Raw genomic sequence first — 41673 nt, forward strand, 5'->3', positions numbered from 1 at the left:
AGCCTTGCCAGACTTTTTAGAACAGAACCAACACAATGTATTGGTTGAAAACTGTATTTGTGACACTAAAGATATCGCCCTAGAGCCTGAGGCTGACTTAGCGCGTGTAACTGAGATACTGCAACAATGGGTCAACGAAGACCGTAAAGCTACGCCACTTAAAACCTTACAAGGGTTAATTTGGAAGCAAGGCTATGCCCATGGCGAATTTAAGGGCCATATCTTCCCGGATTTTATTGAAGCGGTGAAACGTTTTAGCGCACAAAATCTGCGTATTTACAGTTTTTCATCCGGCTCTGTCGACGCGCAAAAACTGTTGTTCAGCCACAGTGACGGCGGCGATTTAACTGAAATGTTTAACGGCCATTTCGACACCCGCACGGGCAACAAATTAGATAAGCAGGCTTACTGCAATATCCTCAACACTATCAGCTTAAGCCCCAAACAAGTGCTGTTTGTGTCTGATGTTATTGAAGAATTAAAGGCTGCCGACGCTGCGGGCATGATGACCTGCCAAATGGTTCGCGACAGCAAGCAACGCACTGGCGAGTTCCGCAAAATCAGCAGCTTCGATGAGCTACTGATTGAATAATGCGATTGTTGAATAACGTGATGGTTGAATAACACGATAGTCAGCTCAAGCTGATTTAGCCGATAAAACGAAAGCGACCTTGTGGTCGCTTTTTTATTAATTGACTCAATTGCCCTTCACCGCCAACGGAAACGCGGCCGAGATACATTTTTCCACCTCAAAACGATAACCATAATCCGCATTCTTATCGGGTGTGATCAACAAAATCTCGTAATCATTTAATTCAATCACATTCGACTCGGCAGGCTTTTTACAACGCGAGCGGCCATTGGCTTCAAGTGAAAATGCGAACGTAGCTAGCCATTGCCGCACTAAGTACTGATATTGAGTTCGCACCGAGGCGTAGGCCTTTTTGCGCTCTTCCTCTTCCAGCTCGCCGTCATCATTACTATTCTCAGCCTTGCTCGATTTATCGCTTTCAGAGTCAAGAGCAGTCTGAGTTAGCTCTACAATCGGTACCGTCAGCACATCGGTCGCATCCGGCAACCGTCCCGATTTAGGCTCGCGAGGCGCATGCTTAGCGGCTTCTTGGGGAGAGGTAATAAAGTTGCCAAATGAGGTTTCAATGCGCGTCTCTAAATCAATTAACAGGCTCAAGTGATACAAAACCACAGTCGCTAGCACGATACGGATCAAAAAAGTCGTTTTACGGAATGAAGTATGCGAGGTAAGCCGTAACGATTTGACACCTAAAGGTTTAAGCAAAAAGATCAATATTAAATAGATAGGAATAATCAACTGTAATGCCAGCAGCACGATCGCGCTTACCATCAAAAACCAAGCGGGCATATAGAGTAAAATCGCTAAGTTATGGGTGTAATTGAGATCGCTTGCTGATACCCCAACCACTTCGTTAACTATCGCGCCAGACCAGCCCAAAGCAAAGTTGGCAATCATCGCATAAAACAGCAACAACACAGCTTTGCCCGCCAAACTGTGCCAAACCCGCTCGAACACAGGCCAAAACTCGATGGCCATAGCGATTACGGCAATCACAGCGACCAACCCCATTAACTCGCTACTAAAAGCCAATATCAAAGCAATAAGATACAGCTTTTGCGCAAAGGATAACTTAGCAACCCCTAGGATAAGACAGCGCCAGAACTTGCCCAAACCTAAACGGATGTCACTCAGTGATGGTAAGCTGAGCTTTCGCAAGTATTGGCGAGCTGACCCAATGTAACCGATTAAATTCATTATTATTTTACATTCCATTGAAATAGTAAGACGGGCAACATTTGCCACTGTAATGTGCAAAGCACAGTGATGGCAACTGTGCCACTCAATCTCGGTATATTGGTCACTTTGGCTATCTCTAGCCAAAGTCGAACGTTCTGTTTAGAGTCGAATGAAAGCTCTGCAACACCCCATCGCCCGTTTAAATCCAACTAAAATGAACTTGAGAGAGGAAATCAAAGCGGCCTTATGGTCACTCTTGCAAATCGATAAACCTGACTCAGGACTAACTAAACGACGCTTAACTCCCGCTCAGAAAATACGGTTTTAGCGACAAACATGCCATTAAGTGCAGCAGGAAAGCCAGCATAAACCGACATTTGCAATATCACCTCAACAATTTCCTGCGGCGTACAACCCACATTCAATGCGCCATTAATATGTACGTTTAACTGTGGCTGGCAATGCCCTAGCGCCGTGAGTGCGGCAACTGTCACTAGCTCCCGCGTCTTAAGGTCGAGCCCTTCACGCTGATAAATATCCCCAAAAGGATATTCGATAATGTACTTGCCTAAGTCAGGGCAAATATCGGCAAGACTGCGGATGACTTTCTCCCCCGCCTCACCGTCGATTTCAGTCAGTTTAGCGAGGCCCTGCACATATCTTTGATTACTCATTTTTAGCTCCTGCTGGATTAAATCACAGCAAGCAGCCTAAACCTTAGAGTTAACTCTAAGTCAATGGTTCATTGATGCATGACACAGGCAATGCGGATCAGTAAGACTGCCCCTCTACTTAACTCGCTGGCTAGAGGCACAAGCAAGCAAATAGAAAAGTAAATAATATTAGCTTTTTAGCATTTAACCACAAATGTTAGCGACTGAGCTTAGCCACTAAAAATGAGTTTGGTAATAGTGAATTTTTTGCTTAAGAGCAGCCAAATGCTCCTGCTCTTGGCGAATACGCTCAGCCAATTGTGTTGCATGTTGCTCGAGCAACTGCTGTCGCTGGCCAGCGGTTACATCGCCTTGGGCACGCAGCTCGGCATAGGTCAATATCTGCTTTAACGGCATGCCCGTTTCTTTTAAGCGATTGATAAACCCAATCCATTCCGCTTCTTTCGCCGCATAATCACGATGCCCGCTGCCATTTCGCACAACAGACTGCAGTAGGCCAATTTTCTCGTAATACCTGAGCGTATGCGCCGACAGTCCAGTGAGTGCAGCAAACTGACCTATGTTCATAGTCTAACGATCCGCAGGATGGTTAACACCATCATTCGTGAGAACATTTTCGAGATCGAATGGGTTAACCCCTTCGAGGCAACCAATGTTGTAACCATACTCATGGGGATTGGAACGCCGCTGGTGATGGGTGTAAATACCGCAGATAGAGCAGAAGTAGTGTTTGGCAGTTTTGGTATTGAATTCATAGAGTTTCAGCGCATCCTCACCCTTGAGGATCTTAATCCCCGCCAGCGGCACAGAGCCAACCATTGCGCCCTTACGGCGACAGATAGAGCAATCGCAACGGCGTGGATTTTCGATGCCATTAGGCAATGACAACTCCAATACCACGGCACCACAATGGCAGGACGCTCTGTGTTTTGGCTGAATAATAATATTGCCTACTTGTTTAATCACACCCACTCCTTATCTCGCTAGATTCTATAAACCTAAATTCCCAAGCCGCTGCACCAACGCTCGCCATTGTTGCAATTGCGGCTCCTTAGCACTCATCACTGGCCCCAACATATTGGACTTAGCCCGCTTAAAACCACTAAATACTAAGGTGGCGGTATCAAGCTGTTTGAGCGCGGGAGCGCCTTGAAACCACTTGTAATACCAAGGCGGCGTGTCCATAGTCATGATAATTCGCGAGGTTTTATGGCGCAGCAACTTAGCGGGTATCAATTTACCTTTCTCATATTGAAATGCAAACCCAGATAAAAATGTCCTATCGATTAAGCCTTTAAACTTAGCAGGAATACCGCCCCACCAAATCGGTGTGATAATCACCACATGCTCCGCCCACTGGATATTCGCTTGAAACGCTAGCAAATCGGCTTCGAGTGGCTGAGGTTGACGATAACCATAGCTCAGATTCGGGTCAAAATTCAGCTCAGCTAGTTTGACGATTCTCACTGAGTGTTTATCTGCCGCCGCTTGGGCATAGGTTTCAGCCAGATGCTCACAAAAACTCTGCGCCTTAGGATTACCACAGATCACTAAAATCTTTTTTGCCACGATGAAACTCCATAACAGTCAATGTGACAAATAGCATAAACTCTGCCCCTAAGGGGAGAGTCAAGACCTAAGGTAACAGCTGCGACTCACAGGAGGTGAGCCCATCAATACAGGCATCTAACTGAGTGACTTTATGTTCTAACTCACTTATCTGGCGTAAAAAATCCGCTTTAATACCCAACAAAAAAGTCTGCACTGTGGCTAACTGAGCATGCTTATCGCCTTGTTCGAGTAAATCTTTTAGTTGGATAAGCTTAATGCCGAGGGCTTTGGCCTCTTTGATCAGCAACAACAGCCTAATATCCGCCGCACTATAAATACGATAACGCCCCTGACGTGCGGGAGTGTCAATAAGCCCCCACGCCTCATACAAGCGAATCGCTTTTATCGACAGCCCTGTTTGCTTTGCCGCTTGTCCAATATACATAGCTCAACCTAACCCTTTAAAGACATTACTCATATCTGCATTGCTTGCCATTATCAGCCACAGTATCAGCTTAGGCCAAGACTTGTCGCAGCAATCTTATGCTGCTAGTCTGGCCGCTTAAACGAGCGTTTTAACTTGGGATTTTTATCATGGGATTTAAACAAGAACAGCTGCAAGAAGGTGTACAAGAACAGGCAATGGAAAAGTTTTTCACCCAACACCCCATAGTCACAGAAATCCCCGTTGCATGGGGTGAAATGGATGCCCTACAACACGTAAATAATGTGGTGTATTTCCGCTATTTTGAAACGGCACGTATCGACTTTTTCAATCGCCTCTTCCCGCTAGATACCCTGTATAAATCCGGCATTGGCCCCGTAATCAGCGAAAATCAGGCTCGCTATAAACGCCCAGTGACTTTCCCCGATACTTTATTGGTAAGTGTCAGCATTAGCGATATTCACAGCGATAGATTTACCATGCATTATCAGGCTTTTAGTAAACAGCAGCAGGCAGTAACCACCTTAGGCACTTCAGTCGCGGTGATGTTTAACTTTAAAACGGGTAAAAAAGCCGAGTTACCGGCAGAACTGCTGGCGATTCTCAAACAGCACGAAATCGCTTAAGCTATTCAAATCAATAACGAATTGCCAGCACACTTTAAGCCACTCCTTGAGGGAAGCATGTATGTCAGATAACGAAAATATCGAGATAGCCATTGAACATCAACAGGATAAACAGCGTTTTATTATCCCTGTCGATGGCTATGAAGCCGTGTTGGAATACCAATTATCAGGCAAGGATATCGATTTTAGCCGCACCTTTGTCCCCAACGAACTGCGCGGTAAAGGCCTTGCCGAACGCTTAGTGCGCCACGGCTTAAAGTGGGCCAAAAGCCAAGACTTTACTATCCAAGCCAGCTGCTGGTATGTGCAGAAGTTTTTAAAATAGGCAGATTTAAGAACGAGTTCGCTAAATCCAATAAACAGGGTAATGGCGCTTGGGATCGGTGGAGAGGTTATTGACCACCAGCGCGACCAGTAAGAGTAATACTGAGCCGAGGAACACTGGCATTAACGCGTAAAGAAAGCCGAGTTGATGCACGTTTTCACCGCCAATCACGGCAATCAATGCCGTTGCGCCGCCCGGAGGATGAAGAGTGCGAGTCAGGTACATGAATGCGATAGACAGGGATACCGCTAAGGCGCTCGCCAGCACCACATAATCGCCACACACTTGGTACACTGCGACCCCAATTAAGGCCGATAACACACTGCCACCAATCAAGTTACGCGGCTGAGAAAACTCCGCCAGCGGTGCACCGTACACTAGCACAGCCGACGCGCCGAACGAGCCAATGACAAACATAGTGTCGACGAGGTTTTCACTCATATAATTTGCGAGACTCGCGACCAAGTAAATGCCACAGAAAGCCCCAATCCATGACCACACAATCTTTTTAAGTGGCTGTCTTGGTGGACAAATGTCCTTCGATCGCATGCGGGTAAAATAGAATCTCATGGTTAATCCGAACCGATAAAAATTAAGCGATACAGACAAGTGATCTGCATCACGGTTAACGGGTCGACAAATTAACCCTTCAGCAGCGCAATTGCAATTACGCTGACCGAAAGAGTAAACAGACTAAGCACCTTCACCATTCAGATTAGCGAGCATTTCGCGGATATCTTCAGGAATCGGGCGGCTTTTTTCACTGCTGTAATCGTAATGTACGAGTGTGGTTTTCACTTCGGCGGTCTTGTTACCCGCTTGCCAACAGGTTTGGGTCAGCTCGAAGCTGCTATTACCGATACGGCTGACATAGGTTTTTACTGTGACACTCTTGCCATAGTAAGTCGGCGCGATAAATGCCACGGTAAACCCCGCCACGATAAGATTCCACTGATGTAAATCTAACTCGGGATTAAAAATCTCAAAGATTGGCGTGCGCGCCGCTTCGCACCATACGGGGATAACAGTGTTGTTGATATGACCTAGGCCGTCGGTTTCAGTAAATCTTGGATTGATTTCGAGACTGTATTCTGTGGCTGACATGCAAACTTCCTTTTTATTATTTTATGAATGGAAGAGCGTGGTGATTAACGTAATTAAACCAACCACCAAACTCATCCATTATCCTAAGCCAAACAGGTTCTAGCCACTAGCCCAAACCTAGCATTTTAAAACTGACAACTCGCCGTTTCTGGGGTTTGCTTGCCGTTAGCATCGTACTTTTTAAGGCATCCAGCCTTACCCATATCATACATTTTCTCGTATTCTAACTTGCCATTTTTATAAGACTTATACACTCCATGAGTTTTTGGGTTCTCTAAGTGATAAATCTTACGGCCCTTAGTGATATGTGAGTAATCGGCAAAACCCGGCTCTTCGGAATAGATGACACCGTTAATGTAGCGCTTGTGTACCACATGCTGTTCATCGATACGCAGCATTTCATTCGCTATCTTGCCATTCATGTCGTAACACACTTTATCCACGGCATAATTGCTATCGAGGTCTTCAATACAACTCACGGCACCATTATCAAAGTACTCGCGCTGTATACCGCAGCGCGCAATGGCGTTATCCCAGAAATAAGGTTCACCGTTCCAGGTTTCGCCTTCTTGCTGGCAGTAGTTCCACAGGCTTCTTAATTGCCCATTGGGATAGAAACTGTAATGGGGGCCAGAGACACGGTTATTCACTTGGTGACCATATCGGGAGAGTGAGTAACCACCATCAGTGGAATAACTGATACTTGGGCCGTATTCCTTACCCGCTTTGTACGTTTTTAAATTTAATAAACGGCCATTGGAATCAAACTGATATTCTTTATCTACAGCGCCATTGGTGTAATAAGCCAATTTATACAAGGAGCCGCTGCTATGATATTCGCGCTGCTCACCGTGTTTTATCGATGAAATTGCTTCATTTTTACCATTAATCACCCCTTCACAATCATCTGAGTAGGGATTCTCACGCATAATACATTCATCGTGCGAAGGCTTAAGCGTCACCGCTTCATTGAATTTATAACTCGTTAGTTCAGTCAGCTCACCGTTCTGGGGATTAAAGCGCATTTGCTGACCATCCAACTCTCCTTGGCGGTAGTTAGCGATATCCACCACGACATTCGGACTTGAATACCAAATACTCTGACCATTAAGGCGACCCTGCTCATAATGACGGGTATTAAACATCAGATTATTTTTGTCGAATGATTTAGACTCTCCTTGACGTAAGCCATTGACATAGTTCACTTCGGTACGAGTCCCATCTTCGGCTTTAAATACCCAAGGGCCAGTGCGTTTTCCTGCAAGATAGGCGCCTTCACCTACTTGATCACGGAAATGTCCGCTCGTCACTTTATCGACCCAAGCGCCTTGCTTCACACCCTTTTGATACTGGCCTTTGCTACCATCAGCCTCAAGCCACTCGCCATCTTTTACGCCATTGAGATAAATGCCTTTTGCCACTAATCGCTTATCGCCTTCTGCACTGGAGTCATAATCGGGCTCATAGACTTCGTAGGGGCCGTCGAGCACATCCTGATTGTAATGGGCAAAACCAAAGCTATCGGCCTCATCGAACATCGACTGTGCAATCCATTTACCTTGCTTTTTACCGTCAAGATATTCGCCTTCCCAATAAATGGCTTGGTTCTCTGTCTCCATCCACTTACCGACTTTTTTGCCCTGTTTGTAGTTACCAGAGTAAACCACGCTACCATTGCGACCATCGTAGGCCGCATATGGGCCATCAAGCACGCCTTGGGCATAATGACTTTCACTGGCAAGCCCTGCCCAAGTACTCGCCATGCTCATACTCATAAAATCGTAGGATGGGCCAGTTTTAGGGATCACGGCACCACCACTTTTAAGCCAATCAAAGTCATCGGCCTCAAAGGCCACGCTCACCAACACAAAACTGCCATCTTCTTCACTATATCCACTGCGATCAAAGGTGGTCACTAAGCTATATTGGCGCTCAATCCCTTGGGCATCTTTATCTTTGCGAGTGAGTGGATAACGTAATTTATATTCGACGGCTGTCTTCACATCGACGGGTGAACCTTCGGAATTACGATAACCCACTAAGGTCGGCTTGAGCTTAGTAGAACCATCGACAACCGCTTTAATGGTGGGATCTTCAATCGCGTCAACATCATAGGTCATACGGTATTGTTGCGGCGGAATTTGGCTTAACACTTTACGAACGCTACCCACGGTAAACGAGGTTAAGGTTGGTGCCACTTCATCGAGCACAACCTGTAGACGGGGGAGTTTTGTGAGATCATCCCCTTCAAAACCATAGCCCCGTAAATGCTGACCATCGGCATCTTTCAGCATGACAACCACTTCTTTGGTGCCACCTTTATCAAAATCGAGGTAAAAAACCGCAACCACTTCAGCAGAACCATAATCATCAAGACGCACGCCGGGCGCATCGCCATAGAGCATTTCGCCCCACACTTTATGATCTTTTTGATAGAAATTGAGCCATTGCCCGTTAGGTAAGTCCACTGGGCCATGGACGATTTTGTCGTAATCCTCAGCGTCAGCTGCAGGAATGACAGTTAAAGAAGATAACAACACCGCACTCACTGCAGTGAATAAACTACGAATCGAAAGTTCCATTTAACTACACCTTTTATACCGACGCCTCGCGCCTCATGCGCACCAGTAAACGGGGCGAATTTTAAGCGAAGAAAAGCACTTCAGGAAGTAGTAGATAAAAAAAAGGCCGCTTCTGCGGCCTTTAGCAACAACAACTTAACAATTAGTTGTTGTACATAGCATTTATTTCATGGGCGTATTTATGGTAAATCATCTTGCGGCGCAGCTTGAGCGTTGGGGTGATTAAACCCGCTTCCATCGAAAACGCTTCAGGCAACAGAGTGAACTTTTTAATCTGTTCAAAACCGGCCAACTCATGCTGTAACTGCTTTAAGCGCTGTTCAAAATGTTCAACCACATGACTATGGCGCAGCAATTCTAAAGGTGACTCATACTTCAGCCCTTTGTCCTTCGCCCACGCTTCCAGTGACTCAAACGCTGGCACAATCAAGGCGGTCACATAATTACGCGCATCGGCAATAATCGCCACTTGCTCGATAAAAGGACAACAGCCCACGGCGCCTTCAACCCTTTGCGGCGCGATATATTTACCGTTGGAGGTCTTCATCAATTCTTTAATACGATCGGTAATAAATAAATTGCCGTTCGCATCGAAACGCCCTGCATCGCCGGTTTTTAACCAACCATCTTCAAACGCAGCGGCGGTATCTTCAGGACGATTGTAATAGCCGCGCATCACAGTCGCGCCGCGGACTAAAATCTCATCGTCCTTACCTAGCTTAATTTCGGTTTCCAGCAAAGGTTGTCCATTGGAACCCGGCACTCGATTACCTAAGGTATTGCAGGTCACAGTCGCGTTAGTTTCTGTCATACCGTATCCACAAAGTACTGGAATATTAATCGCATGGAAAAAACTACCGACATTCACATCTAAGGCTGCGCCACCGCAAGGCATAAACTTCAAACGGCCACCGAGCACGGCTTGCAGCTTGCTATACACTAGCTTGTGCGCCAAACGCCATTGCAGCGACAACCACAATCCGCCCTTAGCACGACCTTGGCCTACTTCGAACTGACGTTGGCCAACGCGCATCGCCCAAGCAAACAACTTCTTACGACCGTCGGCTGATTTGGCGACTTTATCTTGTACGGCGCTATACACTTTTTCGAGGAAACGCGGCACCACACACAAGGTATGTGGACGCACGGCGCTAATCGCCTCTTTCACTCTTTGGGTATTTTGCAGATAGACGTTATGGCCGCCACGGCACAAGACGTAGAAACTCCAACTGCGCTCAAATACATGGCTCAATGGCAAAAATGCCAAAGACACATCGCCAGAATGGAAGGCCAATTTTTGATCGTGCTGGCGTATGGTAGACGCCATATTACGGTAATCCAGCATCACGCCCTTAGGATCGCCCGTCGTGCCGGAGGTATAAATTAAGGTCAGTAAATCATCAAGATTTGCAGCGTGTAAACGCTGATTAAGCTCGGCTTCTTGCTCAATGTTTAACTGAGTGTCACCCGCCAGTAGGGTATCTAGATGCCAATGCTGATTGGCCTTATCGGCAGCGAGTGCCACGCTGGCATCGAATACAATCACATGCTCTAAGCTTGGGCATAAGGCTTGCAGCTCACACGCCATAGCGTATTGCTTAGCATCGTCAACAAAAATCACTTTAGCGGTGGCGTCGTTAACGATAAAGCTCGCCTGTTCGACGGTACTGGTGGGATAAATTGGCACTACAACGGCGCGAGTTTTGAGAGTGCCGACATCGGCACAAGTCCACTGCGGGCAGTTTTGCGCCAGAATAACGCAACGGTCTTGCACTTGTACGCCAAGTTCGATCAACACTTGTGCAATTTTACTGCTGATTTGGTCGAAGGCTTGCCAACTCACCTGATACCAAGGAGCGGCCATTTCAAAACCTTCCAGCGCTACTGCGTCTTTTAAAGACTCGCTCTGCTGCTGTAGTAGTCGAATAACATGATATTGATCGAGAGACATAAGAGACTCACCTTTTTAGCTTACAAGTGTACCGCTTTTGCAGCATTCTACCTGAAGGCCAAATAAAAACTAAGAGTTTTTGCTCTAATGTTGTGCAAATGTCGCCCAAATCACGCTGTAAATAGGCTTTAGCGGCGTACCACTCTTAGTTTCACTTACTTGCCAGAGCGAACAAAATTTAATCTCGGAACGTCAACATGCTCTCATAACATCGCCCTTCCAGAGGGTTTTCTTGCCCCAAATCAGTACCGCTTGCCCCAGCAGTATTAAGAGTAGCTCCCATAGCAACCAATTAGTTAAATTGCCGCCATCACGTAAAGACGTAAGGCTGATGGACACCCACAGGGAATGCCCCGCGACGACCATCATAGTGAGCGTGATATGCAAAACTCGGCGACACATACAGCCAAAACCTAACGTCAAGGCGCAGGCCCAGTAAGTACTCAACACGAGATGACCCACTAACTGCATATTCAGATCACCATTGAGCCAGCCCAACAGCAGACTACACACCAACATAATGCCGACGACCACATTCAGGAGTCTTTGCTGTCCAAGGCAAAATGCCGCTATGAGTCCTTTTCGACCATCAAACCCTGGCATCAACAATAAGGTTTCTGTCGAGCGCGAGCGTTGCACTCTGCTCCAATGCACCAACGAACAACTAATCACGCTGAACTGCGCCAAAAACAATAATACAGGGATATTCAAATGAAATTGATGCGACAACAGCCCAAGCACTAAGCAGACTACGGGCAATAGCAGCAGTAAAATCGTCAACATAGGGCCAATAAAAAAATTGGTGGGATGCAAATAACGCTCGAAGCGACTCAAGATACGCATGGATTGCAGATTCGGCAGCCAAAACCAGCCCATTTCGAGACCATTGAGATATACCGTCCTCGCCTCAGCACGCCAAGGTAAAACACCGCATGCACGCGCAATCAGCATACCTAAAATCAGCAGGGCAATCGCACTTAGCCAAAGAGGAATGTGCTCTGCAATCAATGGGATAAACGGCATTAAGACAAAAAGTAAAAACGAAGCATAAAACCACTGAGTACTGAGTAAACAAAGCCAAATAAAAGTTAAACTCATCACCAAAGCCAGCACTAAGCTCGCTAGGCTAGCCGTCAAACCTACAGCCCAACAGAACAAGACACCTATGCCAAAAACGCTAGCTAAAACAGTGACACTTTGAATGTAGATATGGCGACGATAATGGGGAATTAACTGTGCGCATTCATTCGCCATCAGACGTATAAGTTGCCATGCAACCGCCGCCGAGCTTGATATAATCCCCATAGAAAACAACAATTCAGCACTGTCATTTTTACCATAAACCGCGGCGATACAAGCTAAGATCACCCCCAGTATAGCTGTACCTAAAAAGCTCACACTGCCGATATCAAAACACCAAAAGCGCAGCATGCCCTTGAAAGGATTCATTCGCTGACTCGTTCTTTTGCCCTTCGCGACTTGTATCTGCTTATGGTGCGCCGCACTCATCTGTGTAGCTCCATAAACAGCTGCTCCAAGTTTAAGGCCTCATTCTTTAACACACCTGATATTGACGCGCTGTGCTCACCTAAATCCACCAGCACTGAATCACCGACACGACTCAACACAGTGACCGACTCAGGCAAAACCGTTTCGGGCGCGAGAGTGAGTAAACGCACTTGTTCCCGTAGGGCATCGATTTCTTTAAACAGCACTAATTCGCCCTGTTTAATCAGCGCCACATGACTGGCAACCCGCTCGATATCTGAAGTGATATGGGACGAAAACAGTACAGCGGAACCCGATTCGAGGGCGAGATCGAACAAATCGACCATAAATTTACGCCGTACAATCGGGTCGAGACTGGCGACGGGCTCATCGAGGATCAACAGTTCAGGGCGATAGGCCATCGCCATAATCAAGGCTAGCGATTGCCTTTGCCCCACAGATAAACGTTGCACCTGTTGAGTCACATCTAGCTCGAACCGTACTAGCCAATCTTGCTCTAATTGCATGTCCCAATTGGGATAAAAACTGCGGTGTAAATCGAGAGCCCGTTCAATGGTAAAACCTTCATAACCAAAAGGTTGCTGCGGCACATAACCTAAGCGCTCCTTTGCCTTTGAAGTTAAGTTTTCGGGCGTTTCGCCTAAGGTAACAATACTGCCTGAATCCGGCATGAGCACACCCAAAGCGCAGCGCATTAGGGTCGATTTACCCGCCCCATTTTGCCCTAATAACCCGACCACCATGCCCGCGGACAAGGTTAACGATAAATCCTTAAGCGCCCACTTTTCACCTGCGCCTTTACCGCGAAAGACTTTATTCACTTGGCTAAATTCAAGTATTGGTGTGCACGCTTGGTCCATCGAATATCATCCTTTTTTATTCTATTTTATCGATAAGTGACAGTAGGTTAACGCTAGTCTTGCCAGCGTTCATTTATCAATTGCATTAACTCGGGCAGGCTGACGCCTAACTGTTTAGCCTGCGACAACAAAGCATCGAGTTGGGGTTCGAGCATGCTCGCCCCCGATGCCATAGTCTCAGTGCGCAGCGCGACTTTTGTCGCTTGGCCGCGGCGGCGTTCGAGCCACCCCTGATCGACAAGCTGCTGAATCGCGCGGGAGACAGTCATAGGATTCACCGCAAGATACTCGGCAATCTGGCGCACAGAGGGCAAGACATCATCCACTTGTAGCTGACCGCCCACAATTAAACGCACGACTTGTTCGTGTAATTGCTTGTAAATTGGTTCACCACTACTGGGGTTGACATTTAAAAGTTCTAACATTAGCCTCTACACACTGTATTAATACATTGATACACCGATACACTGGTAGTTAAATTAACACACTCGTCCTGAAATGCAAAAAGGAAAGCGCGCATGATAGATAGCATGACACACAGGAAGTTAAGCAAAACCGCTCAACGCCCTTCGCCAACTCGGCCACGGCATGGCGCTAATGCCATATGGCGCATGTTAAGCATGAGCGCACTTATGCTGGCGATGGCAAGTACGGCGACGTGGGCGAGTGATGTGAAAAGCCAACAGACACAAGCGGCGGCTGATATAGCGAATAACACCGACACTTGTTATGTGGAAGGCGTATCCGATCGCCTAAACTGCGGTTTTGTGACTGTGCCAGAAAATCCTAACAAACCCGATGGCAAACAGATCCAAGTGCATTACGTCGTATTGCCCGCGGTGAAAAACGTCAACCATGAAGAAGCCTTACTCGCCATTGCTGGCGGTCCAGGACAATCGGCCATAGACAATGCCGCGGGTTTCGATGCCATGCTGAGCAAAGTCCGCCAACAGCGGGATATTTTACTGATCGATCAAAGGGGCACAGGCCGTTCGAATGTGCTGGCCTGCGATGAAGGGGCTCAATCTCCACTGTCCTTCGATGACGATAATGTCGATACCTTAGCCGAAACGCAAAAATGCTTAGCCAAAATTGATGCCGACGTGACTCAATACGGTAGCCTCAATGCGATCAGAGACTTCGAAGCCGTACGTGCGCACTTAGGCTACAAAAAACTGCATATTTACGGCATCTCCTACGGCACTCGCATGGCGCAACTTTACATGCGTTTATATCCAGAGCACTTAGCCACAGTGACCTTAGACGGCATAGTGCCCATGCAGCAAAGCGTATTAGAAATTGGCTCTGCGATTGATCGTGGCTTCGACTTATTGTTTAAGGATTGCCAAGCAACCGCCGCCTGTAACAGTCAATTCCCCGAGTTAAAAGCGGACTTTGAGCGAGTCGACGCTAAGCTCGCCACAGGCCCTGTGATGGAAAACGTTTACGATCCCGTCACGGGCGAAAAAACCATGTTGACCATGACGCGCGGTAAATTCTCAGGCTCGATCCGCATGGCACTCTATCAAGCCAATGTGCGCGCCCTCTTGCCCCATGCGATTCATCAAGCATCGAAAAACAACTTCCAACCCATACTCGGCTTATATGCCCTCACCCTAGACAATGCCGGCATGGCGATGGGCATGCACGCCTCTGTGGTCTGTGGCGAAGATATGCACCGCATTACCCCAACCATGCGCGAGCAGGCCAAAAAATCCTTTATGGGCAGAACCATGCTCGAAGGCTTAGAGGCAACTTGTTCAGTATGGAAAGTCCCTGCAGTCGATAACAGCTTTAGCGAGCCCATTAACAGTAACATTCCGACCTTGTTGTTATCCGGCGAAATCGACCCCGCCACCCCACCAAGCTGGGGCGAGTTAGCGATGGAAAAACTCACCAATGCCAAACACTTTATCGCGCCCTACGCGACCCACGGCGTGGCCTATCAATCCTGCGCCAATAACCTTATCGCCGATCTTGTCCGCTCGGGCTCAGTCAACGATCTCGACGGCGAATGTTTAAACAAAGATGTGCGCCGCAGCTTTTATTTAAATGCAAGCTCGGTGGAACCGCTTAATGCGACCAGCACAAAAACCACCACAACAGATGACCACACCAGCACTGGAGCTAAGGAATAAGCCATGATTAAAGTATCCCATCTTTCCAAGCGCATCGGTGACGTGCAGGCGCTGAATGACTTAAGTTTCGTCGCACAAAACGGCCAAATCACAGGACTACTCGGCCCGAACGGGGCAGGTAAAACGACCTGTTTACGTACTATCTTTGGCCTGCTGAAACCCGATAACGGCAAGGCTGAAATCGAAGGCATAGATGTCGCCATCGACCCTATTGGCGCTAAACAGCAACTCGGCTTATTCCCCGATCCTTTTGGTCTGTACGAACGCTTAACGCCACGGGAATACATTCGCTATTTTGCCGAGCTAAGCGGCTTATCATCCAAGGATGCCAAGGAGGCCACCAGCCAAGTGATTGCGAAATTGCGCCTCGAGGACATTAGCGATCGCCGCTGCAAAGGCTTTTCCCAAGGGCAAAGAATGAAAACCGCCCTCGCACAGGCCATAGTCCACAGCCCAAGCAATATTATCCTCGACGAGCCGACCCGTGGGCTGGATGTGATGAGTACTCGCCTGCTGCGTGACATTCTGGTCGACCTTAAAAATCAAGGGCATTGCGTGCTGTTCTCGAGCCATGTGATGCAGGAAGTCGCCGCGCTGTGTGACCAAGTGATCGTCATGGCCCAAGGCAGAGTCGTCGCCATTGGCAGCCCAACTGAGCTTTGCATTCAAACGGGCAAAGACTCGCTCGAAGAAGCCTTTATTCAACTTATCGGCACGGATGAAGGGATAGCGGCATGATGACTCAAACTAACAAGAATGCAGGCAGCATCAATGATGTACAAGCTCAGATAGATAAGATCATGGATAAGGGAATGACAGCATGAATAAAATAATCGCTATGGTTCGTAAAGAACTCATCGATGCCGCCCGCGATAAGCGCTCTGTGATGGCGGGTCTCTACTACGCCATAGGCACGCCGCTGATCATGTGCGGCCTATTTATGGTGTTAATTGGCCAATTAACCAGCCCCGATGATTTGAAAATCACCATTAAAAATCCCGATAAAGCACCGGATTTAGTAAGATTTTTATCGAATAAAGGCATCACTCAAAGTGCAGCCGATGGCTCTGACGCCAAAGACCTTAAAGCAATAGAACTGATCATCAGCACCGACTATGCCGCGCAGATGAACCAAGGCAAAAGCGCCGAAATCACTATCGTGGCCGATAACTCTGAGGAGAAACTGCAGAACTCGATTCGCAGACTCGAGAAGCAACTGCAGGCCTACAGCGCTGAAATGGGCAGTTTACGTTTAATCGCCCGCGGTATCGACCCGCGCGTGGTGCAGCCACTCAAGGTGAATGTGCAAGACAAAGCCACCACAGACTCTAAGGGTGGGATGATCTTAGGTATCGCTATTTTTACTATGATTTACTCGGTATTTATCTCGGGGATGAACCTAGCTATCGACACCAGTGCCGGTGAGCGCGAACGTAACTCCTTGGCCCTGCTACTGAGCCATCCTCTGACCACTCGCCAATTAGTACTGTCAAAAATTATTGCGGTGAGCTTGTTCGCTCTGCTCGGTTTAGTGCTGATCTTGCTGGTGTCTAAAATCGCCTACGCCTTCGTGCCATGGCAGGAATTAGGCTTTAGCGTCAACATCACCACAGAATTTATGCTGCTGATGTTAGTGGTCGGCATCCCCGTCGCTTTGATGGCCGCTTGTCTGCAACTTTTTGTGTCTTTTATGGCGAAAACCTTTAAGGAAGCTCAATCCTATCTGACTATGGTGCTGTTTGTACCCTTAGCCCTGTCGATGGCCGCCAGTTACAACATAGCGCCAGATATGCTGCAGTGGTTGCCCGTCTCGGGTCAGCAACAGGCATTAATGGACTTTATCAAAGGTAAAGACTTGCCCATGTTGCAGTTACTGGTTTCGACCTTAGGCACACTCGCCATTGCGGTATTGCTCGCCTTTGGCATGGAAAGGTCGCTCAAGAGTGAAAAAGTGATCTTCGGTTTATAGGGCGCTTCAATTGATAAACTTGGGGACGACAAACTTGAGGAGCGATAACTAAGTCGCTCCCAAGTTGAAAACCTCAATAGCTACTGGAGTTTGTTATGGAAAACGAATTTGTCTTAATGGTGATTATGGTCAGCTTCATTATTGGCCTCAGCGCCACTGAAATGTTTAAACACTATCTAAAGGCGCGCCAACTTGGAGTGGGCACCGCAGACGATAGGCACCTTGAGGACAAAGTGACTCAACTCAGCCTACAAAACCAAGCACTAATTGAGCGAGTACAAGTGCTTGAAAAAATAGTGACAGAGCCAGAGTACGAGCTAAAGCAACAGATTAATCAGTTATGAATCCTAAGCTCCTCAAACAATAAAGCCACTGAATTTTCAGTGGCTTTATTGTTTTACAGGCTCGATAGCAAGATTACTTAGCCTTAGGCCTGAATGGCTTGATAACCGACTCATTGCACTCTAAATACGGGCCTTCCATCAAGTCGATACAGTACGGAATGGCGGGGAACACGGCATCTAAACATTCGCGAATCGATTTTGGCTTGCCGGGTAAATTCACGATCAACGAATCACCCCGTAAGCCTGCGGTTTGGCGCGATAAAATGGCTGTCGGTACAAACTTTAAGGATTCAGCACGCATCAACTCGCCAAAGCCAGGCATCATGCGATCGCATACGGCTTCTGTGGCTTCAGGGGTAACATCGCGTTTCGCAGGTCCAGTGCCGCCCGTGGTGACAATCAAACAGCAGTCCTGCTCGTCGGCCATTTTGATCAGCGTCGCTTCAATCACATCCTGCTCATCGGGGATCACTTGATAAATCGGCTCCCACTCGCTGGTGAGGTAGTCGTTGAGCGTGTCGATAATAGCCTTGCCTGAGATATCTTCATAAATCCCCGCGCTGGCGCGATCGCTTACCGTCACAATACCGATTTTTGCTTTGCTCATAGGAAATCCCCAATGATGTTGAAATAAAACCCTGCCGAAATAAAAAATGTCGACATCTAGCATGGAAGAAGCCGCTGCAGCTTCGACCTTAAGCCGCAGCTAAAATAGCATAAATGCTCGGAAAAGGGGGCGACTAAAACGTGATGAAGTTCGCGCAACACCGTTTAGACACTCGGAATTTAAAAATTGTTCATTGATGACAAACGCCTTCCCCAAAGCAAAGCAGCATTGGGCCGATAAAAACATGCCATAAAGGGAGATTGGCTCAGGCATTCTCACTGCAAGTTGAGCCATTCAAAAGATAAAAACGATCAAAGGGCTAAATCCGCCGTGCATTCCAATACTTAGACGCCCAATAACTGTTATGCAGGCTCGAAATCTTCACCCCTTGGCTAGTGGAAACATGGAGAAAATTATCGTCTCCTACATAAATGCCGACATGGTGTGTGCTCCAGCCCGTCTTGAAAAATACCAAGTCACCCTTGCGCAGTTGATTTCTCGGCACAGGTTTACCTAAAGCTTGTTGCTCTTCGACTGTGCGCGGTAAGGTCATACCCAACATCTTCTGATAGGCGACAGACACAAAAGCCGAGCAATCTATGCCACGCTTAGTGCCACCACCTAAACGATAGGGCACTCCGCGCCATTCAGAATGCAGTTCGGAGATATTGCTATCATTCCAAACCGTGGCGGGTTCAACTTGCTTTACCACAGGCTTAGGTTCTGGCGCGCTAGCACAAGCGCCAAGGCCTAAGGCTAAGATAACTATCAATAATCGTTTCATAGCTTCAAACTCATTGCAGGCAGATTTCACAGTAACGTAATTTTGAGTTTTTATCAGGTAAATTCAGGGCGGCTGGGGATCAAAACGCCCCAACACCCGCGCACTCTAGCAGACTAATATAACCTAAAGCTTAAAACTATAACGCCGTCCACAATAAACGCACACCCACCAGCACCATTAAAATCAAGATGATGCGTTTAAATAACCTGTCGTTAATTTTATCTTGAATAAACAAACCTAGCTTTACCCCTAGCCATGCCAGCGGCACCAGTAACAGAGAAACTAAAATATTCTCTTGGTTAATCTGCCCAAGCAAACTGTAGGGGATAAGCTTGACCAAATTCACCACTGCAAAAAACACCACAGCCGTGGCTAAAAACTCCGCCTTAGCCAAGCGCAGCGGCAACAAGTAAGCATTGAGTGGCGGCCCGCCCGCATGGGCAACAAAGCTAGTAAATCCCGCAGTTAAGCCACACAAGCGTCCAACTAGGGGTGAAGGTGATGCTTGGGTTTTATCCCCCAGAATCAAACCATACAAACCAAAACCAAGGGACACACAGCCTAAAATCGCCCGTAAATATTCTTCATTCAACCTATCAAACAACAGATAAGCGATAAAAATCCCCACAACCGCCGCGGGCAGTATTATCCATAAATGACGCGGATTATGTTGCCCCCACCAAGAACGTACGCTTAAAAAATCCATATAAATCAGCAGTGGTAACATGACTGCCGCCGCTGTGGTAGGGCTAATGGCCAGCGCCAATAGCGGCACAGTTAAGCCGCCCACGCCACCCGCAAAACCGGATTTAGAAATCCCAGTAATCAATACTGCGGGTATCGCCACCAACCAAAAAAGAGGGTCCGTTAACATCAACACATCCTAAATAACGCTTTATGGCTATCAAGTTACCTGTTGTTGGTGTGATAAAAAAGAGGCTGCACTGAGCTAACATCAAAAGTGTAATCACATAGATAAGTCAGCGAGCCTAAACGTGAGTAACAACCTCGTCCATAAAATACGGGATAAAAAGTAAAAAATCCGCAGCCATTTGGCTGCGGATTTTTTATGTTAGCTTTTAGCTAAAGAGGAAAAGCTTAGCTTACGCCTATGCAGATTCGGCCGTCATATTCACTAAGCGAGGCGTACTCTTAGTCGCTTTCTTAGCTGACGCAGGAGTTTTGGGCTCTGGCATACGAATGGTTAATGACATGACTAACGCCACCACCAGTAGCACTAAAATCACGTTAAATGTTGCAATAAACCCACCAAATAACGAGGCGACAATCGAACCGATAATGCTGCCGATACCGAAACCTAAGTAGATAACCCCATAGTTTTTAGTCAGGTTATTCAGGCCGAAGAAGTCGCTCACCAATGATGGATAAACAGTGATAGTACCGCCAAAACTAAAGGCAACGCAGGCAACCGCAACGAAGAACAGGTTAGCATTCAAAGGAATGAACAACAGTAACACCATACCGACTAAAGTGATGATCTGCGCCAGTGAAATAACCCGAATGCGGGGGATTTTGTCCGACAGAATACCCAGCACTAAACGACCACTGAGGTTCGCCATAGCAATCACAGCAACAGCATTGGCGGCGACCAGTACAGGCAAGTCGACCATCTTCTCGCCGATATCTTTAGCCACACCAATCACATACAAACCACTCATACAGGCCGACAGGAACATCAGCGCCAGCATCCAGTATTGCGGCTTACGCATGGCTTCAGCGAGGGTGAAGTCGCGGCTTTCGGCCTGCTGACTTGCGGCTGATTGTGCAGGCGCATCTTTCATCAACATACCGCCACACAAGACCAACGCCATGGCGATCAACCCCCACAGTTGGAAGGTGGTTTCAAGGCCAGTGTTTTCGAGTAACAGCACGTTAATGTATTTAAATCCGAGGCTACCTAGACCATAAGCGCCAATCGCTAACGCCGAAATCAGCCCTTTGCGTTCAGGAAACCACTTCACGCAGTTAGACAAGGTCATCAAGTAGCCAGTGCCATCGGCAAAGCCCACTAAAATCCCTGCGCACAGGTAAAGCATCATCAAGTTGCTGGCTTGGGCAGTGAGTAAGAATCCAACGCCGAGTAGCAGGCCTGCGCCTAAGGTGACATTACGTACGCCAAAGCGTTCCTGTAATTTGCCCGCCATGGAAGATGCCACGGCCAAAGACAAACTCAGCAAACCAAACACAAATGCCACTTGGCTGACGGGTTCGTCGAGTTTAACGGCTAACTGCGCATTGAACAGGCTCCAAGTGTAAACTGAGCCGAGTGCAAACTGGGTGATAATAGTACCAACTAAGGTCAGGTACCGAGTACGGTTCATCTCTTTAGTCATGATGCATCTCGCTTTAGGGGATCAGGAATTGAGTCCACTATAAGAGAGATGCGATTCGCGCCGATCAATTAAGGCATGAAATACAGATCTGCAGGAATGAATGACAATTACAGCCTCATCAGCTGTCGAAAAGCCTTAATATTACTACGGCTAACGGGCACCTCGAACGACAAATCATGCAATCGGATCAGGTAAGTACTATTGAACCAAGGCACGATTTCGCGGATCTTGTTGATATTGACGCAATAGGAACGGTGACAGCGGAAAAAGCCCTCGGCGGGCAAGCGGCTGACAAACTCACTGATGGTCATCTGCATCACATAACGGTCAGTGCGGGTGTACACATAGGTGAGTTTTTCATCGGCCTCGGCATAATAAATTTGCTCGCAGGGCGTAACGATAATCCGCTCACCTTTGACTAAATTCACGGTTCGACTGGTGTTACTCGCGACCTCATGTTGTGGCTTTGGTGCTTGCCGCCCCACCTGTTCAATCTTCTGCAATAAGCTGATGATCCGCGGTTCATTGTAGGGCTTGAGAATATAATCGAAGGCTTCGAGCTCAAATGCTTCTACTGCAAATTCTTTATAGGCAGTCACAAACACCACATGGGGAGGATGGGTCGATTTATGTAGATTCTTCGCCAACAAAAGGCCATCGATGGACGGTATTTGGATATCCAAAAACACCACATCGACCTCGTGATCCTGCAAATATTTAAAGGCCTCTAAGCCATCCTCGAAGCTAGCCACTATGTCTATCTCACTGTGGCTCTTCACTAAATACTCTAGCTCCTCACGGGCAAGATATTCATCTTCAACTATGATGGCTTTTAACATACTTGCGCCTCATTTTCCGGTAAGTAAAAACTGACTTCAGTCCCCGGCTCGAGCCGTTTAAGCTGCAAACCTTCGCCGTACAATAACTTCACTCTCTGGTGCACATTCATCAGCCCAATACTGCTGCTTTCTACGCGGCCAGCAGCTACACCATCAATCACCTCTTGGCGGATCCCATAGCCAGTATCGCGCACGGCGACGCGAATACCTGCATCGAGTTTTTTCACTTCTATCGTCACTCTACCCGGTGCACTGCGCGGCTGAATGCCGTGCAAAATGGCGTTTTCCACCAGCGGCTGTAACAAGAGGCAAGGTACACAAAAATGCACATCGTCGACATCGAAGATCACTTCAAGCTTGTCGCCAAAGCGCGCCTGCTCAATCGCCACATAATCACGGACTTGTTTCACTTCTTCTTGGATATCAATCAGCTCATCGCCTTTAGCCAAGTTATAGCGCAGATAATCGGCCAGATTAGCAATCAACTGTCGCGCCTGCTGTGGCCGAATACGGATCAAAGAAGAAATCGCATTGAGGGCATTAAATAAAAAATGTGGATTAATCTTGCTCTGCAACGCCGTAAACTCCGCCTTGCGGGTCATCTCTTGCAGTTGCTCGATACGCGACACTTCCATCTGGGTCGAAATCAGCTGCGACAAACCCACAGCCATCTCCCGCAACGAGCTAGTGATACGATAGGTATTGCGATAGTAAATCTTCAGCGTGCCACTCACAGTGCCGTTTTCGCGCAGCGGGATTATGATGACCGAATGAAAATCCGATAAATGATATTGGCGTAAGTCATTGTTAATAATGTTTTGATCTTGCTCTATCGCCCTTTGAGTCATTTCGCTAATCGCTTGATGACCATCGACCTCGTAGTAATCTTTGCCAACGCCCATATAGGCTAATACATCGCGAGTATCGGTAATCGCCACGGCATCGGCATGGATTTCATTGCGGATCACAGCGCAAACTTGCTCTAAGGCATGGCGGTCAATCTTGCGGAAAAAGGGTAAGGTTTTATTAGCAATATCCAGCGCGAGCTTAGCCTGCTTAGCGGCAATCAACTCTTTCTCATCGTCGAGGTCCTGCACTAGCTTGATAATCAGTCCGATACATACAGTGCCCGCAATCATGGGATAGGCAATATGACTCACAATCTCAACGCCCACCTCGTGTGGCTCTGTCAGCAACCAAATCAACAACATAGTCAGCGTTTCGCACAACATGCCCGCCGCAATGCCATAAATCCACAACTTAGATTTGGGACATTTGTAATAAATCCACGTCGCCATAAGGCCGGCAATAATGCTAGCGATTAAACACGGAATAGAAGTATCACCATCCATATCAATCAAATATCTATGCAGCCCCGACAGCACGCCCGCAGGAATACCAACCCAAGGGCCAAATAGAATCCCGCCAGAAATAATTGCGATAATCCGCACGTTAACCAACGCGCCTTCAACCTCAATGCCGGTATAAGTACTAAATACCGCAAATAAGCAAAATATCGCCGCCACAGAAACTAACTCTGCGGGGGTATGATTACGCTTTTGGAATAAACGCTGAAACGGTCGAGTGCGAGTTAAAAAGAACAAGGTCATCAGCATCAAGGCCGCCCGTTCAAATACCGCCAGTAACATCATTTGATTTTCGAGCACGCTTTCTCCTTGATCTATTACGCTGAATCACAGCCCAACGTTATATTTACCAATGATATATTTATGAGTGTTAAGCCTGTACGCTGAATGGATTAGGGTGAAGACAGACTTTGCCGCCAACACAAGCCCCCATAAAAGATAGACTCGATTTTGCAGATCCAACGTAAGACATGGATGATAAAAATCACTGAGCCCCAAACTTATCAAACACTCGTATTTAGGCTCGAGTAAAACATCAAACGCTAATGCCCACATAAATACAGGCTTGCTAAAGTAAAGGACAGATAAAAGTCCCATTCACGCGGGCTCAGTCACACATTCGTACTCGAATTAGGCTATCAAAGACTATCGAAGGGCAATTTGAAGAACCTAAGACACGTTAAGTTAACCACCAAAAAGTGCAGTTGCCCTCTATCAGGTCACTGCCACAATTTGCAAAATTGACCGGAATACCCGAAGCTAAAACCTTCGGTTCGAATGCAAGATGAGATCTGCCCCCATGCGAGATTCTAGGTTCACACTTAGCTGCGCTGAAGCGAGCCAAACTGAACTGAGCATGCCCTAGTAATGGAATAAGGAGCGAACATGAGTGAACTACAAGCACAGTTTTATGGTGGCCCTAAGGAATGTCCTATTGAAAATGGCCGCATTCAAGCTCAACGGATTGCCCCCAAAATCAGTGATGTCGGCGGCATACCTGTCGCACGGGCTATTCCACAAAAAGAGCGCCGCCTTATCGGCCCTTGGTGCTTTCTCGACCATATTGGCCCAATCACCGACGGCCCGCAGTTAAACGTCGGCCAACATCCACACATTGGATTGCAAACCTTTACTTGGATGCTCGAAGGCGAAATCATGCACAGGGACAGCCTCGGCAGTGCTCAAGTGATCCGCCCAAAACAAGTTAACCTGATGACAGCCGGACACGGCATAGCCCACACCGAAGAGTCGATAGCGGGCCATCACACTATGCACGCAGCCCAACTATGGATAGCCTTACCACTAGAGCACAAAGATACCACTCCGAGATTCGATCACTACCCAGAGCTGCCGACTTGGCACGAGTCAGGCGTCGAATTCACCCTACTGATTGGCAGTTGGCATCATAAACAGGCGCCCACATTACACTTCTCACCTATCGTTGCCATAGATCTGTTTGCCGCCCATGACGCTGAACTCACTCTGAATCTCGACCCTAGTTTCGAATATGCCCTCATGCCACTGGAAGGCCGCTTCCAAATCGAGGATGACAGTTTTGATAATAACCACCTCGCCTACCTTGGCATGCTACGCGAAACCATTACCATAAAACTCGAGGCGGGTTGTCGCATACTGCTGATTGGCGGCGCGCCACTGGCTGATCCTGTCAGCATTTGGTGGAACTTTGTCGGCCATAGCAAAGATGAAATAGTCAAAGCACAGGCAGATTGGGAAGCCGAAGATCCCCGCTTCGCCGCCGTTACTGGCTATAGTGGCAAACGCTTAGTGCCCCCACCAATACCTTGGTGATGCTTAGCTCAATGACGGGCAACTCAATGACAGGCAGGTAAATAATTCAGGGTTAGTGGTTGGATAGGCACTTTGGCATCTTACGTAATGGCCTGCGCCTAGGTTAAGGCTTACAACATAAGTGTATGCGGTAAGCCTTATCATTTACCCAAAGTGTGATGTGAACAAGCTCGATTTGCCTAAGCTAAGTGCAAGCTAAGCCACTCACAAGGTTACAAATTTTACGACATTTTTACGCGCTATCTTAAAATGCCTTTGCTAAAGTACAGGCACTTTCTTTATATGCGTCTTTCTATTCATGACTTCATCCATAGCGGCTCCCATGACACAATACTGGCGTTCGCACCCGACTTTATTTACCTTCATAGTGCTAGTGACGGCCATTTTCAGCAGCGCCTTTATCGATCACTTTTCAAACTCGACTATCGCCGTACTGCTGATTTTACAATTGGCCGTAGTGGCCGTAGCCCTACAATGCAACGCAAACTTGGCCTATTTTGCAGCAGTGTTTGAGGCGACCAGCTTTAATTTTCTATTTACCACACCACGTTATTCACTCCAGATGTTTAATCTTGAGGACATTCTCAATCTCAGTGTGTTTCTGCTTGTCGCCCTCACTACCAGCAAATTAGCCGAACACTATCGACGTCAGCAAGATGCTCTCGAACAAGCTCAGTTACGCAACAGTATTTTGCTGTCGGTTTCCCACGATTTACGCACCCCACTCGCCACTATCATAGGCACGCTCACCACCTTAAAAGAATACATGCCTAAGCTCAGCCCAGACCAAAAGGATGAGCTGATTGATAGCGCGGCCGCCGAAAGCCATCGCCTACACCAATATATCGAAAACCTGCTGCAAGCCACTAAGTTACAACACGGCGCACTCAAGTTTAGCTTGAGTGAAGACGCCATAATGAATGTATTGCACCAAGCTATTGCCCGTTTTCCAGCCACGCAGCCGCGTATTATCATCAAGAGTGACGCCGATCTACCGTCACTGATGATATGCAGCTCATTGATTGAGCAAGCTATTTTTAATGTATTGGATAATGCGCTGCGCTATTCGCCTTCTGATAAGCAAGTCATAGTAAAAGCGTATCAGCAGGGCGATGCGTTACTGTTAGATATCCAAGATGAGGGTCTTGGCATAGAACCCGCTCAAGCGCAGGCAATTTTTGAACTCTTTTATCGCCAGCATCCCTCAACCGATAGCGGCTCGGGCCTTGGGCTTGCTGTTGCTAAGGGCATAATTACCGCCCATGGTGGCCAGATCAGCGCCGAACCTGTCGCTCATGGCAGCCTTATTCGTATCGCATTGCCGATAAAAAAGGGAGAGGAATAAATGGCTTATAAGGTGCTGGTTGTCGATGACGAAGCGCAAATCCACACTTTTATGCGGATATCGTTAGAAGCGGAAGGATTCGAATATCATGGCGCCGCCTCGATTGCGTCAGCCCTAGCGCAATATCATGCGCAGCAGCCACATGTGTTAGTGCTTGATCTTGGCCTACCCGATGGTGATGGCATCAGCTTGCTGCAAACCCTACGTCAAAGTGACAAAGTGCCGGTGCTTATCTTAACCGCCCGCGATCAAGAGGAAGAAAAAATTCGTCTTTTAGAAGCTGGCGCCAATGACTATCTCAGCAAGCCATTTGGGATCAGGGAGTTAATCGCTCGCATCAAGGTTTTAGTCCGCGATTTAGTCGATGAACCGCCATTAAGTGATTTACTGCAGTTTGGCGCACTTAAGTTGCAAAAAAGTACCCACCTGCTTTGGCTCGATCAGCAAGAAATCGCCTTAACCAAAAAGGAGTTTGCCCTGATGGAGACCTTAATGTCTCACCCTGGTCAGCTCGTTAAACAAACTGAATTACTGCGGGATATTTGGGGTAAAACCCATCAAGAAGACAGTCATTATCTGCGGATCTTAGTCAGTCAGTTACGTAAAAAACTCAATGACAGCAGCGAGCAGCAGCTCATTAAGACAGAAGCGGGCCTAGGTTATCGCTTAACAAACAATAGATAAGCATCTGTTATAAATTAGAAAAGGATATTTTAATGGCACATTTTACCGTTATTGGCTTAGGGCGATTTGGTGTCGCCGCTAGCCTAGAATTGATCCACTTAGGCCACACGGTCACTGGCGTGGATAGTGACCCTAAAATGGTGGAAAAATACGTAGAAGACTTAACCGAAGCGGTTATTTGTGATTGTTCCGACGAAGCCGCACTTCGTGAGCTAGACCTCGCAAACAGTGAAGCCGTACTGGTCGCAATTGGCGAAGATATGCAGTCAAGTTTGCTGTGCACCTTGGCACTGAAAAATCTAGGCGTAGAAGTCATTTGGGTCAAGGCCAGCACTAAAGCCCATCACACTATCGTCTCTAAACTCGGCGTCGCCCGCATCATACATCCAGAGGAAGAAATGGGCATACGTGTCGCCCAGTCACTCAACTATCCTATGGTGAACAATTTCCTGCCGATTGGTGATGGTCTCTATGTAGTCGAAATCCATATCAAGCCTCACCTTGATCAAACTACTGTCAGCCAACTCCTCGGCGCTGCACAGGATGATGTTAAAGATGATGCAAAAAGCAATGTGATACGCAATCCTAAAGGCAAAGTCGCCGCCATTATGGTTAAGCGGGATCTGACGGTTTTCAGCAAAATTGATAGTCAATTTATCCTGCAAACGAATGACGCCTTACTGCTCTGCGGTAGCCGTACTGAGCTCAAATACCTAGCGCCAAGGTTGGTGTAACTTGGTTCAATGGCATCCCTCCATCATGGCGATTGAGCATAAACCCAAATCGAGTAAAAAGCTGTTAGGCGCACCGCCCTTTATCCTAAGCGTGAGCTTTGCATTATTGATCATCTTAGGCACTTGCTTACTCAAACTGCCGGTAGCAACCGAATCTTCTATTACTTGGCTACAAAGTCTGTTCACGGCCACCTCGGCGGTAACAGTGACAGGGCTTGTCGTTGTCGATACTGGCACTGTTTTTACGCCCTTTGGGCAAATCGTCATAGCGCTATTAATTCAATGCGGTGGACTTGGGCTGATGACCTTCGCCATTGTCACCTTGATCGCCATTGGCGGCAGAATTGGTTTTTTACACCAAACAGTCGCAAAAGAGGCTTTTAATCAAACAGATACATCGACTCTAGTGTCAACGGCAAAATCAGTGTTAGTGTTTTCCTTACTGGTTGAAGCCGTAGGCATGGCCATTCTTTCCATGTACTGGAGTCAGGAACTCGGTTGGAAAACCAGCTTATTCCACGGTTTTTTCTACACCATCAGCGCCTTTAACAACGCAGGTTTTGCCCTCAGTGCCGACAGCCTAATGCCCTATGTTGCCGATCCTGTCATTAACCTCACCATCACGGGCCTGCTCATCATAGGTGGCCTTGGATTCTCGGTGTGGATAGATCTTCGTAGGAACAAGCGTTGGTCAAAACTCAGCGTTTACAGCCGCATGATGATCACAGGCACTATAATTATCAACGCCGTCGCCGTGATTGCGATTTACTTTATTGAGTACAACAACCCCAATACCTTGGCGCCCTTAAGCGAACTTGGTAAATGGTTAGCCTCATGGTTTCAAGCCGTTACACCGCGCACCGCAGGCTTTAATACACTAGCAATTGACCAACTCGAAGATGGTACAACGCTACTCATGCTGGTATTGATGTTTATTGGCGGCGGCTCATTAAGCACCGCCAGTGGTATTAAGGTGGTCACCTTTATGGTGCTGATTTTGGCTACTTATGGCTACTTACGCCGCGATGAAGCCATTTATGTGTTTAAGCGCGAGATCCCCAAAGACACTGTCAGCAAAGCCTTGGCGCTAACCATGATCTCCATTGGCGTCACTTGGCTAGCCATCTTCGCACTGGTATTAAGTGAAAACGCACCGTTAATTGATATCGTCTTTGAGGCCGTATCGGCACTGGGCACAGTTGGTTTGTCCCGCGGTTTGACAGGCAACTTAACTACTCTAGGCCAAGCCATCATCATTTTTATAATGTTCATGGGTCGCCTCGGCCCACTCGTACTCGCCTACTTCCTCGCCAGCCCAAGGACCAAGAAACTGCGCTACGCAGAAACCAAACTGGCGATTGGGTAAGATTGATTGGTGGGTGACAAAACAAATCGACTGACCATCTATTGAGCCAGCGGGATAATCGAGTTGACTATGGAAGCGCTGACTTATAGGCGAGTCATGGTATTTGCTCGACGACGCGCAGCAAGTCCATCCGTGGATGCTCGACCGCCCCGTCCATGGGGCGGACGGTCGTCTCACTAATCACCATAGCTCACCTTTTTAGTATTAGCGTAATCTGTAAGTTTCAAATAAATACGTAGTATGTTTGAGATATTTCCAAGTTAGATCGTCAGTTCTAACACATGATTTTCGGATAAAATTTTGACGGGTTAACATCCATAAGTAGTAAGCAACGCATTACAAAATGCTTCCGGATTGTGTCATAAACAAAAAAACGAAAACCAAAACTGTCACGCGTTGCGAATCTACTTAAATTGGTTGTTATCAGGTAACTACACTTCTTTGTAAATTTTCTCTCTTTCTACTTCAGATAACGATATTGGCACTATTCTCAATAACCCTCTTAATATTGATGGTTCGAAGAATTCTTTCAATAGTTCGAAATTACGTTGAACACGATTCCTATCGTCATCTTCCCCTTCTACATCGACAAGTATTAAATTTAAATGTGCATTTGCATTCTTGAGTTTATTGTACAAGTAAATTTTATTCAGCATTAAATACACTCGCTCACGAGTCATCATCGCAGATACACGAGCAATTTTAATTTCTATGAATATCTCACTTTCGCCAGTATTTATGTAACCATCGAAAATTGGCTGGGTATTACTTATCGCATCTATACCACTAAATTGAGTAACCAGTTTGGCTTCTTTGATTAGGTCCAGGCTGGTTAGATTTCGAGCGGCCAGAAACTTATCAAATGCGATTTCTTCAAGTTTTTGAAGGTTTATTCTTCGACGAGTAGGTCTAACACGTTCAGGACTTTCATCATTTTCTTCTGTGCGTTTTTCTGTTATTTCATCTGGCGTCGCTTTTTCAACCCCGATAGCTTTTGCTATATCAGCTGGTGAAAGACCAATAATATTTGTACTAGTTTGGTGCTGGTTTATAGACGTAACAACATTTACTAGTTCTTTCCTTAGATCGGTGTTCTCATTTTTTAACTTTGCAATAGACTCATCTTTTTTAACTACTTCCTTCGATAAGCTAAAGAGCTTTCCTACACTAAATTGATCAAAAGTTTCACTGAGAACAATTACGACTAGCAAAATCACCAATGTGATCATACCTGCTGAAATCGCTCCCTTAGAACTCTGGGATAACAAGCTGTAAGATATGATCCAAACAATGAAGGCTGCTAAGCCAACAATTAGGCATCTTACAAAATAATTGACTTTTTTATCACTCATGAATTACCTATTTTAGCCTTGTAACGTCTTATTATTTATGCGCTGTTTGCAGGGTATAAATCGTTTGTTGAACTTGGCCGCAGCCATGTCCATTGGTATAAATGATGCTATAGGAATTTGCTTTTTTGCGGTAGCGGTTTTTATACAGTTTGATGGGTAATCATCTGATATTGCTTTACCTTTTCCGTTCTTTCACGCTTATTTTTTGCTGATGAATCACTATCTAACGACTCAAAACCCCAAGGAATACACCTCCCCCTCGGAGTTGCCGCAGGGCGAATAGACAAATTGCGTGAGTCTTGCCATGGATGGCAAGCTAGCTTTCGCAGGTGCAGGGACGCATCCTTCGGAAGCGATAGCAAATTTGGCAATGAGCACAAGGGGCTTTCAACTCCGTTGGGGCGTCTTGGAGCATCCAAGGAGGATAGGACGAGCAGTCCTCCTTGGTCGGGTGTGGGGTGAAGCCCCACGACTTTGATTAAAGCATTCAAGCTACGAAAAGATGGGATACATAACTTCTAAGTCGAACCATCAACTTTTCTATAGGCAAAGCCTTACTTGGCCTATTCCCCTTTTGAACGGCGAAACACACTTAGAGCCAAAAGTGATTTAGCCAGAAGATTGGCTTTGATGAGTTCAAACAGTCAGGGTTTTAAACTCATTACTCTTGCAAGTTAGAGACTAAACCGCTTGTCCTGCTGCAACGCCAGATGCCCAGGCCCATTGAAAATTAAACCCGCCTAACCAACCACTTACGTCCATGACTTCACCGATAAAGTAGAGTCCTGCGACTTTGCTGGCTTCCATGGTTTTGGATGACAGCTCATTACTATCAATACCACCTAAGGTCACTTCGGCGGTGCGGTAGCCTTCAGTACCGTTCATCAATACTGTCCAGCGGTGGAGATCATCCACAAGTGTTGCGCGCTCGGCGTGAATTAGCTGATTTAACGCTTTATTCAACAGGGCTTCATCGAATAGCACTTCGACCAAACGCTTAGGCAACCATTGGCTTAAGGTATTACGCAAACTCTGTTTAGGATGTACGGCAAATTGTTGTTCTAGCAATTGCGCCAAATCCATATTCGGCAATAGATCGATTTCTATGGTTTCGCCCGCTTTCCAATAGTTGGAAATCTGCAAAATGGCGGGGCCAGATAAGCCACGGTGAGTGAATAGCAGCGCTTCGCTAAATGCAGTGCCATCTTTGGCGGTAATGCGGCTCGGCACTGCGATTCCCGACAGAGGTTCGAAACGAATTTTATCTTCACTGTGCCAAGTAAAAGGCACCAGACCCGCGTGAGTTGGCAACACTTTAAGGCCAAACTGCTCGGCCAGTTGATAGCCGTAAGGCGTGGCGCCGAGTTTAGGCATGGATAAGCCACCCGTGGCGATAACGAGTGAGTCGCAGCTCAGTTCGCCGTTAGAGGTATTGAGCTCAAAGTGCCCAGCCTCGGTCTTTTTAACAGCCAGAATATCGGTACGCAGCTTGATCGTCACGCCCGCCCATTCACACTCGGTCAATAGCATAGTGACTATCTCTTTGGCCGAGTCATTGCAAAACAGTTGGCCGTGATCACGTTCGTGGTATTCAATGCCGTGACGCTCGACCATTTCAATAAACTGCTGCGACGGATAACGCGCGAGTGCCGATTTAACAAAGTGAGGATTACCACAGAGGAAGTTAGCGGGCTCGACTTTAAGGTTGGTGAAGTTACAACGCCCGCCGCCGCTGATGAGGATTTTACGCCCAGCTTGCTTGGCATTGTCGAGTACGAGTACATCACGGCCTCGGTAACCTGCGGTCGCTGCACACATTAATCCCGCGGCGCCGGCTCCGATAATAATGACATCATGATGTTTCACGCTCTTACTCCACACAGATAAATTGATTGGCATTGGCTGCCAACGGGCAATTTGATGACTCGCGAACCTTTACAACAGCTAAACGGAGCAAAGATAAGCTCAAACGTTAGGCACAAATCCCCTCTTTCACCATCTGACCTCCAGGGATGGAGGAAATGCCATCTGATGTCGGGAACATCAAGGGCCCTGGCGACCGGGGATACATCTTGCACACCAGAAGTCCGGGCACAAAAAAGGGCGCTATTTTAGCACCCTTTCCTTTATTCGGCATTACAGCATCATCACGGCTCGCGGTTTATTGCGTAGGCGTTTCTGATTTCTTTTCTCTGCTGAGCAATTCTTTCGCAGCATCGACCGGCGCTTTGCCTTGATACAATACTTGGTAAATCTGCTCAGTGATCGGCATTTCAACCCCGAGGCGTTTCGCAAGCGTAAACACTTCTTTGGTATTGCGATAACCTTCAACTACTTGGCCAATTTCAGCCTGTGCTGTCATCACATCACAGCCTTTACCTAAGGCTAAACCGAAACGACGGTTACGGGATTGGTTGTCGGTACAGGTCAATACTAAGTCGCCTAACCCCGCCATGCCCATAAAAGTGGCCGCATTGGCACCTAAGGCTTCGCCTAAACGCGTCAATTCGACTAAACCACGGGTAATCAAGGCTGTTCTGGCATTCGCACCAAAGCCGATACCGTCGGACATGCCCGCGCCAATCGCGATCACGTTCTTTACCGCGCCGCCAAGTTGCAGTCCGGTAAAGTCGTCATTGGCATAAACCCGCAAACGTTTAGGGCTGTGTAACAGCTCGACGAGATCGTTGGTGAATTTAGGACAAGTGCCCGCGACCGAAATGGCCGTAGGTAAACCCATGGCGAGTTCTTTCGCGAAGGTCGGCCCAGATAACACCGCCAGCGGATATTGCTCACCTAACACATCACGGGCCACATCTTGCAGCAAACGTCCGGTTTCAGGTTCGAGCCCTTTCGTTGCCCATACGATGCGCGCATCGCTACGGAGTAACGGTTTAGCTTGCTCAAGCACAGTACCAAACACATGGCTTGGCACAACCACTAACACATTGTTGCTGGCGGCTAAGGCTTTGGCTAAATCGGCTTCGATCTGTAAACAATCAGGAAACGCAATACCAGGCAAAAAAGCTTGGTTGCACTTGTCTTGAGCGAGCGTTTGCATGTGGACAGGATCGTGTCCCCATAACAAGGTCTTATGACCGTTGCTGGCTAAAGAAATGGCAAGGGCGGAGCCATAAGAGCCCGCCCCTAATACCGTGATATCGGCAGAGTTTTTCATGTAATTAAGCGTTAGCTTCTTCGGCAGCTGGTGCAGTCGCAGCAGCTTGACGTTGTTGCACGTATTGGGCAAACAGCGCGTCGAAGTTAACAGGTGCTAAGTTCAGTTGTGGGAAAGTACCACGACCGACTAAGCTGCCCACGGTTTCGCGAGCATATGGGAATAGGATGTTAGGGCAGTATGCACCTAATGAATGGGCCAATTGTGGCTCAGTCAGACCAGTGATAGAGAAGATACCGGCTTGTTGTACTTCACATAGGAAAGCGGTATCGCCACCGTTTTGTGCAGTCACAGTTAAAGACAGGACAACTTCATACACATCGTCAGCTAATTTAGCGCTGCGCGTGTCTAAATCTAACTTAACTTCTGGGTTCCATTCTTTTTGGAATACCGCTGGGCTGTTAGGCGTTTCGAAAGACACATCTTTAGTGTAAACACGTTGGATGTTGAATTGTGGGGCTTGTTGTTCGTTGTTTGCTACTTCAGCCATAATTTCCTACCTATCCTATCAATGTTGTATCGGCTTTTCGTTGAAAGCCAATTATTATTTGAAAGCCAATTACTATTTGAACGTAAATTGGCTCGGGGCTTATGTTACTCAAGGCCTGTATCAGATCTCGGTATCATCCCAACTTGTACCTATATTCGGGTATCGATCGAACCAGTCTAAAAACTTACATTAAGCCCTTAGCGACCGTAGGATCAGTATGCCAAACAATGATGACTTTATTACTGCACTATCCTGTGGATTGAGTGCAGCTGAAATCATAACTGCCGCCGACAACTTATCTTTTGCTTTTTGAAACAGGCATATTTGCTGCCTGCCATTCACCCATACCACCTTTCAAGTTGTACAGGTTTTCAAAACCTTGCTTACTCAAAAGCTGAGCAGCTTGAGACGAGGTCATGCCAGCATTGCATACCAATATAATGGGACTGGCTTTATACTTTTCAAGGGCTGATATCTGATTATTTTTAATATCGGCGAGCGTAACGTTAAGTGCATCAACAATATGGCCCTTGCGGAACTCGTCATTCGAGCGCACATCAACCACTTTAGCATCCTGTCTATTCACCATAATCGTTAATTCTTGATGAGAAATACTTTTGATTTTTGACATGCTCGATTTGATGATACTCGCGACAAGCACAACAAATAATCCCACCCAAGCCAGACTGAGCATTGAGTGAGCTTTAAAAAATTCGATATATTCTTGCATGATGATTGCCCGCATAAATGGCGAAAATTCGATAAGGGCACAGAGTATACCGATTGCCTTGGCAGAATGCAGCAGTTTAGTCACAGTTCGAGATCGCACTTTTAGTGCAATTGACTCTGTACTTGTCACAAGCCACTCACAGAATCGGGCGAATTAGTGATTCGATGACCTTAATCGGGGTAAAGCGCTTTTTCATACCCCGCTAACGTAGTAATATTTGACCAATTTCAGATTTCTATCGCTTCTATAAAACTTAAAGGTATCACTATGACGACAGCTAAACGTCCGCTCGCGTTGTTGATCCTCGATGGCTGGGGCTACCGTGAAAACACGCATAATAATGCGATTTTCCACGCCAAGACTCCGGTACTCGACCGTCTCAACGCTAAATATCCCCATAGTTTGATTTCAGGTTCTGGCTTAGATGTTGGCTTACCTGATGGCCAGATGGGAAATTCTGAAGTTGGCCATATTAACTTAGGCTCTGGCCGTGTGGTTTATCAAGAACTCACTCGTATCAGTAAAGCCATTGCAGATCATGAGTTTGAAAAAAATCCTGCACTATGTGATGCGGTAGACTCAGCCATCAAAGCTGGCGGAGCAGTACACATTATGGGCTTGCTTTCCCCCGGCGGCGTCCACAGCCATGAAGAGCATATCGAAGCTATGTGCCGTATGGCCGTTGCGCGCGGTGCAACTCAGGTTTATCTGCACGCTTTCCTCGACGGCCGCGATACGCCACCGCGCAGCGCTAAGGGTAGCTTGAGCCATTTTGATGATCTGTTTACTACATTAGGCCATGGCTGTATTGCATCGATTATTGGTCGTTACTTTGCTATGGACAGGGATAATCGTTGGGATCGCGTGTCGCAAGCCTACGATTTAATCACCCAAGGCAAGTCAAAATTCCAATACGACAATGCCGTTACAGCATTGGAAGCGGCTTATGAACGTAACGAGAACGACGAATTCGTCTCTTCATCGGCGATCACAGATGCCAACGGTCAAGTTGCGACCTTAAAAGACGGCGATGCCCTGATTTTTATGAACTTCCGTGCTGACCGCGCCCGTCAAATCACCCGTAGCTTTATTCACCCAGACTTCGATGGTTTCGAACGCGCTGTTATGCCGAAAATGCACTTCGTCACTTTGACTGAGTATGCTGGCGACATCACAGCACCTATCGCTTATCCATCTGAAAACTTAGTGAATACCTTAGGTGAAGTGCTGCAGAAACAAGGTCGTACTCAGCTGCGTATCTCTGAAACTGAGAAATACGCCCATGTGACTTTCTTCTTTAACGGCGGTAAAGAAGAGCCATTCGAGGGAGAAGATCGCATCCTAATCAACTCGCCTAAAGTGGCAACTTACGATCTACAGCCTGAGATGAGTTCAGCTGAGCTGACTGACAAGTTAGTTGCAGCAATTGAATCAACTAAGTACGACGTGATCATCTGTAACTACCCCAATGGTGACATGGTTGGCCACACAGGTAATTTCAATGCCGCCGTTAAAGCTTGTGAAGCTGTCGACGCTTGTATCGGCCGTGTGGTTGATGCGCTGGCGAAAGTGGGCGGAGAATGTATTATTACCGCCGACCACGGCAATGCCGAGCAAATGACCGACGAAACTACAGGTCAGGCTCACACGGCCCACACCAGTGAACTCGTGCCTTTCGTCTTTGTTGGACGCGATGCGACCATAGATGAAGGTGGTAAACTCAGCGATGTTGCACCTACCATCTTGACCTTGATCGGCGAAGCCATTCCAGCTGAGATGACGGGCAAACCCTTAATCCACATAAAAGAGTAACCGTTACCTAGTGAGCACTCGACTCCTTGTTAAAGCCAGCATTATTGCTGGCTTTATGATGTTATCTTTCTCGGCACACGCTTCTGATTTGGAGAAGCGTAAGTCCGAGTTAAAATCAATCCAAACGCAAATAAATCAACAACAAAGCGCATTAAAAACCACCAGTAAACAAAGAGAAAAGCTGCTGTCATTGCTGCGTAGCGATGAAGAAGCGATTGCGTCAGCTGCCAAAAAAGTCAACAGCACCAAAAATAGCTTAGCGCAAATCGACACTAAACTTGCCGAGCTAAAACAACGTCAAGATGAGTTAGAAACGCTTAAAGTGACTCAACAACAAACACTGTCGAAACAGCTGTCGAGCGCCTATCTTGCCGGTAATCACGATTACACTAAGATGATGCTTAATCAGCAAAGTCCCGCCACTATCGAGCGTATGTTGGCTTATTACCAATACCTCAATAAAGCGCGGATGAAGTCGATCAACGAATTAAAGCAAACCTTGACCGAGCTAGATGAGATCAAGGTGTCGCAAACGAGTAAGCAAAAGCAATTAACGAAACTAGTGGCCGAACAACAAGTACAAGCTAAACGTTTGAGCCAAGAGCAAGATCAGCGTCAACTGACCATCAAAGAGCTGCAACGCACCTTAAATTCTAAGGGTGCAGAGCTTGAGCAGTTGCAAATTGAAGAGGCCAGCTTAAAGCGCGTCGTTGAACAAGCGCTCCGGGCCATGAAAGATAACCCCTCGATGGAAGGCTTTGGTAAACAAAGTGGCAAACTTAAATGGCCAACTAAAGGTCGTGTGAGTGCTAGCTTTGGTAGCCAACGTTCCGGTCAAGTAGTATGGAAAGGCACTATGTTGTCTGCACCAGAAGGGCAAAATATTCGAGCAGTTTCAGGTGGTAAAGTCATTTATGCCGACTGGTTACGCGGTTTTGGTCTTGTCATGGTCATCGATCACGGGAAAGGTTATATGAGTCTTTACGGTCATGCTCAAACCCTACTAAAAAGCCCTGGTGAGATGGTAAAAAGCGGTGAAGCGATTGCTTTAGTCGGACGTTCAGGTGGACAGAGCGAGCCTGGCCTATACTTTGAAATAAGGCATAAAGGGCAAGCCGTCGATCCAGCGAAATACTGTCGCTAATCATAACGGTCCCCTTATCACAGGGGACCGTTATGAAATACATGATCCGCTATATCAGTTGCGTTGGATTAGGTCTCACTTTAGGCCTATCCATCAGCCTCTCCAGCCAAGAGAATGCAAAATCCTACCGCGACAACTTTGACTATCCATTACTACAAGATGTACTTGAAACGGTTGAAACTTACTATATCAAAACCGTTCCCAAAGAAGAGTTAGTGCAGGCCGCCATCAAAGGCATTTTTGAACATCTCGACCCCTATTCCAGCTTCCTAAATCATCAAGAATTACTCGATCTTAAAGATTCTAATCGCGGCGAGTATTTTGGTTTCGGTTTCGAAGTCGCGGCCCAAAAAGACCACATCAGCATCATAGCCCCCTTTGCCCATTCTCCCGCAGAGCAAGCGGGAATACGTGCGGGCGATATTATTATTAAACTTAACGACACCCTGGCGACTGAAACGAATCTAGCCGATATCCTTACTGAAATAAAAAGACATAGTCTCAATAATCAGAGTATTAACTTAGAGCTAAAACACAGTAATGACGATGCCACCTTTAAAGTGTCACTCAAGCCAAGCAATATCACTATAGAGTCGGTCAGCACTCAACTGCTTGATGGCAATATTGGCTATGTCAGATTAAGCAACTTCCAAGAAAACTCGACCGAAGATATGGTGCGCTCGCTCAGCCAATGGCAAAACAAACCGCTCGCCGGACTCATCTTAGATTTACGTAATAATCCCGGCGGCCTGCTCGACCAAGCGGTTAAAATTGCGGATCTCTTTCTCGCTAAAGGACGCATAGTCTCAACTTCTGGCCGCTTCTTCGACGCCAACTCTGACTACTATGCCTCACCGCAAACCATGCTGACTAACGTGCCTATGCTCGTGTTAATCAACAAAGGTTCGGCCTCTGCATCCGAAGTTCTCGCCGCCGCATTACAAGAAAATGGTCGTGCCAAACTCTTAGGTGAGACCAGTTTTGGCAAAGGTACTGTACAAAGCCTGATCCCCATCTTAGAAGATGGTAACGCGATTAAACTCACAATTGCCCAGTACAATACTCCTAGAGGTGAAAACATTCATAACATAGGGATCATCCCTGACATAAAAATTGCCGCCGAAACTGGTCCCAGCGTTGGTAATTTAGCTATAATCGACGCCCTATCAGCCCATGCATCACTGGCCCAAGATCATCAAGTGACCTCTGCCATTGCATGGATACAGCACCATGACGAATAAGAAGAAATTGTGCGCTTACTTTATTCCTTGGCCCTATTGGCCCTAAGCATTTCTCAAAGCTATGCTGCCCAGCTTGCACTCATTATTGATGACATAGGTTATCGTCATACAGATAAAGCCGTGCTGGCACTGCCCAATACAGTAACACTCTCAGTATTACCTCATACCCCACTTGGCAAAGAACTCGCTAACGCAGGACACCAAAAAGGCCACGAAATTATGCTACATCTTCCCATGCAGGCGCTTAATGGTAAGACATTAGGGCTGGGGGGATTAACCAATACGATGACTGAGGCACAAATTCGCACCAGTGTTATTGATGCGATTAACAGCGTTCCCTTTGCCAAAGGTGCCAATAACCACATGGGGAGTCTATTAACTCAACTAGACGATCCCATGCTCTGGGTCATGGAAACACTCAAACAAGAGCAGCTGTATTTTGTCGATAGTATGACAACACGATTCACTAAGGCAGGGGATAACGCAGATAAGCTAGGCATTCCTTTACTAAAACGCCAACTGTTTCTAGACAATGATACCAGTGCCAATGCACTCGAGAGACAATTTAACTTAATGATAAGTCAGGCACATACCCAAGGTTGCTTGGTGGTGATTGCCCATCCCTATCCAGAAACTATGCGCTTCTTGGAGGCTAATCTACACAGACTTAAAACCGAGGGGATTGATCTAGTGCCAGCATCGAGTTTGCTCCCCATCGGTATTGCACTTAAAAGTGGTACTAATCCAGTTGCAGTACTGAAATAGAAAAGTCTGGCAGCAAGGCGACTAACTCATCACGGTTACTCACAATATCCAGCAAAGTATATTGATCCAGCACATTCAAATAAGCTTCAACAGCCTGAGCTAACACGCCTTTAAGCTTACAGGCTGGTGTAAATCGGCAGTAAGGTTTGCTGCAATCAATAGGGGCGAGTGAGTTTTCTAACACTCGAACTAACTGGCCTAGGTTAATCTCACTCGCAGGCTTACCCAAACGGAAACCGCCCATCTTACCGCGGATGGTTTCAAGGTAACCCATCTTGCCTAAATGATGCACTATCTTAGAGACATGATTTGGTGACAGATCAAACACCTGCGTAATTTCAGCAATCCTAAATAAAGTTGTTCTATCTGGCTGAACCGCTAAATACATCAGGGTACGAACGCCAAAATCGGTATAACGAGTTAACTGCATATTTCACCTGTCAGCGATAAACTTAATGAGAGGTCTGAGATTCGAGTTGGGTAATCAACCAAAGCGCCTCTTCGTTCGAATGACCACAAACATCTTCAGATGCATCGAAATCACTACAAACCGCAGGACGATCAGGCGAGCCGAAAATCAAACATAAATTGGCATCGCTCAATTGCACACAACGCTCACCCGCCGCCTTACCCTTTGGCATACCCGGAATACCGCTGCTTATTGAAGGCGCAATACAGCAAGCACCACACCCAAGACGACAATTCATTTTCGTTACTCATGAAAGACATAAGGCATTATACCGTTTAATTTGTCCGAGATCAGTGTCACAGGTCAATACTGCCAAGTCGCGCACAGGAGGTTTTCAGAACGTGAAAGAAACAATATTGATAAAGTGGAATAAAGAACGGCAAAAAAGTAGGTTTTGATTTTTAACATTGAAGCGAAAGCTTCATATTCTGATAAGGATGTCATCTACATGGTGGCAGAGTATGAGGATAACCACATGCTTCGAGCCCGAAGCGTTAGCGTCACTGACACGAATTACCCGCGACGCCATAACGAAAAAAGCCTCATCTTTCGATGAGGCTTATCTCTTAATGTTGGCGGAGCGGACGGGACTCGAACCCGCGACCCCCGGCGTGACAGGCCGGTATTCTAACCAACTGAACTACCGCTCCTTTAGCTTAACGTCTACACGTTAACCTAAATTAGGCGCTTGGCGATGACCTACTCTCACATGGGGAGACCCCACACTACCATCGGCGCGTTTGCGTTTCACTTC

At 47.0% G+C, this 41673-nt stretch carries 42 protein-coding genes and 1 tRNA gene (1 of these 43 cut by a window edge); 16 read left to right on the forward strand and 27 right to left on the reverse strand.

From position 1 onward, the window contains the following. Window positions 1-592: the 3' portion of an acireductone synthase gene (mtnC, locus tag L5M37_RS16335; RefSeq protein ID WP_220774041.1), read on the forward strand. The gene continues 89 nt to the left of window position 1, outside the view; 592 of the gene's 681 nt are visible here — the last part of the coding sequence; its start codon lies off the left edge, out of view; the stop codon is at window positions 590-592. A gap of 105 nt (window positions 593-697) precedes the next feature. Here mtnC and L5M37_RS16340 read toward each other — a convergent pair whose 3' ends face one another. The 6 genes from L5M37_RS16340 to L5M37_RS16365 form a co-directional block, all read right to left on the reverse strand. Then, entirely contained in the window at window positions 698-1789 is a 1092-nt protein-coding gene (locus L5M37_RS16340) for a hypothetical protein (protein ID WP_263169374.1), read from the reverse strand. A 269-nt stretch (window positions 1790-2058) separates the two neighbouring features. Further along, window positions 2059-2445 carry a carboxymuconolactone decarboxylase family protein gene (locus tag L5M37_RS16345; RefSeq protein ID WP_263142254.1) on the reverse strand — a complete coding sequence of 129 codons (387 nt, stop codon included), beginning with the start codon at window positions 2443-2445 and terminating at the stop codon, window positions 2059-2061. A 216-nt stretch (window positions 2446-2661) separates the two neighbouring features. Next, complete coding sequence (locus L5M37_RS16350) at window positions 2662-3012, reverse strand: MerR family transcriptional regulator (protein WP_263169376.1); 351 nt, start codon at window positions 3010-3012, stop codon at window positions 2662-2664. Window positions 3013-3015: 3 nt separating this feature from the next. After that, window positions 3016-3411: a GFA family protein gene (locus L5M37_RS16355; protein ID WP_263201234.1), complete on the reverse strand. Its 396-nt coding sequence runs from the start codon at window positions 3409-3411 to the stop codon at window positions 3016-3018. Between the two features lie 24 nt (window positions 3412-3435). Then, window positions 3436-4014 (reverse strand): NAD(P)H-dependent oxidoreductase, encoded by a 579-nt coding sequence (locus L5M37_RS16360; protein ID WP_263201237.1) that lies wholly within the window; start codon window positions 4012-4014, stop codon window positions 3436-3438. Between the two features lie 67 nt (window positions 4015-4081). Then, window positions 4082-4441, reverse strand: coding sequence for a MerR family transcriptional regulator (locus L5M37_RS16365; RefSeq protein ID WP_263201239.1), 360 nt, complete (start codon window positions 4439-4441; stop codon window positions 4082-4084). A 197-nt stretch (window positions 4442-4638) separates the two neighbouring features. Here L5M37_RS16365 and L5M37_RS16370 point away from each other — a divergent pair, with 197 nt between their 5' ends. Both L5M37_RS16370 and L5M37_RS16375 read left to right on the forward strand, forming a co-directional pair. After that, entirely contained in the window at window positions 4639-5067 is a 429-nt protein-coding gene (locus L5M37_RS16370) for an acyl-CoA thioesterase (protein ID WP_263201266.1), read from the forward strand. Window positions 5068-5128: 61 nt separating this feature from the next. Next, window positions 5129-5392 (forward strand): GNAT family N-acetyltransferase, encoded by a 264-nt coding sequence (locus L5M37_RS16375; RefSeq protein ID WP_263201240.1) that lies wholly within the window; start codon window positions 5129-5131, stop codon window positions 5390-5392. A 21-nt stretch (window positions 5393-5413) separates the two neighbouring features. Here the strand turns inward: L5M37_RS16375 and L5M37_RS16380 are convergent, their stop codons facing one another. From L5M37_RS16380 to L5M37_RS16410, 7 genes are all read right to left on the reverse strand, one after another. Beyond that, the gene (locus L5M37_RS16380) at window positions 5414-5962 is read right to left on the reverse strand and encodes an HPP family protein (protein ID WP_105250927.1); all 549 of its coding nucleotides are present in this window, start codon (window positions 5960-5962) and stop codon (window positions 5414-5416) included. Window positions 5963-6085: 123 nt separating this feature from the next. Further along, window positions 6086-6496, reverse strand: a complete 411-nt coding sequence (locus L5M37_RS16385; RefSeq protein WP_219235799.1) for an acyl-CoA thioesterase — start codon at window positions 6494-6496, stop codon at window positions 6086-6088. A 125-nt stretch (window positions 6497-6621) separates the two neighbouring features. Beyond that, complete coding sequence (locus L5M37_RS16390) at window positions 6622-9078, reverse strand: toxin-antitoxin system YwqK family antitoxin (protein ID WP_263201242.1); 2457 nt, start codon at window positions 9076-9078, stop codon at window positions 6622-6624. Between the two features lie 142 nt (window positions 9079-9220). After that, the gene (locus L5M37_RS16395) at window positions 9221-11029 is read right to left on the reverse strand and encodes an AMP-dependent synthetase/ligase (protein WP_263201244.1); all 1809 of its coding nucleotides are present in this window, start codon (window positions 11027-11029) and stop codon (window positions 9221-9223) included. Window positions 11030-11221: 192 nt separating this feature from the next. Then, window positions 11222-12538 (reverse strand): VIT1/CCC1 transporter family protein, encoded by a 1317-nt coding sequence (locus L5M37_RS16400; RefSeq protein WP_263201245.1) that lies wholly within the window; start codon window positions 12536-12538, stop codon window positions 11222-11224. Then, complete coding sequence (locus tag L5M37_RS16405; protein ID WP_263201247.1) at window positions 12535-13398, reverse strand: ABC transporter ATP-binding protein; 864 nt, start codon at window positions 13396-13398, stop codon at window positions 12535-12537. The genes L5M37_RS16400 and L5M37_RS16405 overlap by 4 nt, the downstream gene beginning before the upstream one ends. Window positions 13399-13451: 53 nt before the next feature. After that, window positions 13452-13823 (reverse strand): GntR family transcriptional regulator, encoded by a 372-nt coding sequence (locus tag L5M37_RS16410; protein ID WP_006084836.1) that lies wholly within the window; start codon window positions 13821-13823, stop codon window positions 13452-13454. A gap of 93 nt (window positions 13824-13916) precedes the next feature. Between L5M37_RS16410 and L5M37_RS16415 the strand changes: the two genes are divergently transcribed. The 4 genes from L5M37_RS16415 to L5M37_RS16430 all read left to right on the forward strand — a co-directional run bounded on the left by L5M37_RS16415 (window position 13917) and on the right by L5M37_RS16430 (window position 17849). After that, window positions 13917-15536 carry an alpha/beta hydrolase gene (locus L5M37_RS16415; protein WP_263201250.1) on the forward strand — a complete coding sequence of 540 codons (1620 nt, stop codon included), beginning with the start codon at window positions 13917-13919 and terminating at the stop codon, window positions 15534-15536. A gap of 3 nt (window positions 15537-15539) precedes the next feature. Further along, window positions 15540-16274, forward strand: a complete 735-nt coding sequence (locus tag L5M37_RS16420) for an ATP-binding cassette domain-containing protein (protein ID WP_263201252.1) — start codon at window positions 15540-15542, stop codon at window positions 16272-16274. An 82-nt stretch (window positions 16275-16356) separates the two neighbouring features. Continuing rightward, entirely contained in the window at window positions 16357-17505 is a 1149-nt protein-coding gene (locus tag L5M37_RS16425; protein WP_263201254.1) for an ABC transporter permease, read from the forward strand. A 95-nt stretch (window positions 17506-17600) separates the two neighbouring features. Then, complete coding sequence (locus L5M37_RS16430) at window positions 17601-17849, forward strand: hypothetical protein (RefSeq protein WP_263201256.1); 249 nt, start codon at window positions 17601-17603, stop codon at window positions 17847-17849. 73 nt (window positions 17850-17922) lie between these two features. On the opposite strand, the gene mog is transcribed toward L5M37_RS16430, so the two are convergent. The 6 genes from mog to L5M37_RS16460 form a co-directional block, all read right to left on the reverse strand. Beyond that, complete coding sequence (gene mog / locus L5M37_RS16435) at window positions 17923-18456, reverse strand: molybdopterin adenylyltransferase (protein WP_106648670.1); 534 nt, start codon at window positions 18454-18456, stop codon at window positions 17923-17925. Between the two features lie 319 nt (window positions 18457-18775). Next, window positions 18776-19240, reverse strand: coding sequence for an NlpC/P60 family protein (locus L5M37_RS16440; RefSeq protein WP_006083761.1), 465 nt, complete (start codon window positions 19238-19240; stop codon window positions 18776-18778). A 136-nt stretch (window positions 19241-19376) separates the two neighbouring features. Continuing rightward, window positions 19377-20114 (reverse strand): sulfite exporter TauE/SafE family protein, encoded by a 738-nt coding sequence (locus L5M37_RS16445; protein ID WP_263201258.1) that lies wholly within the window; start codon window positions 20112-20114, stop codon window positions 19377-19379. A 235-nt stretch (window positions 20115-20349) separates the two neighbouring features. Next, window positions 20350-21594: an MFS transporter gene (locus L5M37_RS16450; RefSeq protein WP_173497262.1), complete on the reverse strand. Its 1245-nt coding sequence runs from the start codon at window positions 21592-21594 to the stop codon at window positions 20350-20352. A 107-nt stretch (window positions 21595-21701) separates the two neighbouring features. Beyond that, a complete protein-coding gene (locus tag L5M37_RS16455; RefSeq protein ID WP_173497261.1) occupies window positions 21702-22433 on the reverse strand; it encodes a LytR/AlgR family response regulator transcription factor in 732 nt (243 codons plus the stop codon). After that, a complete protein-coding gene (locus tag L5M37_RS16460; protein WP_287478759.1) occupies window positions 22427-24100 on the reverse strand; it encodes a sensor histidine kinase in 1674 nt (557 codons plus the stop codon). The genes L5M37_RS16455 and L5M37_RS16460 overlap by 7 nt, the downstream gene beginning before the upstream one ends. 585 nt (window positions 24101-24685) lie before the next feature. Here L5M37_RS16460 and L5M37_RS16465 point away from each other — a divergent pair. The 5 genes from L5M37_RS16465 to L5M37_RS16485 all read left to right on the forward strand — a co-directional run bounded on the left by L5M37_RS16465 (window position 24686) and on the right by L5M37_RS16485 (window position 29738). Further along, window positions 24686-25609, forward strand: a complete 924-nt coding sequence (locus tag L5M37_RS16465; RefSeq protein WP_198573897.1) for a pirin family protein — start codon at window positions 24686-24688, stop codon at window positions 25607-25609. Between the two features lie 298 nt (window positions 25610-25907). After that, on the forward strand, window positions 25908-26954 hold the full coding sequence (locus L5M37_RS16470; protein WP_113941211.1) for an ATP-binding protein: 1047 nt from the start codon (window positions 25908-25910) through the stop codon (window positions 26952-26954). After that, window positions 26955-27638, forward strand: coding sequence for a response regulator transcription factor (locus L5M37_RS16475; RefSeq protein ID WP_263201260.1), 684 nt, complete (start codon window positions 26955-26957; stop codon window positions 27636-27638). A 32-nt stretch (window positions 27639-27670) separates the two neighbouring features. After that, a complete protein-coding gene (locus L5M37_RS16480) occupies window positions 27671-28372 on the forward strand; it encodes a potassium channel family protein (RefSeq protein WP_105250904.1) in 702 nt (233 codons plus the stop codon). 1 nt (window position 28373) lies between these two features. Continuing rightward, a complete protein-coding gene (locus L5M37_RS16485; protein ID WP_263201262.1) occupies window positions 28374-29738 on the forward strand; it encodes a TrkH family potassium uptake protein in 1365 nt (454 codons plus the stop codon). A gap of 431 nt (window positions 29739-30169) precedes the next feature. Here L5M37_RS16485 and L5M37_RS16490 read toward each other — a convergent pair whose 3' ends face one another. The 5 genes from L5M37_RS16490 to L5M37_RS16510 form a co-directional block, all read right to left on the reverse strand. Then, on the reverse strand, window positions 30170-31090 hold the full coding sequence (locus tag L5M37_RS16490; protein ID WP_063881836.1) for a hypothetical protein: 921 nt from the start codon (window positions 31088-31090) through the stop codon (window positions 30170-30172). 681 nt (window positions 31091-31771) lie between these two features. Beyond that, entirely contained in the window at window positions 31772-32956 is a 1185-nt protein-coding gene (locus L5M37_RS16495; protein WP_219251690.1) for an NAD(P)/FAD-dependent oxidoreductase, read from the reverse strand. Between the two features lie 295 nt (window positions 32957-33251). Continuing rightward, window positions 33252-34268, reverse strand: a complete 1017-nt coding sequence (gpsA, locus tag L5M37_RS16500; protein WP_173497252.1) for an NAD(P)H-dependent glycerol-3-phosphate dehydrogenase — start codon at window positions 34266-34268, stop codon at window positions 33252-33254. 4 nt (window positions 34269-34272) lie between these two features. Continuing rightward, window positions 34273-34758, reverse strand: coding sequence for a protein-export chaperone SecB (gene secB / locus L5M37_RS16505; protein WP_006083777.1), 486 nt, complete (start codon window positions 34756-34758; stop codon window positions 34273-34275). 295 nt (window positions 34759-35053) lie between these two features. Continuing rightward, a complete protein-coding gene (locus L5M37_RS16510) occupies window positions 35054-35488 on the reverse strand; it encodes a rhodanese-like domain-containing protein (RefSeq protein WP_105253030.1) in 435 nt (144 codons plus the stop codon). A 267-nt stretch (window positions 35489-35755) separates the two neighbouring features. Between L5M37_RS16510 and gpmM the strand changes: the two genes are divergently transcribed. From gpmM to L5M37_RS16530, 4 genes are read left to right on the forward strand one after another with little or no spacing between them, the layout of a single operon-like run. Then, entirely contained in the window at window positions 35756-37300 is a 1545-nt protein-coding gene (gene gpmM, locus L5M37_RS16515) for a 2,3-bisphosphoglycerate-independent phosphoglycerate mutase (RefSeq protein WP_263142298.1), read from the forward strand. 10 nt (window positions 37301-37310) lie between these two features. After that, window positions 37311-38444 carry a murein hydrolase activator EnvC family protein gene (locus tag L5M37_RS16520; RefSeq protein WP_113941204.1) on the forward strand — a complete coding sequence of 378 codons (1134 nt, stop codon included), beginning with the start codon at window positions 37311-37313 and terminating at the stop codon, window positions 38442-38444. Window positions 38445-38476: 32 nt separating this feature from the next. Continuing rightward, entirely contained in the window at window positions 38477-39685 is a 1209-nt protein-coding gene (locus L5M37_RS16525) for a S41 family peptidase (RefSeq protein WP_263142301.1), read from the forward strand. 9 nt (window positions 39686-39694) lie between these two features. After that, on the forward strand, window positions 39695-40450 hold the full coding sequence (locus L5M37_RS16530) for a divergent polysaccharide deacetylase family protein (RefSeq protein ID WP_263142303.1): 756 nt from the start codon (window positions 39695-39697) through the stop codon (window positions 40448-40450). On the opposite strand, the gene L5M37_RS16535 is transcribed toward L5M37_RS16530, so the two are convergent. The 3 genes from L5M37_RS16535 to L5M37_RS16545 form a co-directional block, all read right to left on the reverse strand. Continuing rightward, entirely contained in the window at window positions 40425-40880 is a 456-nt protein-coding gene (locus tag L5M37_RS16535) for an Rrf2 family transcriptional regulator (RefSeq protein WP_105250838.1), read from the reverse strand. The two genes, L5M37_RS16530 and L5M37_RS16535, sit on opposite strands and share 26 nt — an antisense overlap. Before the next feature lie 22 nt (window positions 40881-40902). Then, complete coding sequence (locus L5M37_RS16540; protein WP_105250837.1) at window positions 40903-41157, reverse strand: YkgJ family cysteine cluster protein; 255 nt, start codon at window positions 41155-41157, stop codon at window positions 40903-40905. A 335-nt stretch (window positions 41158-41492) separates the two neighbouring features. After that, a tRNA-Asp gene (locus L5M37_RS16545) sits at window positions 41493-41569 on the reverse strand. Window positions 41570-41673: the final 104 nt, after the last annotated feature.

It is taken from the genome of Shewanella sp. SM69, assembly GCF_025653985.1.
Taxonomy (GTDB): domain Bacteria; phylum Pseudomonadota; class Gammaproteobacteria; order Enterobacterales; family Shewanellaceae; genus Shewanella; species Shewanella oncorhynchi.

What these genes read in the sequence shown, in the direction of transcription:
- L5M37_RS16340 (WP_263169374.1), bottom strand. Translation starts at nt 1,789, where the DNA reads ATGAATTTAATCGGTTACATTGGGTCAGCTCGCCAATACTTGCGAAAG.
- L5M37_RS16345 (WP_263142254.1), bottom strand. Translation starts at nt 2,445, where the DNA reads ATGAGTAATCAAAGATATGTGCAGGGCCTCGCTAAACTGACTGAAATC.
- L5M37_RS16350 (WP_263169376.1), bottom strand. Translation starts at nt 3,012, where the DNA reads ATGAACATAGGTCAGTTTGCTGCACTCACTGGACTGTCGGCGCATACG.
- L5M37_RS16365 (WP_263201239.1), bottom strand. Translation starts at nt 4,441, where the DNA reads ATGTATATTGGACAAGCGGCAAAGCAAACAGGGCTGTCGATAAAAGCG.
- L5M37_RS16370 (WP_263201266.1), top strand. Translation starts at nt 4,639, where the DNA reads ATGGAAAAGTTTTTCACCCAACACCCCATAGTCACAGAAATCCCCGTT.
- L5M37_RS16375 (WP_263201240.1), top strand. Translation starts at nt 5,129, where the DNA reads ATGTCAGATAACGAAAATATCGAGATAGCCATTGAACATCAACAGGAT.
- L5M37_RS16380 (WP_105250927.1), bottom strand. Translation starts at nt 5,962, where the DNA reads ATGAGATTCTATTTTACCCGCATGCGATCGAAGGACATTTGTCCACCA.
- L5M37_RS16385 (WP_219235799.1), bottom strand. Translation starts at nt 6,496, where the DNA reads ATGTCAGCCACAGAATACAGTCTCGAAATCAATCCAAGATTTACTGAA.
- L5M37_RS16390 (WP_263201242.1), bottom strand. Translation starts at nt 9,078, where the DNA reads ATGGAACTTTCGATTCGTAGTTTATTCACTGCAGTGAGTGCGGTGTTG.
- L5M37_RS16395 (WP_263201244.1), bottom strand. Translation starts at nt 11,029, where the DNA reads ATGTCTCTCGATCAATATCATGTTATTCGACTACTACAGCAGCAGAGC.
- L5M37_RS16400 (WP_263201245.1), bottom strand. Translation starts at nt 12,538, where the DNA reads ATGAGTGCGGCGCACCATAAGCAGATACAAGTCGCGAAGGGCAAAAGA.
- L5M37_RS16405 (WP_263201247.1), bottom strand. Translation starts at nt 13,398, where the DNA reads ATGGACCAAGCGTGCACACCAATACTTGAATTTAGCCAAGTGAATAAA.
- L5M37_RS16410 (WP_006084836.1), bottom strand. Translation starts at nt 13,823, where the DNA reads ATGTTAGAACTTTTAAATGTCAACCCCAGTAGTGGTGAACCAATTTAC.
- L5M37_RS16415 (WP_263201250.1), top strand. Translation starts at nt 13,917, where the DNA reads ATGATAGATAGCATGACACACAGGAAGTTAAGCAAAACCGCTCAACGC.
- L5M37_RS16420 (WP_263201252.1), top strand. Translation starts at nt 15,540, where the DNA reads ATGATTAAAGTATCCCATCTTTCCAAGCGCATCGGTGACGTGCAGGCG.
- L5M37_RS16425 (WP_263201254.1), top strand. Translation starts at nt 16,357, where the DNA reads ATGAATAAAATAATCGCTATGGTTCGTAAAGAACTCATCGATGCCGCC.
- L5M37_RS16430 (WP_263201256.1), top strand. Translation starts at nt 17,601, where the DNA reads ATGGAAAACGAATTTGTCTTAATGGTGATTATGGTCAGCTTCATTATT.
- mog (WP_106648670.1), bottom strand. Translation starts at nt 18,456, where the DNA reads ATGAGCAAAGCAAAAATCGGTATTGTGACGGTAAGCGATCGCGCCAGC.
- L5M37_RS16440 (WP_006083761.1), bottom strand. Translation starts at nt 19,240, where the DNA reads ATGAAACGATTATTGATAGTTATCTTAGCCTTAGGCCTTGGCGCTTGT.
- L5M37_RS16445 (WP_263201258.1), bottom strand. Translation starts at nt 20,114, where the DNA reads ATGTTAACGGACCCTCTTTTTTGGTTGGTGGCGATACCCGCAGTATTG.
- L5M37_RS16450 (WP_173497262.1), bottom strand. Translation starts at nt 21,594, where the DNA reads ATGACTAAAGAGATGAACCGTACTCGGTACCTGACCTTAGTTGGTACT.
- L5M37_RS16455 (WP_173497261.1), bottom strand. Translation starts at nt 22,433, where the DNA reads ATGTTAAAAGCCATCATAGTTGAAGATGAATATCTTGCCCGTGAGGAG.
- L5M37_RS16465 (WP_198573897.1), top strand. Translation starts at nt 24,686, where the DNA reads ATGAGTGAACTACAAGCACAGTTTTATGGTGGCCCTAAGGAATGTCCT.
- L5M37_RS16470 (WP_113941211.1), top strand. Translation starts at nt 25,908, where the DNA reads ATGACTTCATCCATAGCGGCTCCCATGACACAATACTGGCGTTCGCAC.
- L5M37_RS16475 (WP_263201260.1), top strand. Translation starts at nt 26,955, where the DNA reads ATGGCTTATAAGGTGCTGGTTGTCGATGACGAAGCGCAAATCCACACT.
- L5M37_RS16480 (WP_105250904.1), top strand. Translation starts at nt 27,671, where the DNA reads ATGGCACATTTTACCGTTATTGGCTTAGGGCGATTTGGTGTCGCCGCT.
- L5M37_RS16490 (WP_063881836.1), bottom strand. Translation starts at nt 31,090, where the DNA reads ATGAGTGATAAAAAAGTCAATTATTTTGTAAGATGCCTAATTGTTGGC.
- gpsA (WP_173497252.1), bottom strand. Translation starts at nt 34,268, where the DNA reads ATGAAAAACTCTGCCGATATCACGGTATTAGGGGCGGGCTCTTATGGC.
- secB (WP_006083777.1), bottom strand. Translation starts at nt 34,758, where the DNA reads ATGGCTGAAGTAGCAAACAACGAACAACAAGCCCCACAATTCAACATC.
- L5M37_RS16510 (WP_105253030.1), bottom strand. Translation starts at nt 35,488, where the DNA reads ATGCAAGAATATATCGAATTTTTTAAAGCTCACTCAATGCTCAGTCTG.
- gpmM (WP_263142298.1), top strand. Translation starts at nt 35,756, where the DNA reads ATGACGACAGCTAAACGTCCGCTCGCGTTGTTGATCCTCGATGGCTGG.
- L5M37_RS16525 (WP_263142301.1), top strand. Translation starts at nt 38,477, where the DNA reads ATGAAATACATGATCCGCTATATCAGTTGCGTTGGATTAGGTCTCACT.
- L5M37_RS16535 (WP_105250838.1), bottom strand. Translation starts at nt 40,880, where the DNA reads ATGCAGTTAACTCGTTATACCGATTTTGGCGTTCGTACCCTGATGTAT.
- L5M37_RS16540 (WP_105250837.1), bottom strand. Translation starts at nt 41,157, where the DNA reads ATGAATTGTCGTCTTGGGTGTGGTGCTTGCTGTATTGCGCCTTCAATA.